Origin of the sequence: Streptomyces sp. x-80 (assembly GCF_046549095.1) — a bacterium.
GTDB lineage: Bacteria > Actinomycetota > Actinomycetes > Streptomycetales > Streptomycetaceae > Streptomyces > Streptomyces celluloflavus.
On sequence record NZ_JAJPWM010000004.1, the window covers coordinates 511,869 to 560,372 of the forward strand.

A 48,504-nucleotide genomic window follows, 5' to 3' on the forward strand; every position below is an offset into this window, starting at 1 on the left:
ATCTCTCGGTTTCTCCTTCTTCACCAACGCCCGCCGGATCGAGGTGTCCTGCGAGGCCTCCCGCTACCTGACGATCCGCGAGGGCGGGCGCCGCAGTTGGCGGAGGCAACCACGCCTCTCCACGACGAAGACCATCGACATCGGGATGCCGACCCCGATTCCTTGCCTGGACGGACACGGTCGTCTCCATGTCCGATGGCGCGCCTTCGGCAACGGGCATCTCGTCACCTGCGTACTGGCCAACGAGCACCAGGAGGAGGAGAGCCGGCACAAGGACCGGGACCTGATGCTCTTCCAGGTAGAACTCCGGGCGACGACGAAGGACGGCACCGTCCTTGAGTACCCGAGCACTCGTCTGAACAGTCGTGATGAGGAAGAGCAGGAACTTCGCGTCCAGTATCGGCACATCGTCACCAGAGCCGTGGGGCATGGCTGCGCTGTCGAATGGGACGACGATTCCAACCGGGTGACCACCGTGCGAGCACAGGTCATGCCCCGGCAGGTGGTCGAGCACATCAAACCCGACGGACCCCGGGATCTGCCGGTGCTCAACCTCGCCTACCTGTCACGGCCCGAGTTGGCAGTGGACGACCTCCGAGCCGGACTGCACTCGTTCATCATCGGATATCGCAAGTGGTTCGAGACCCAGCAATCGGAGGCGGAGTCCCTGCGGCCGTGGGCAGCCGCACCCGCCACGCGCCTCCTCTGTCGAATCGGCGCCGCACTCGACCGCATGACCGCCGGCGTGGAGGCACTTACCGCATCGACGCCGGTAGCGGGCAAGGCGCGCGAGGCGTTCCGCCTGGCCAACCGGGCCATGGCACTCCAGATGCTGCACAGCCGCCCAGAACTGGCGGGAAGCCGTCGCCGCAGGAACAGTGAGCTGATCGAGCTGGCCGAACCTGCCGACGACTACGCGTGGCACCCGTTCCAGCTCGCCTACTTTCTGCTCGTGGTCGAGAGTCTGATGAATCCCGGGCACGAGGACCGGCGGACGGTCGACCTCATCTGGTTCCCGACGGGTGGCGGCAAGACCGAGACCTATCTGCTCACCGCCTGTTTCGAGATCCTCTTGCGCCGGCTCCGGTTCGGCGCGAATGGGGGCGGCACGGCCGTATTGAGCCGATACACCCTCAGCCTGCTGACCACGCAGCAGTTCCAGCGCACGGCGACGGCGATCTGTGCCCTCGAATACATCAGGGCCGGAGAGGACGGCCCGCTGCCCGAGGATCTGGGTGAGGAGCCCATCTCCATCGGACTCTGGGTCGGCCAGGAGACGACACCGAACAAGATCGCCACCGCGGAGGTGGAACTCGATAGCCTGAAGCAGATGATCGAGCCGGATGATCGGTTTCTGCTGGAACGATGCCCGTGGTGCGGCACCGAGATCGTCCCGGAACGGGGTGGCCGGGAACGGGACTTCGGTATCCGGGCCGACGGGGTCAGCACCTCGTTCTTCTGTCCGCGCAGCACCTGTGTCTTCCACAAGCAGCTCCCGGTGGCGGTCGTGGACCAGCAGATCTACAAGGACCCCCCGACTTTCGTGCTCGGCACCGTCGACAAGTTCGCGCGGCTGGCGTGGGAGCCGGAGGCGGGGCGCCTCTTCGGCGCAGACGGCAGGCTCGCACCCTCGCTGGTGATCCAGGACGAGTTGCACCTGCTGGCCGGCCCTCTGGGGACAACGGTCGGCCTCTACGAGTCGGCTGTCCTCGAACTGTGCGCCTGGGGAGGCACACCACCCAAAGTCATCGCCTCGACAGCGACGATCCGACGTTCGCAGGACCAGATCCGCGGCCTCTACGGCCGCCCCGTACAGCTCTTCCCCCCGGCGGGGCTCAAAGCCGGTCACTCGTACTTCGCTTCACCCGACAAGGACAAACCCGGACGTCTGTACGTCGGTGTCATGGCACAGGGGCACACGGCCTCGACGGCGACTGTCCATGTGGGTGCCGCGGGGTTGCAGGCGCCGATGGAGCTCGGTGACGATGACGTCCTGCGCGATGCGTACTGGACCATGGTCGCGTACCACAACAGCCTGCGGGAGCTCGGCCGAACCGTCACCATCGCAAGGGACGACATTCCGGCTCGCCTGGAGCACTTGACGAAGGACCATTCCCGGCGCCGCAAGCTGGGCGATGGCTCGGTCGTCGAGCTCACCAGCAACATCCCCCGAGCCGACCAACCACGACTCCTCGAACGTCTGGGAAAGCAATTCAAGGAACGGGGCAGTGTCTCCTTCCTCGCCACGACCAACATGCTCTCCGTGGGCGTGGACGTTCCACGACTCGGCCTCATGATCATGAACGGACAGCCCAAGACGACATCGGAGTACATCCAGGCCACCAGCCGTGTCGGCCGACGCCACGTGCCCGGACTGATCGTCACACTGTTCCGCTCGACCAAACCACGCGACCGTTCCCATTACGAGTCGTTCGGCGTCTATCACCGTTCGCTCTACCGGCATGTCGAGCCCACCAGCGTCACACCGTGGTCCCTGCCCTCCCGCGACCGAGCTCTGCATGCGGTGCTCACCATTCTCATGCGACACGGGGCCGGACTCGACGCGGAGAACCAAGCAGGAGACATCCTCCATCACACGGACGCCGTCGCACAGATCCGGAAACTCGTGGTGGATCACGTGCGGCGCGCCGATCCCGACGAGGCCGACACCACGGCCACGCAACTGGATGCCCTGATCGAGGAATGGACGCAGGAGGCGGAAATCGCGCGTGGCGAGGGGAAACGCCTCTACTACAAGTCCCAGGGGAGAACGCACACCTCGCTCCTCACCGACTTCGGCAAGCAGGAAGGTCTGTGGGAGACGCCGCAATCGATGCGCAACGTCGACCGCGAGTGCCTCATCGTCGTCAGGGGAGCGTGAACAGTATGAAGGATATTCGCCGTAAGGTCCGCAGGACGCAGACCATTGTTCCTTTCGGGGTCGGCGGGATCATCGACCTCCGCGGCGAATCATTCGTGGCCGCCGATATTCGCAGCTGGGCCAGGACTGCCGAACGAGTGGACTCGCCTCGACTCGCAGCAAAGCTCCGAGTCGAGGATTTCCGCTCGGCCCCCGTCATTCCTTCCGGAAAGGCCGCCTACGCCTCCCGGAGCGGACCTTCGTACGTACGGTTCCCCAAATGGCTGTTCTGTCCCCAGTGCAGGGAGATGAAAATCTGGCGCACGGAGCTCGAGGCAAAGGACAGGAACCCCACGTGCGAGCGCTGCCCCGGTAGGCCGCAGCTGGCCCCGATGCGTTTCATCCAGGTGTGTCGGGCGGGCCACATGGCCGACATCGACTGGCGCCGGTGGGCGCATTCGCAGAGCGAGAACCGTGATCAACGCCAGTGCCAGGTCCGTCGACTCCGGTTCGTCGCCACCCCCGAATCGTCCGGCCTCGAAGCCCTGCGGGTCGTCTGCGACGCCTGTCGGGCCGACCGCAGTCTGGCCGGGATCAGTCAGAAGAACATCCTCAAGCAGTTGCAGAAGCAATGCCCCGGCACTCATCCCTGGCAATACGAGGACGATGAAGCTGATGCCTGCGAGGAAACACCGCAGGCGGTTCAGCGCGGCGCGTCCAATGTGTACTTCCCGGTCACGCACTCGGCGATCGACATCCCCGCGCCCGCGGGCCTGCCGGAAGGCGACGAGCTCATCCAGACGGTCGTCGACAACAAGCTCTGGCCGGACTTCACCAGCGCTCCTGATGGCCCCCTCGCCGGCGAGTTCAAAAAGATCATCGCCGTACAGTGCGATGTTTCGGTGGAGTTCGTGGAATCGGTGTGGCGCCGCACAGCCGACGAGGCCGCCTCGAAGCCGTCGACAAGCCCGGACGACGACCTCAGCATCGCCGAATGGGCAGCTCTTTCCGCCCCGGAATCCGTCGCCGGTTCGAAAACGTTCTCCGTGCGCCGAACCCTTCTCGGCATCGACCACACCGCCCCGCGCTCGATGCGGGAACTGGCCACGGCAATCTCCACCGTGGTCGTGGCGGATCGAGTACGCGAAGTCCGAGCACTGGAGGGATTCTCGCGTTACGAGCCCACTCCGGGCGACGAGGGCGAGGGCGGCCGTCTGATATCGGTCAACACGGCGCGCCGGGCCAAGTGGCTGCCCGCCGTGGAAACCTACGGCGAGGGAATCTTCATCGCCGTGGACGAAGATCGTCTGAGCTCCTGGGAAAGCCTTCCGTCGGTTCGTGACTGGACGCGCCGGATCGAACGCGATCTGAACGCCTCCTTCAAGGCCGACCGGTTGAGGACCAAGTCGGGCCCGGCGCTTCTCCCGCGATTCGTGATGCTGCACACCCTGGCCCACCACTTCATCCGGCAGCTCTCCTACGACAGCGGGTACAACGCGGCCTCACTCCGGGAACGCGTCTACGCCAGGAGCCATTCACCGGGCAGCGGGCATCCGCCACAGGCCGGTGTGTTCGTCTACACGGCCGCCGGGGACGCCGAAGGAACACTGGGCGGACTCGTCCGCCAGGGCCAGTCCCCCTACCTCGCCGAGACCTTGATCCGCCTGCTCGAATCGGCGCAATGGTGTTCACAGGACCCTCTGTGCGCCGATTCGACCGGTCGTTCCTTGGCCAACCTCAACCGCGCCGCCTGCCATGCCTGCACTCTGCTCCCCGAGACCTGTTGCGAGATCGACAACTCCATCCTCGACAGGACGCTGCTGATCGGCGACAACGAGGTTCCGGGCTTCTTCCAGGAGACCCTCCGCGCCGCGCTGGAGGAGTCGGTCGAGACCGTGGGTCTTTCATGAGGATCCCCTCCCTGCTGGAGCTCGGAATCGAGCAACAGAAAGTCATCGACCTGCCGTTCCACGGATGTCACGTCGTCACGGGCTCGCCCGGCGGGGGAAAGACCGTGACAGCCGTCTATCGTGCCTGGGCCCTGGCAACTGCCGGGCGCGACGTCGTCCTCGTCACGCGGTTCAACCTGCTGCATCAGTACCTCGCACAGCTGGCCCCGGATCTCACCGAGGCGGTCGGCATCACCACCTGTGAACAGTGGACCAGGGACTTCTGGCGCGCACACTTCCAAGCCATCCCCCCGCGGGCCGACCTGTATGAGCGGAGCTATGACTGGATCACGATGCAGCGCGACTGCATACTCCGGAACGTGGGAACGACCACTCATCTGGTGATCGACGAGGGGCAGAACCTCCCTCTCGGCTTCTACCAGTTGTGCCATGTCCTCGGCGTCGATGTCACAGTGTTCGCGGACGAGAACCAGCGCATCGGTGACGAACAGAGCACGTTGTCCGAGATACGGCGAACACTCGCCGCGGAGGCCGAACCACTCGTACTGCCGGAAAACCACAGGAACAGTCGAGAGATCGCGATGCTGGCGGCCGAGTTCCGCATCGAAACCCGCGAGGAGATCCCGTTGCCGGCGCGCATCGGCCGCACTCCTGTCGTCATGAGGATTCCCTCCCTTGACCATCTCGTCACCGGGGTCTCCCAGTACTTCAACGCTCATCGGGGCTGGACCATCGGAATCATCTGCAGGTCGACCTTCCTGGTACGGGACATCCAGAGCAGGCTCACCCACGTGGGACTGGCGGATCAGACCCAGGCCTATGTCCACAACGATCGCCACCGGCACACCATCGACTTCTCGGCACGCCCCATCAAGATCGTGAGCACGGCCAGCATGAAGGGACTGGAGTTCGACAGCGTCTTCGTGCCGGATCTGGACGCCTACGCGGAGGACCCGACCAGCATCGACGCCCGCCTGCGCTTCCTGGTGCTCTGTACCCGTGCCCGCGAGGATCTCCACCTGGCCCATCGCGGCCTCCAGGAACCCGCGATCCTGTCGACCGTTCCGGATTCCCTGTTGGCCCGACACGGAGGTTGATCGGGCGGCAAGGAGGAATCTCCCGGGCGGGCCGCCTATCCGATCGAGGGACGGGTACGGGTTTCGGACCTGGTCGACGCCGGGCTGCTGGCTGCGGAGGCACAGCTCACCTTCCGGCGTAAGCGATCGGGGGAAGCACATCTTGCCCGGGTGACCGCGGATTGCGAACGCCCGAGACATCGAACAGGGCGCTGCGTGAAGGAGCGCCCCGCCCGCCCGAGGCACTCGCCCTGCTCCTGCGCAATGACCGAGGATGGCGGCTCGCATCGAGGCCTCCCGGCAGGTCGGCGTTCCCGTACCCGTGTCCGTGTCCGTGTCCGTGTCCGTGTCCGTGTCCGTGTCCGTGCTGACCATCGTCGAAGCAGCGTAGGGGAAGGCCGGTCCGGCCCGGTTGAACTGGGTAATCTTCCGGCTACAGGTAGAACCGGTCAGCCAGGAGGACTCTCTGATTGCGGTAGCGCTGCTTCGGGACGCAGGCGGGCTACACGGACACGAGTACGTCATCGACACTCTCGTCGCCGCACTCGCGCTCCACGCGCCGGCCCCGTCGTTGTCCTGACCTTCGACCGTGACGACTGGTCGAAGCTCTGCGGAAGCCGCGTGATCATCAGAGAGATGTGAGAGCCGTGGACTACTGGTTTGCGAGTTCACCGGCACCCGTGGCAAGCGCCGTACCCCACGCTGAGCAGCACCGGTACGCCGCGCCGCCGGGCTTCTTCGAACGCCGCGGTGGAGCACGGTCACCAATCGACCGGGTTGCCGGCGTGCTGGCGCAGATACGGGGAAGTCTCATGAGCCAGGCGGTTCGGTATGGGGCCGTCCTCTCCCGGCGGACGGCGGGGAGCGGGGAGCCGGGAGTGAAGGGGAGTTATCCACAGCCCTGCCGGAATTCGCGCGGAAGCGGAACACTGTCGTACGGCGGCGATCACCGCCGGAGCGGGTACGGGTGCGGGAGCGCGACGGTGCGGGCCCGAGCGTGTCGGCCCGCACCGTGCGCACCACCGCCCGGTACCTCCGGCGCCGCCGGACGCACCGGACCTACTGAACTGCTGGACCTGCTGGACCTGCTGGACCTGCTGGACCTGCTGGACCTGCTCGATCTACCGGACTGCTGGACCGACCGGACCGACAAGACCCACTGGATCTACCGAATCTACCGAACGTGCTGAACCTGCCAACCATGCTGGATCTACGGAATGTGCTGGATGTGCTGGAACTGCTGAAGGGGGATACGCATGCCGGGCTCACTGGCTGAGCTGCGCGACAGTCACCGGACCGAAGCGGAAGGGCTGTTGACGCGGGCCGTCGAGGAAGAGGTGCGGCGTTCGGACGGCCGGCTCGACCGGGGCACGCTGCTCGGCAGAGCGCGGGCGGCGCTGCCGGACCTGGCGGGCACGGCGGCCGAGGAGTACACCGCGTATGTCCGGGCGCTGGACGAGACGGCCGCCGGGCAGCGCCCGCTGACCGAGCGGCTGTCCCGCAAGGAGCTGGGCACCCCGGCGGTGGCGACGGCCGTGGCGGCGGTGGCGGCCTTCGGCACGGACCTCGCGAACGGTGCGGGCGGGGGTCCGGCGCTGGCCGTGGGCGTCGCCGCGGCGGTGGCGGGCGGCGCGGCCACGGTCGTGAAGCTGACCGCCGGTCACTGGCCCGCGGCCCACCGGCAGGCGGGGATGCGGGGCCAGCCGGGCGGCCCGGAGCAGCTGCGTTTGCAGTGGCTGACGGCGCTGGAGGTGCGCGGCATCCGGCCGTTCCTGGACCAGCAGCGGATGCTGACGGCGGCGACCCGCCGCAGCGGCACGCCGGCCAAACCGGCCGCCTCGAAGAGCGGCCGGGGACCGCAGCTGCGCGGTACGGACCGTAGCGCGGCGGCCCGGCAGCGGTCCCTGCTGGATCATTCGTTCTCCCATCTGCCGCGCGCGGAAGGGCCGTTCGCGGGCCGACGGGCGCAGCTGACACAGATCGCCCAGTGGGTGCAGGCGGCCCGCGCGAGCACGGAGACGAAGCCCACGGTCGTGGTGCTGCACGGCGCGCCGGGCTCGGGGCGCACCACGCTCGCGGTGCGGGCGACGCACCAGCTGCGTGATCAGTTCCGCGGTGCGTGTGTGGTGGATCTGCACGGTGACACCCCCGGTGAGGTGCCGCTGCCCACCCGGGAGGCGCTGCTGCATCTGCTCAACCGGCTGGGCGCACCACGCGAGCAGTTGCTGTTCCGCGAGCGGCCCTCCCAGGAGCAGCACGTCAAACGGCTGTCGGAGCTGTATCAGCAGCATCTGACGGGCCTCGCGGTGACGGTCCTGCTGGACGACGCCTCGGATCCCGAGCAGGTGCGGGCGCTGGTCCCGGACCGTTCCGACAGTCTGGTGCTGGTCACCTCCCGGGAACCGCTGGAGCTGCCCGCGGACCTTCAGGCGTGGGTGCATCAGCTGCCGGTCGGCGCGCTGGACGCGGCGGGCACCGAGGAGTTGCTGCGGGCGACGGCCGCGGCGGACGAGCCGACGGGCGCGACGGGTCCGTACGACTCCCGGGCCGTCGACGAGATCTCCGAGCTGTGCGCCGGGCTGCCGCTGGCGCTGCGGGTGGCCGGTTCCTCGCTGGGGTCGCGCTCGCCCGCCGCGCTCGCCGCCGATCTGGCCGCGTACGGCCCGGTGGCGCCGGTGGAGCGGGCCCTGTGGCTGCGCTACTCCGACCAGTCGGAGACGGCCCGGCGGCTGTTGCGCCGGCTGGCGCTGGTGGGCCGGGCCAGCCTGGGGGCGGCGGCCGCGGCGGCGCTGCTGGGCGTCCCGGACCAGGAGGCGGAGCGGCAGCTGACGACGCTGACCGCGGCGGGGCTGGTCGAGAACGTCCGCGGCGAGCGGTACCGCCTGCATGCCCTGGTGCACCGTTTCGCGCATGCCCGGCTGATGGACGAGGAGGAGCCGGCGGAGCGCGGCGCGGCCCAGGAGCGGCTGATCCGCGGCTACGCGGAACTCGCCGACTCGGTGATCCGCCTGGTCGACGGGCGCACCTCCACCCGCGCCGACCGTTTCGGTTCGCACGGCTTCACCTCGCTGGACGCCGCCCTCCAGTGGCTGGACGACGAGACCAGTTTCATCACGGCCGCGCTGCGCCACGCCGATCAGGGTGTCGACCAGGAGGCGGTCTCGCATCTGCTGGGCGCGCTGGCCGACTACTGCCTGCTGCGCGGCGATCTCTACCGGCTGGGCGAGCTGAACGAGCTGACCCGGGCCGTCGGCCAGGGGATGCTGGTCCGCTCGGTGCAGTGGCGTACGGGTGTCGCCGCCCGCCAGCTCGGCGAGCTGGACACGGCGCGTACCACGCTGTCGTCGGTGGTCGATCTGTACTTCGAGGCGCAGCATCCGGTGGGCGCCGCCCGAGCGCTGCGCGATCTGGGCATCACGCTCCAGCAGCAGGGCCATCTGACGGAGGCCGCGGCGAAGCTGCGTGAGGCGCTGGACATGCAGACCGCGCCCGAGGTGCACGGCGACCGGGCCTGGACGCTGCACGCGCTGGCCGCCGTGGAGCGGGACCGGGCGGGCCTCGCCGAGGCGCTGGAGCTGCTGCGCGAGTCGCTGGAGCTGCACGAGGAGAGCGAGAGTGTGCACGGCCAGGCGTGGGCGCACTTCCAGCTCGGCCAGGTGTATCTGCGGATGGGCGAGGTGTCCCGGGCGCAGGACGCGCTCCAGTCGGCGCTGGAGCTCTACGGCCGTACGCACGACGAGCGCGGCGAAGCCTGGGCGATGACGCAGCTGGCGCGCGCCCGCCTGGTGGACGGTGATCCGGGGCCCGCCGTCGACCAGTTGCGGCAGGCGCTGCCGCTGCACCACCAGCACGAGGACGCCCGCGGTGAGGCGTGGACGATGTACTACCTCGGCCAGGCGCTGGAGGAGCGCGGCGAGCACGATGCGGCGCTGCGCCAGCTGGAGCGGTCGCGGACGATGTTCAGCCGGATGCAGGACGGCTACGGTCTGGCGTGCGCCCGGCACCATTCGGGGCGGGTGACCCGCGATCTGCGGGCGGCGCAGACCGGTTCGCTGCGGAACAGCGGCTTCGCCCGGCAGCTGCTCCAGGACGCCCGCAAGGACTTCCAGCGGATCAAGGTGGCGCACGGCGAGGCGTGGTCGTGCCTGGAGCTGGTGATCATCGACGCGGGCAACGGGCGGGCGGCGCAGGCGCTGGAGCTGGCCGACGAGGCGGCGCGGCTGTTCGCCGGCTACGGCGACCGGCGCGGCGAGGACTGGGCGCGTTTCCTGCGCTGCACGCTGCTGCCGTTCGCCTCACCCGGCGGTTCGGTGGTGGGTACGGCCGTCGCGCAGGAGGAGCTGGCCCAGCTGGTCCGGGACGGTCACCCCGCCCGCGATGCGAAGCTGGAGGACTGCGCGGAGACGTTCGCGCTGCTCCTGGACCGCGGTGTGGAACCGGAGACCGGCTGGCAGGCATGGCAGCTCGGCATGGTTCCGAACCGGCACTCGCGCGAGGTGATGGGGGTGCCGGTGGCGCCGACCGGGGCCGGGTGACGGGTCGCGGACAGGGCGGCTCGGCGTCATGCCGAGCCGCTGTCCGCGCGGGAGCGCGAGGTCGTCGGGGCGGCCTCGCGCGTTCCCGTCGGTCGCCCCGGCCTCAGCTGGTCTTCGGCTTCGGGGCCTTCGAGGTCCTGGGGGCGGTGGCGGCGGTGACCGCCTCACCGTCCTCGGGCGTCTCCTCGAAGTCCACCTTCCTCATCTGCTTGTTCATGGACTTCATCAGCAGCCACACGGCGCCGCCGATGATCGCGAAGACGATGAAGCCGAGGACGCCGGGTGTCACTTTGTCCTTGTCGAAGGTGTCGGCAAGGGTGACGAAGTGCGTCATGGCGAGGGTGCTGGTCGCGCTCATCATGGGCTCAATTGTTGCGGATGCCCGCGAAGAGGTCGTCCTCGGGGAGGGATGTGTCCACGAGCGACTTCGCCAGCTCGTACTCCTCGGTCGGCCAGACCTCCCGCTGGATGTCCATCGGCACCCGGAACCACCCGCCGTCGGGGTCGATCTGGGTGGCGTGCGCGATCAGGGCCTTGTCGCGGATCTCGAAGAAGTCGGCGCACGGGACATAGGTGGTCAGGGTGCGCTCGCGCGGCTCGAAATCCTTCCAGCGCGCCAGCCACTCGCCGTACGGCGAGTCCAGGCCGCGCGCCAGCAGCGCCTCGTGCAGCGCGAGGGTGCGCGCGCGGTTGAAGCCCTGGTTGTAGTAGAGCTTCTGGGGCTGCCAGGGCTCGCCGGCCTCCGGGTACCGCGTCGGGTCGCCGGCCGCCTCGAAGGCCACCATCGTGATCTTGTGGGTCATGATGTGGTCGGGGTGCGGATAACCGCCGTTCTCGTCGTAGGTCGTGATGACCTGCGGCTTGAACTCCCGGATCAGCTTCACCAACGGGGCGGCGGCTTCCTCGACGGACTGCAACGCGAAGCAGCCCTCGGGCAGCGGCGGCAGCGGATCGCCCTCGGGCAGTCCGGAGTCGACGAAGCCCAGCCACTCCTGCTTGACGCCCAGGATGTCCCGGGCCTCGTCCATCTCCCGCTTCCGTACCTCGTGGATGTTCTCCTCGATGTACGGGTCGCCCTGGAGTTTGGGGTTGAGGATGGAACCTCGCTCACCGCCAGTGCAGGTGGCTACCAGCACGTCCACCCCCTCGGACACGTACTTGGCCATGGTGGCCGCACCCTTGCTCGACTCGTCGTCGGGGTGGGCGTGGACCGCCATCAATCGCAGCTGCTCAGTCAAGACTCGATCCTCAGTGAATGGCTGGAGAAGATGCCTCCTATAGTGACCGAAGCGGGGGACGCTGTATTCCCTGGGGAGCGGACCCCCCAAGACCGGTGCGGTCCCGCTTCCCGTACCAGGAGGAATGATCATGACCGCGGTGCGCGAAGGGCTCCCGGACGGACGTTACGGCCGCTCCGCCGATGAGCGCGCGGACCGCAAGCTCAAGATCATCGGTTCGGTGCTCGGCGTCGCGCTGCTCGGCGTGGTCGGCTGGGCCGGCGCCTCGTACATCGCCAAGCAGGAACTCAGCGGCCGGGTGATCACGTGGGAGGCGGTCTCCGACAGCGCCGTCACGGTGCACCTTGAAGTGATCAAGGGCAAGGACGACCGCGGCGTCTGCACGCTCCGTTCACAGGCCAGGGACGGCTCCGAGGTGGGCCGCAAGGACGTCACCATCGACCAGCGCACGGAGCAGGTGGACACCGAGACCACCATCCGGACGACGAAGCGGGCGACCAACGCCGTCCTGGTCGGCTGTTCGTCCTCCGGCGGCAACTGACCGGCCGGCGCACCCGCACCACGGCTGCGCCCACCTCCGGCAGGCCCGTCGGGCGGGAACCGGCGGCTCGCGAGGCGGTCGCCGCTGAGCTGCGACGATGCGCCCCTGTGCGTTCCCTGTGAAATTCCTCTTCCCCGTTTTGTGCCGGAATTGTTAGGCTCGTGGTTTCGCCCACCTGTGAAGGCGCAGCCTTTCCGGGTAGGGCGTTTGATGTATTCCCAGCACCGACGAGGAGCACCTGTGACCCAGACCAGCGACAACGTCACCTGGCTGACCCAGGAGGCGTACGACCAGCTCAAGGCCGAGCTGGAGTACCTGTCTGGTCCCGCACGCGCCGAGATCACCGAAAAGATCGCGGCGGCCCGCGAGGAAGGTGACCTGAAGGAGAACGCCGGGTACCACGCGGCCAAGGAGGAGCAGGGCAAGCAGGAGCTTCGCGTGCGTCAGCTCACCCAGCTGTTGCAGAGCGCGAAGGTCGGCGAGGCCCCTGCCGCCACCGGTGTCGTGGCCCCCGGCATGGTCGTCACCATCGCGTTCGACGGAGACCCGGACGACACCCTGTCCTTCCTGCTGGCTTCGCGGGAGTACGCGAGCTCGGACATCGAGACCTACTCCCCGCAGTCGCCGCTGGGCACGGGCGTGAACGGCAAGAAGATCGGCGCCCACGCGGAGTACGAGCTCCCGAACGGCAAGAGGGCCACCGTGCAGGTCCTCGACGCCCAGCCGTACGTGGCCTGAGGCCGCGGCGTCACCCAGCCGTCGTGGCGGCCCGGAGCCCAGTGCTCCGGGCCGTCGCGCGTATGCGGGCCGCCGCTCCGCGTGCCGTGCTCAGGCCGTGGCCGAGCGGTATTTGCGTACCGCCAGGGTCCGGAAGACCGTGATGATCAGCAGGGACCAGAGTGCCGAGGCCAGCACCGGGTGTTCCATCGGCCAGGCACCGGTCACCGATGCCGGCACCCCCTCGATGGTGTTGCCGAACAGCTGCCTGGCGGCCTGCACCGTCGCGCTGAAGGGGTTCCACTCCGCGATGTGCTGGAGGAACGACGGCATGCCGGTGACCGGCACGAAGGCGTTCGAGACGAAGGTCATCGGGAAGAGCCAGAGCAGTCCGCCCGAAGTGGCCGCCTCGGGCGTGCGGACGGAGAGGCCGATCAGCGCGCCGATCCAGGAGAAGGCGTAGCCGAGCAGGAGCAGCAGGCCGAAGCCGCCGAGCACCTTGCCGATGTTCTCGTGGCCGCGCCAGCCGATGAGCAGGGCGACGACGGCCAGCACGACCAGGGTCAGGGCGGTCTGCACCAGGTCGGCGAGGGTGCGTCCGGTGAGCACCGCGCCACGGGACATGGGCAGCGACCGGAACCGGTCGATCAGCCCCCTGTGCATATCGTCCGCGATGCCCGCACCCGCTCCCGCCGTGGCGAAGGTGACGGTCTGCGCGAAGACGCCGGCCATCAGGAATTCGCGGTACGGCTGGACGCCACCGGCCGGGGCGCCGGGGAGGGCGATGGAACCGCCGAAGACGTAGGTGAACAGCACCACGAACATGATCGGCTGGACCAGCGCGAACAGAACCACCTCGGGAATCCGGCGCATGCGAATCAGGTTCCGCTGAGCAATGACGAGAGAGTCGTTGACGGTGCTCACTGCGTCTGCTCCTTCCCGGCAGCGAACCGCCGGATCCCCGAGGTGAAACCTAGCTGAGACGGGCGAACACGATTCGGGATGCGCTTCATCCGGATCAGGTTGCGCTGGGCGACGACCAGGGAGTCGCGTACGGACCGGCCCGTCCGGCCGGGTGGCTGTGGTGCGCGGACCTGGGCCGCGTCGGTCACCGTGGTCACTGCGCGCCCTCCTTCCCGGTCGCCGCGGCCACCTGGGCCGCTCCGGTGAGCTCGGCGGCCTCGGTCACCTCGGTCGGCGCACCGCCTCTCCGCCGGCCCCTCTTCCGTCCGCCGGCCGCGTCGTCGCCCTCGCCGCCGGCCTCGGCGGCGTGGCCGGTCAGCGAGATGAACACATCGTCCAGGGTGGGGCGGCGCAGGCCGATGTCGTCTATCTCCACGCCACCGGCGTCCAGTTCGCGGATGATCTCGGCGAGCAGTCTGGCGCCCCCGGTCACCGGGACGGTGAGCTTGCGCAGGAGCGGCTCGACGGTGCTCTCGCCCGTGCCGAAGCGGCGCAGGGTCTCGTCGGCGGCGGCGAGCTGCTCGGGGGTGTGCACCACGACCTCGACGCGCTCGCCGCCGGTGCGGGCCTTGAGCTGGTCGGAGGTGCCGCGGGCGATGACCCGGCCGTGGTCGACCACGCAGATGTCGTGGGCGAGGCGGTCGGCCTCCTCCAGGTACTGGGTGGTGAGCAGCAGGGTCGTACCGCCCGCTACGAGCTCCTGGATGACGTCCCACAGCTGCTGGCGGTTGCGCGGGTCCAGGCCCGTGGTCGGCTCGTCCATGAACATCACGGGCGGGCTGACGACCAGGGCGGCCGCGAGGTCGAGGCGGCGGCGCATCCCGCCGGAGTAGGTCTTGGCGGGGCGGTCGGCGGCGTCGGCGAGGTGGAAGCGCGCGAGCAGGTCATCGGCCCGCCGCTTCGCGTCGCGGCCGCTCATCTGGTAGAGCCGGCCGACCATCCGGAGGTTCTCGCGGCCGGTCAAGTACTCGTCGACGGCGGCGAATTGGCCGGAGAGTCCGATCGATCTGCGTACCGCGTCGGGGTCCTTGAGGACGTCGATACCGGCCACCACGGCCGTACCGCGGTCGGGCCGGAGGAGGGTCGTCAGGACGCGTACGGCGGTGGTTTTGCCGGCACCGTTGGGGCCGAGCATTCCGAGGACGGTTCCTTCGGGAACGTCGAGATCGACACCGTCCAGTGCCCGCACATCGCCGAAGGTCTTCACCAGACCTTCGGCGTAAATGGCACCTGGCATAGGGGTACTCCCATGGCTTGGGTGAGCTCAAGGTCGAATATTACGTTTGCCGGACAAAGTGCGCTTTATGGGCATTCATCCGCAACGGCCCGCCATGGCGCGGCGGCGGTCCGGAGGCAGTGACTGAAGGGGATGCTACGCCAAACGCGATACATCGCGATACAGGTCGCGTCATGATTTTCCGCGTACACGTCATCGCGGGCGGATGCGCGACGCGGGCGTACGCCACGGTGGCACCCGGCCCGCCTCATCCGATGACGGCGTACCCCGCCGCCCGGAGCGCCGCTGTCACCTCGGCGCAGTGCCGGGGCCCCTCGGTCTCCAGGTGCAACTCCACCTCGACCTCGGTCAGCCCGAGCCGTGGATCGGTACGGACATGGCTGATGTCGAGGACGTTCGCCGCTGTCCCCGACAGCACGCCCAGCAGCGTCGCCAGCGCCCCCGGCCGGTCCGTCAGGCGCAGCCGCAGCGAGAGATAGCGCCCCGCGACGGCCATACCGTGCCGCTGGATCCGCTGCATCAGCAGCGGATCCACATTGCCGCCGGAGAGCACCGCGACCACCGGCCCCTCGAAGGCCCCCGGGTCGGCGAGCAGCGCCGCCACCGGGCTCGCCCCGGCCGGTTCCACCACCATCTTGGCCCGCTCCAGGCACAGCAGCAGCGCGCTGGAGAGGGCGTCCTCGGAGACCGTACGGACCTCGTCCACCAGCGCGTCGACGATCCGGAACGGCACCTCGCCGGGCCGCCCGACCTTGATGCCGTCCGCCATCGTGGCCGGCTCCTCGATCGCCACCGGATGGCCGGCCGCCAGCGACGGCGGATAGCAGGCGGCCCCGGCCGCCTGCACCCCGACGATCCGTACGTCCGGCCGCAGCGACTTGACCGCCAGCGCGATGCCCGCCACGAGCCCGCCGCCGCCCGTCCCGACGACGATGGTGCGCACCTCCGGGCACTGTTCGAGGATCTCCAGGCCGACGGTGCCCTGGCCCGCCACGATGTCCGGGTGGTCGAAGGGGTGGATGAGGACCGCGCCGGTCTCCCGCGCGTACCCCTGGGCCGCCGTCAGCGCCTCGTCCACGACCTGGCCGCACAGCCGCACCTCGGCGCCGTAGTCGCGGGTCGCGGCGATCTTGGGCAACGGGGCGTCGACCGGCATGAAGACCGTCGCGCGCACACCGAGCAGGGTCGCCGCCAGCGCCACGCCCTGCGCGTGGTTGCCCGCGCTCGCGGCCACCACACCGGCCGCCCGCTGCCGCGCCGACAGCCCGGCGATCCGCACATAGGCACCCCGGATCTTGAAGGAGCCGGTGCGCTGGAGGTTCTCGCACTTGAGGTGTACGGGGGCGCCGACCAGCCGGGACAGATAGCGGCTGCCCTCCATCGCGGTGGACCGGGAGACGCCGGAGAGCATCTTGTGCGCCGCACGGATGTCGTCGACCGTGAGCCCGGCGGTCGGGGCGTCAGCGGGCCGGCCGCCGGCCGGGCCGCCCTCGGCCGGACGCGCGGCCGCGGGGGACGCGTGCGGGGTGCGCGGCTGATGCTCGGCCATGCCGCCAGTCTCGCAGTTCACCCGCGGACGGGCCGCCCGGCGGACGGACCGCGGAACGGATGGCGAGCGGGCGGCGGGACGGACCGCGGGGCGGGGGCGGCCGCGGGGCGGGTACCGGGCCGTACTCCCGGACGGGTACCGGGACGGACGGGGCGATCACCGGGCCGGACTCCGGGGCCCTACCGGCCGGTATCGGATTCGTCACCGCCGGTACGGTACCCGCCACAGCCGCGTACGCTGTCCTCCATCCCTTTTACCCCCATGAAGCGAGCTCCCGGCCATGCCCACCTCTTCGGACATGACGACCCACACCGACCCCGCGCTTCTCGACGCACTCCAGCATCAAGTGGCCGTCTTCGCCCGCCGCGCTGAACAGAGCCGGCTCGGCGGCGTCGGACAGGCGCGCAACTCCATGGACCGCGCCGCGTATCTGCTGCTCAACCGCCTTGACCAGGAAGGCCCGATGGGCGTCAAGGCCCTGGCCGCCGGAATGGGCATCGACTCCTCGACCGTCACCCGGCAGGTCGCGCCGCTGGTGGACGCCGGGCTGGTCAGCCGCGACACGCACCCCGAGGACGGGCGGGCGGTGGTGCTCCAGTTGTCCGAGCGCGGTCACTCCCGCCTGGACGAGGTGCGGGCCTCGCGCCGCGCGCTGATGGCCCTGGTGACACAGGAGTGGTCCGACGGAGAACGGGACGCGTTCTGCACACTCCTGACGCGCTTCAATTCCTCCCTCGCCACACTCACCACAACCCTGACACCGGCGAACCCGGCCTCCTGACGCGCGCCGCCCGTACGGGTAATCCGTACGGGGCGTGCGGGCAGTACGGGTATCGGCCGGACGGCCGACGGTCCGTACGGGCAGGCCGCCACCGGCCCCACCACCCCTCCGACGGAGGGGTGGTGAACCAGGTCCCGGCCCTGTATCCCGCCGGCCGAGTGCCCGGAATCCGTCAGCCCAGTGCCCGGGTGAGGTCGGCCAGCAGGTCGTCGACGGACTCGATGCCGACCGAGAGACGTACGAGATCGCCGGGGACCTCCAGCGCGGAACCGGCCGCCGAGGCGTGTGTCATCCGCCCCGGGTGCTCGATCAGCGACTCGACGCCGCCCAGCGACTCACCGAGGGTGAACAGCTCCGTCCGGTTGCAGATGTCCACGGCCGCCTGCTCGCCGCCCGCGACCTGGAAGGACACCATGCCGCCGAACGACCGCATCTGCTTGGCGGCGATCTCGTGGCCGGGGTGGCCGGGCAGCCCCGGGTAGAGCACGCGGGTCACCTTCGGGTGCGCGACCAGCAGCTCCGCGACGCGGGCCGCGTTGGCGCAGTGCCGGTCCATCCGTACGGCCAGCGTCTTGATGCCGCGCATCACCAGCCAGGCGTCGAACGGCCCGGCGATGGCGCCCATCGCGTTCTGGTGGAAGGCGAGTTCGTCGCCGAGGGTGTCGTCGTTGACGACGAGGGCACCGCCGACCACGTCCGAGTGGCCGCCCATGTACTTGGTCGTGGAGTAGACCACCACGTCCGCACCGAGGGCCAGCGGCTGCTGGAGGTAGGGGCTGGCGAAGGTGTTGTCGACGACGAGGCGGGCCCCGGCGTCATGGGCGATACCGGCCAGCACGGCGATATCGCTGATGCCGAGCAGCGGGTTGCTGGGCGTCTCGACCCAGATCGCCTTCGTACGGGGCCGCAGCGCGGCGCGCACGGCCTGCGGGTCGGAGGTGTCGGCCACCGACCACTCCACGCCCCACCGCTCGACGACCTTCGCGAAGAGGCGGAACGTTCCGCCGTAGGCGTCATCGGGAATGACGACATGGTCGCCGGGGGTCAGCAGCGTCCGCAGCAGGCAGTCCTCGGCGGCGAGACCGGAGGCGAAGGCGAGGCCGCGGGAGCCGCCGTCCAGGGCGGCGAGGTTCTCCTCCAGGGCGGTACGGGTCGGGTTGGCGCTGCGGCTGTACTCATATCCGCCGCGCAGCCCGCCGACGCCGTCCTGCTTGTACGTGGACACCTGGTAGATGGGCACCGCCACCGCGCCCGTGGTCTGGTCGGGCTCCTGACCTGCGTGGATGGCGAGAGTTTCGAAGTGTTGGGGGCGCTCGTCGCGCTGATCGCTCATGCCTGCCGAGGGTAGTCGGCCGCCGCGCCGAGATTCTCGGAACTTTCTGGTTGGCTGGATAGTGGATATATGCGAGGAGTCGTACGTGGGTTCCCTCCGCCCACCCTCGCCTGCTCGTCGCACCTCCGCCCCTCACTCGCCCCTCTCGCCCTCCCCACCCCTCCGACCGGGACACACCACATGGACGCTCTGCTGGTTCTCTTCGCCGCGCTCGCGATCGGCGGTGTCGTCTTCCTGCCCTGGAGGCGGCGCCGGCGGGCCACCCAGCAGGCCCGGCAGGGCCTGACGGCGGCCACCGACCCGATGGCGGGCTACGGCTTCGTACCGCTCGAAGAGCTCGACGTACGGCTGCCGGGACCCGACCAGGCGCTGGAGGACGCACTGGCGGAGCTGCGCCGCACCCACGACTGGCGGCCGGCGGCCGAGCTGCTGAAGGCCACCGGCGACGACTGGGAGCGCCGCTGGCAGCGGGTCCAGACGCTGGCCGGGGCCGCCGCGTTCGAGCTGGCCCAGGAAGAGGCGGCGGAGCGGCAGGGCGGTGCCCCGGCGGCGGGCTCCGGCGGGCACCGGGTCGGCGGCATCTGGCTGCGTACCTGGCGCTCGGAGGCGCCCAAGGATCCCGGCGGCGCCCAGACACACGCCCAGTTCCTCGTCCTCCAGGCGCTGCGCGACCCCGCCTCGCAGGACTTCCGGATGATCCTCGAAGAGGCCCGTACGGTCTGCCGGGAGGCGGCGCTGCTGGCGCCCGGCAGCCCGATTCCGTACATCACGGAGCTGGCCGTCGCCCGCGGGCTGCACGACCGGCCCGCCGACTACGAGGCACTGTGGTCCACGGTCGTCCAGCGCGCGCCGGCACATATGGGCGCGCATCTCGCCGCGCTCCCGTACTGGTCGGAGAAGTGGCACGGTTCGCGCAAGGAGGCCGACGCGTTCACCGAGCGCGCGGCCGCCGGTGCCCCGGCGAAGAGCCTGCTGCCGGCGCTGCCGCTCTTCGCGGTCTACGACCATCTCCCCGAGGCCAACATGGTCAGCAGCCTCTATCAGAGCGCGGTGGTCGAGCGGGCCATCGACGGTGCCCGCTTCGCGCTGCGCGAGGCGCCCGCGGACCATCCGATGGCGCCACACGTCCGGCATCTGCTGGTCTGGTTCCTGGTCCGCGCGGAGCGCTACGCCGAGGCCATGGAGCAGCTGCGCCTGGTCGACGGCCACGTGGGCGCCGTCCCGTGGTCCTACGGCCGCAACCCCGCCGCCGAGTACGCCGCCTACCGCGCCCGCGCCATCGCCGGCTGGGAGCAGCTGGGCGGCACGGCGGCGGACTTTCCGCCGCCGGGGCGGTAGGCGGGCGGGTCGGCAGCGGGGGCGTACGGGTCGGGGGCGGGCGGGTCACCGGGCCTGTGGGACGGGATGACCTCCCCTGGGGCCTCGGCTCTCCCGGGGCTTCGGCTCTCCCGGGGACGCGCCTCTCCTGGGGCCGCGCCTCTCCCCCGACGGAATGCCGGCCCGTCCCCCGGCGTTTCCGAGGTAGCCGTTCCGTACTGTCCGATGTCCGCCGTCCCCGCCCCGGGCCCGTCCCCTCCTGGAGTCTGATCCTGATGCTGTTCTCCCGCTTCAAGACCCATCTCCCCACCCCCGAGGAAGCGCTGAAGGGCCGCCCGGAGCGGGACTTCACCGTCCCGGACCGGCACACCGTCCTCGGCAACCCACTGCTCGGCCCGTACCCGGCGGGCCTGGAGACCGCCGACTTCGGCCTGGGCTGCTTCTGGGGCGCCGAGCGGAAGTTCTGGCAGACCGACGGCGTCTGGACCACCCTCGTCGGCTACCAGGGCGGCCACACCCCGCACCCCACGTACGAAGAGGTGTGCAGCGGCCACACCGGCCACACCGAGGCCGTCCGCGTCGTCTACGACCCCGCCGTGGTCCCGTACACCGCCCTGCTCAAGCTCTTCTGGGAGTCCCACGACCCGACCCAGGGCTTCCGCCAGGGCAACGACGTCGGCACCCAGTACCGCTCGGCGATCTATACCCACTCCCCCGCCCAGCAGCAGGCCGCCGAATCCTCCCGCGACGCCTACCGCGCCGTCCTCCACAACTCCGGCTACGGCGACATCACCACCGAAATCCTCCCCGCCGACGCCACCCGCCCCTTCTACCCGGCCGAGGGATATCACCAGCAGTACCTCGACAAGAATCCGGCCGGGTACTGCACGATCGGCGGGACGGGGGTCTCCTGCCCCGTCGGTGTGGCCAAGGCGGAGGACTGAGGTCCTTCCGCAGGCGGTTCGGCCACGCTCAGCACGCTGCTGGCCGGGCACCGGTCTGGCCGGCGGCGCTTGAGACGCTCAGATCACACGCTCAGGGCCACCGCGTGTCAGATGGCCGATCATCCGTCTCGATGTCGTCTCGCGGCAATAGACGTGGGTAGCGTCGCCTTGACGTCCAGTGCGTGCCGTCGGCTGTCCTGACGGTCCGCGCTTCAAGGTTCCCGAGACCTGGGGGAGTGAGCAGGGGCATGCCGCAGGACGCCGCGCGGAGCATACGGAAGGGGTTCACGTCGGAGAGTGCCATGCGTGTCATGGCAGCGGCATGCCGGCGTGCGGGCCTCGACAGTGATCGCGCACGATTGATCCGATTCGGAGAGAACGCTCTCTTCAGATTGGCAACCCGCCCCGTGGTGGTCCGGATCGCAAGATCCACTGAGTACTTACCCGCCGTGCGGGGCGAGGTTCAGGTGTCGCGCTGGCTGGCGCGTGAGGGCTTCCCCGCGACACGGAGCGTCGATGATCTGGAGCAGCCCTTGATCGTCGATGGCCACCCGGTGACGTTCTGGCACGTGATCGAGGGTGGGGGCCGTAAGGCGACCTACGGAGAACTGGGCGGAGTCCTCCGGGATCTGCATGCGCTCAGCGTGCCGTCCTCCGTGTGTCTGCCGTCCTTCCCGGTCCTCGACAGGGCTGACCGGCGGATCGATACGGCGGCGGGCATACCCGAGGACGACCGTGCATTCCTGCGGAAGCGCGCACATGAACTACAGGAGCGTGTCGCCGGTCTGGACTTCGCATCGAAGAAGGGGCCCGTGCACGGGGACGCCCACGTGCAGAACCTCATGGTGGACCAGAAGGGTCAGGTGATTCTCATCGACCTGGAGAGGTTCAGCTACGACTTTCCGGAGTGGGATCTCATGGTGACGGCGACGGAGCATCACAGTTTGGGATGGCAGACGTCGGAAGAGTACGGGGCCTTCGTGAGCTCCTACGGCCAGGATCTCCGCACCTGGGACGGGTTCCCCACGCTGCGGGCGGTCCAGGAATTCAACATGACGACGTGGCTGATGCAGAACGTTTCCGAGAGCCCTGAGACAGCGGCGGAGTATGCGCGCCGAATCTCCTCGCTCAGGGACGAAAACGCACCGCGCAACTGGACTATTGGATGAGTTCGGTTACTCGTCGCCGAGTTGGGCCACTGCATCCCGCACGCGTTCGTTGAACCGTTGGACAGCGGGCTTGTGTGCATGCGCGGCCAACGCGCCTTGGAAATCACTCACATACCGTTGAAAGCGTGCGGACTGTAGGGCATCCCCCTCTTCGACCGCGAGACCTGCGGTGGCGACGGCTGCCTCAAGATCCCCGTTGATCAGATGGCTCTGCGCAAGGACCATGCGGCAGAAGCCCAGCGTGCGGGCGTATTTCCGGTCGGTGAGTGCCACAGCGCGCTCGGCGAAGTGAACGGCCTCGGGGCCCTGCCCGAGATCGCGGAAGCAGTGGCAGAACTCGCCGACCAGTTCGGCCTCGTCCATGTAGGAAAGCCATTCAGGGTCGTCGCCGGTGTCGGCCCGCTCGAAGAACCTCTCCGCCTCGTTCATGGCGTGGCCGGCGCCTTTGTGATCACCTGCGGTGGAGAGCGCGCGAGCCTCATGGACAGAGAAGAGTGCCATGGCGCGTGGGGTCGCATGACTCCTTCCCCCTTCCACCGATGCGCGGGCCAGCATGATGGCTCGGGGTACTTGGCGCAGGTAGTTCGCCTGATGGCTCATGTTGGTCAGGATGCGCGCGCCCATCATCCGGTCGCCCGCAGCTTGCGTAAGGCGCAGCGTGGACAGCATGTAGCGGCTGGACAGGGCGTGATTGCCGCCGTCGTACGCGCTCCATGCCAGCAGTTGCGACATTTCCGATGCGGCCTTGAAGAGCGCGTCACCGACCTTGGGGCTGTAGCCGGAACTCAGCAGGGGGAGCACGTCTTCCCGGAAGTAGTGGCGGAATGCCTTGTGCGCGTGGCCGCCACCGAACTGGAAATCCAGCTGCATGAAGAACCCGGCGGCGGTCCGGATCGCGGCGACGTCCCGCATGCCGACCCGCTTGCCGGGGGTGTCCGCGGGAAGACCATCGGGGCGGGAGACCAGCCAGGAAAGCGCGGCGGAGTGTGCGTCGCTGTCGGACAGCGGGGCCTCGTCTGCCGGCCCGTCCTCCGGGCGCTGGTGCGTGAGGCTGTCGAGTGTGGCCAGTGCCTCCGTGAGCGAACCGGCGTAGCAGACGCCTGCCTCGGTGGAGGGTGCCGTCGGCGCGCCGGGCAAGCCGAGATCCTTCGGAGCGACCTTCCGCCCCAACTTGTCGCTCAGCGCCTCGGCCATGAATGCCGCGGTCTGACGCTGGATACCGCCGCCGCTCAGCCACCGCTGCACGGCGACGTGCGTGGTGCCGAGGTGTTCGCCGTGCCGCTGCGCCACGTCGCGGACTCGTTTCGCCAGCCCCTTGTTGGAGACTCCGGCCTCGGCCATGACAGCGGCCAACTGGTGGTTCGGGCCCTTGCTCACGCTCTGCTGCCACCCCCGGCGCTACGTTACGTGTTCATCCTGTCACAGGGATTTCCCGCGCGGGGGTCCATCGTGAACCCCCTGACCGATGTGGATGAACCCCCGTGAGCACATGAACTCCCCTGTGGACACTGCCTCATGGCCAAAGTCCGTCGTTGACTGACGAGACAAGAGACCCCGGCGGTGCGTGAAGGCACCCCGGGGCGTGGCCAACCTGGTGAAAGCAGGTCGACATGAGGAACCTTAACGGCAACCTCTTCGAACGGTTGCTGCGTCTGTTGCTCCCGGCTCGCGGTGGACACCGAGCTGTAGCCGGCTCTGCCACGGGCCGGGAGGAACATCCGACGATGTCCCTTCGGTGGGTGGCCGACCCCTACGTCTGGCGGTCGGCGCACGGCGAGGACGTGCAACTGGTCCGGCCGTATGTGCTCGCGCACGAGCGCGCTGCGAAGGGGCAAGGGACGAACGACTCGGAAGTGGCCCCCGCCGGCCTGACGCAGTACGGAACGGCGGTGACGCTGTGAGCACCCGCCCCCGTCTGCTCCCGTGGCCGGGCCCGGCCGGTCAGCCGTCCTACCTGGTGTCCGACGACACCAACAGCTACCTGTCGCTCCTGGCTGACGAGATGGAGGAGGTCCAGCTGAGCGCGGCTGAGGCAGTGCTTCGTCACACCACCGAAATGCTCGGTGATGAGGAAGCCAGTACCTACGAACTCCGGTGCGCGGGGCGCTGCCTGTGCGAATCGCTGCGTGACGCGCTACGGGTCGCCGAAAGCAGGGGCGCACGGCTGGCATGTGGTCTTGGCGGGCCCGACCCTGCGCAGGGTGACGGCGACGCAGTGAGCACCCGTCGCCTCCTGCCGTGGCCGGACCCGGCCGGTCAGCCGTCCTACCTGGTGTCCGATGACACCAACAGCCATGTGTCGCAGCTGGCCGACCAAATGGAAGAGGAACAGCTGAACACGGCTGAGACCGTGCTCCGTCTCGCCGCCGATCTGCTCCGTGAGGCGAAGGCGAGTTCCTGCGAACTCCGTTGTGCGGGGCACCGCCTGTGCGAATCGCTGCGTGACGCCCTGCGGGTCGCTGAAAGCAGGGGCGGACGGTTGTCCGGGGTTGCCGACGTGGACGACGACGGCGGGTCGCCGAGCGAAGCGGTCCACGATCACGGGAGGTCCGAATGACTGCGCCGCAGCGCCCAAGGGGCGAATGGCAGATCGAGGCTCTGCCCAGTGAGCGACTGCGCCGCGATCGGGACGGCCACGTGAGGCTGCTCCTCAGGGTGGATCACCAGGGAGAGCACGCCGCCACCGTGCCACTGATCCTGACCATGGTGGAAGCGGAAGGGCTCCACGCTCAGCTGTGCTACGCACTGGACGGGGAACCCGCTCCCCTCGGTGCCCCGGAGTGCCGACAGCTCGCCCAGTACCCGGGCGGACGACGGAGGTTCTGACCTCTGCCCAGCTCGCGGCCGGGCACGTCCGGTCGCCATGACTGCGGACATCACACCGGACCACCCCCTCAAACCCTGGCAGGCGCGGGGTGGTCCGGCTGGGAATCAGCTCTCAACGATCGCGAACCCCGGTGCCGTTGGTACCGGGGCCGTCGTCATGGGTTCGTACGACGGTTTCGGCGGATGTGCAGCAACTGGGCGGCCGGGAAAGGGACGTGAGAGATATGTGTGACACCGGGGGCGACGGATTCGGGGCCGATGGACTGGACCCTGACGCGGTGCTCTGGGTGCGCGGCGTGGACTACGTGACCGGCTGACGTGGCGCGGCACAGGCTGTCGAGGAACTGACCGACGCCCTGTCGACGGTCGGCGTGGACAGGGCGGGGCGAAGCTCCGGGCAGGCACGGCGACGGATGGATCCCGGGGTGGTTCGGCTGGAGCTGACGACGGCGACCGCACGCGATGTCGCGATGCTGGCGAGAGTGGCAGCGGGGCAGTCCAGGAGCCAGCCCGATTCGCGGCCAGCGTAAGGCCCCGAGGCAGCGCAGGCGGCCGGCCCACCGGCTTCGACACAGCGGTCTACAAGCGCCGCAACGAGGTGGCACGAACGGTCCACGCCCTCAAGGGCTTCCGCGCTGTGGCCTCCCGTTTCGGCAAACGGGCGTGCATCTTTCACGGCACGGTAACCGTTGCCGCGCTGCGTCTGTGGCTCCGCCCGTGACTCCCAGGGCAGCCCTTGGTGGGGCCCCGTTCCCGGTGCCCGCACCGTGGGTTGGGCGGGCACCGGAACAGCCGATCGGACGTCCGGGGCTACTTTTCGGTCTTGCGGGGGGGTGACGATGGGGAAGCGGGGGTTGGGGAAGACGAGGTAACCCAGGACGGTGTCCACGGCCGCCTGGTCGTCGACCTGGATCGAGCCCGCTGCGACCTGCTCGTTGAAGTTCTGCGTGAAGCGGTGCCCGGCCAGGGCCAGGTCGTTGAGGGCCTGGCGGGTGAGGGTGACGTTCGCGACGGGCTTGCCGGCCAGGGCATCCGGGCCCTCGACGTAGATCAGGACGCCGTTGCGCAGGGTGGTGGTGCATTCCTGGCGGGGGTCGTCGAGGACCCAGCGCAGGACGATGGGCGTGGTCTGCTCCTCCGCCGCCTTCGGGCCGTCGACGCTCTTCGCCATGGCCTGGAAGAACAGGTCCAGGGTCATGCTCCGCACGAGGTCAGGGGCCCCGTGATCGGCGGCCTTCTGGGGGCCGTCGATGACCTCCTGGGCGCCGGTGAGGTAGAAGTTGCGCCAAGTGCCGTTCTCAGCGCCGTAGCCGAGCTGGGTGAACGCCTGGGCCTGGAGCTGCTTGGCCTCGTCCAGGGTCTCCTTGGTGATGGTGAAGTCCGGGTCGCCGGAGGCGAAGATGGGGTGGTTGAGCAGTTCGGCGGCCCACCGGTACTGCGGCGGATTGGCCGACAGCGCCTCCTGTGCCTTGCCGATGACGGCCTCCGGGCCGCCGATGGCGTTCACATACTGCACGCCCGCCTCGATGGGCGGCAGCGTCCACAGGTGGGCGGGGTTGCCGTCGAACCAGCCGATATAGCGCTGGTAGACGGCCTTGAGGTTGTGGCTGAGGGAACCGTAGTAGCCCTGGTCGTACCAGTGCTCAGCCAGCCCCTTGGGCAGGTGCTGGAGCTTCTCGGCGATCTCGATGCCGGTGTAGCCCGCGTCGATCAGCCGCAGCGCCTGATCGTTGAGGAAGGCGTACATGTCCCGCTGGTTCGACAGGAACTCGATGATGGAGTCCTGGCCCCAGCGCGGCCAGTGGTGCGAGGCGAACTCGACCTCGGTGTACTCGCCGAAGGTCTGGATGGCCTCGGTGAGGTACTTCGACCACGCGTGCGGGTCACGGACCTGGGCACCGCGCAGGCTGAGCAGGTTGTGCATGGTGTGGGTGGCGTTCTCCGCCATGCACAGAGTCTTCAGCTCGGGGAAGTAGAAGTTCATCTCCGCCGGCGCCTCGGTGCCGGGCGTGAGCTGGAAGACGATGGGCACGCCGTCGATGGTGTGGCCGTAGAGGCCGGGCCGCCACGGGATCCCGTAGTCCGAGGACCACTGCGCCTCCGGCGTGGCCTGGATCTCGGGTCCGCCGACGTAGTGGCGCGGCGGGATCAGCGTCACCTCGCCGGTGGAGATCGTCAGGCCCAGGCCCGCGCCGACCTGCCCGTACGGGCTCTTGTCGAGGTTGGCCGCGTACATGTACTCCGCCCGGCGCGCCATCGCCGGACCCGCGAGAACGTTCTCGCTGATCGCGTGCTCCAGGAACCCGATCGGGGCGTAGACCGGCAAGTCCGCCGGAACGTCGTCGCCCTTCTCCGCGAACAGGCCGCGGGAGCCGCCGAAGTGGTCGACATGGCTGTGGGTGTAGATGATCGCCCTGATGGGCCGCTGGTCCTCGGTGGTGTCCCGGTAGAGCTTGAGGGCGTACTGGGCCGTCTCGTAGGAGGCGAGCGGGTCGATGACGATCGGGCCGGTACGGCCGGTCACGATGGTCATGTTCGACAGGTCGTAGCCGCGCACTTGGTAGATCGCGCGGTTGCCGTCGGCCACGACCTGGAACAGACCGGCGATGGCCGTCAGTAACCCCTGTCGCCACAGGCTCGGGTTGACGGGGCTGGGGTGGGTGTCCGGTTCACTGTCCCGCAGGAAGTCGTAGTCCGCGAAGCTCCAGGCCACTTCTTCCTGGTTGCCCTTGGCCGGAATGTACGGCAGGTCGCGCGGCGGCACGGCCAGGAGGCCCCGGTTGGCGTCGGTGAAGTCGCCCGACGGCGGTATGGAAATGACCTGCCCATTGCGGTCCTGGATGAACTCCGAGGGCTCAATGGGCTGGTTGATGCCGGCCATGCGCTGGCTCCTTGAGAGGGTGCGGGAATCCGCGGGGAGGAGGGGTGCCTGGTACACGAGTGACACTCTGCTGATGCGCGAGCAACGCTAAGCAGCCCTACCGATCTCCACAAGGAACGGATCTGGCCACTCGCTGGTGCCTCTGCGGCAGAACCGAAAACGTTGCGGTCTCGGCGACAGCCACGCCGACGGACGACGGCGCTCCACGCCGCCCGTGGGTACGACCATGACACGTGCCGCAAGCGGGTCCGGGCAGTCGGGATCACTCCGGTCATCGCCCGCGGCGGCACCGAACACGGCTCGGGGCCGGGCGTCCACCGGTGGGTCGTGGAGCAGAGTTTCGCGCTGCTGCACCGGTTCCGCCGGTTACGGGTCCGCCGGGAGATCCGCGACGGCATCCGTGAGGCATTCCGCGCGCCGGCCTGCGTGATCATCTGCCGGCGTCGCCCGGTCAGCCTTCCAGGCCCTTCGTGGCTTGTACGACGCGCAGGGCCGGAGAGCATTCCCGGCGGGCGGCAGCGTCTACCGGTACATCAGGTCAGCTCGGGGTGACGGTGCCGCACGGGGCTGACCGTCTCAAGTGCGGCACCGAGGCGCAGGAGGGTCGTTTCGTCGTACCAGCGAGAGACAAGCTGGACGCCGATCGGCAGTTTCTCGCCGGTGGCCCCGAAGGGAAGCGACAGCGCGGGCAGGCCGGTGAGGTTGAACGGAACGGTCGCACGCATGATGCCGCGTGCCGGGACGGTGACGTCTCCGACATCGAACTTCGACCGGGCGTGTGGTGGGGCGGGGATGGGGCACACCGGGCACAGCAGCACGTCGTAGCGCTCGAAGTATCCGGCGAACAGGGAGCTGAGCGCCTCGACCTGCTGCTGCGCTGCGACATAGTCAGCCGCCGTCACCTCCGGCGCGCTGATCGTCCGCTGGATGACGCTGTGCAACTCGGACTCGCGGCCGGCTGCGGCCCGCCGGAAGTACGGCACGATTTCAGCGGTGAACAGCACTGCGCTCAGCGCGGTCCCGTCGAGGTTCGCCAATCCTCCCAGTGGAGCCGGCTCGACGGTACAGCCCAGCGTCCGCAACGCGTCGGCCGCTGCCATGAGGGTGGCTGTCACCTCACTGTCCACCGGGCCGAAGGCTGGCTCGGCCGCCCAGCCCACCCGCAACCCGGCCACGTCGCCCGGCTGGTCGACAGGTCTCGGCGAGTGCCGTACGTAGCCGTCAACGCCGTCGGGTCCGGCGAGCACCTTCAACGCAGTCATGATGTCCCGCACGCTGCGGGCCATCGGGCCGACGTGCCAGTAACGGCGGGGAACCTCGGGCCAGTGTCCAGTGATCGGTATCCGCCCCCGGGTCGCCTTCAGTGCGACGATGCCGGTGTCGTGGGCCGGCCCTCGCACCGAAATGGCAACGTCACTGCCCAGCCCGAGCGGCGACATCCCGGCGGCGATCGCGGCCGACTCTCCGCCGCTCGAACCGCCCGGAGTCCGCTCGCTGTCCCAGGGATTGCGGGACCTACCGGCGATCAAGTTGTCGGTCTCGGTCCAGTAGGAGAACTCGGGCAGGTTGGTCTTGGCCAGCGGAATCCCGCCGGCCGCCCGGAGCCGGGCCACCGCGGTCGAGTCCCGCACCGCGACACGGTCCCGGAACAACGACGAGCCGCGCGTCGTCACCATCCCCGCCACATCCAGCGCGTCCTTGACCGTGAACGGAACACCGTGCAGCGCACCCACGGTGACGCCCGCCGCCACCGCACGATCGGCGGCGCGCGCCGCGGCGAGCGCCTGCTCGGCGGCCACCGTCACGACGGCGTTGACCTTCGGGTTGACCGCCTCGACGCGGTCCACGTGCGCTTGCACCACCTCCACCGCGGAGACCTGCCGTTCGCGGATCAGTTCCGCCAGTTCGGTCGCGTCCCGGTAATAGATCTCGTTCTCGCCCACCGACACCCACCCCTCCGTCGCTCAGCGAGATCACGCTACGCGCAGAGCCTGCGGCAACCGTGTTCGAGCGCCCCGACCGGCACGGTCCACGAGATCGAGCGCCTCGTTCGTCCCTGCTACAGCTACGGCTACTCGCTCCTGGACGGCCATCTGCTCGGGTGGCTGCGTTGCGCACGCCTCGTCGCATACGCCTCGTCGCATACGTCGCGGCGGTCTCTATGGGCTCGGCGGGACGCGCGAAAAGTGCAGACCGGTCGCTCGATGCTCGCTTCTGACATCACCATTCATGATGACGACGTTGCTGCCGGCGATATACGCATGGTTCAGCGAACGCTTCAGCTTCCCGAATACGAAGGACTCGTCCTCCATATTCTGTGCCGCGCAGGTGTGGTGGGTGGTGAGTCGGGTGTCGTGGAAGAAGACATGGGAGCCGTTGAAGAAGACTTTGGCGGTGAAGTCGTTGCAGCCGAGCTTGCCGGTGACAGCGCCGTCGCGATGGAAGACGAAGGAGGTGTCCTTGGCGGACTTGAATTTATCGGAACTGTAGTAGGCGGTCCGCGCATTCAGTTGGAATTTCGTATCGAACGTCTTGGAGAGATCCGCATGCCTACCCACACACCTTTCGTGGAAATTCGGTTCCGCCGCCTGTGGTTGACGTCTCAGGCGGGTGGAGTGACCTGGGGTGGGTGAGTGATGTGTGATGTGGACGGGTTCCGCGTGACGTGGCCGCATTGCGTGTGACGAGCAAGCCATGAGGGCGGCCTGTCCCCGGCTGCCGGGTCTACCGCGGCCGGAGTGCCAGCCCGTTGACGGTTGTGGTGGGTGGGGTGCCTGCGGTGAGGAGGAGGGTGGTGATGCGGTCGGCCGGGCCCGGGGTGAAGTGCACGTGGGCGCCGGGTAGCGGGAGGACGGTGTGGCCTGCGGGGAGCGGGATGCCGGTGAGGTTGCTCAGCCAGGCGGCGGAGGCGCGGGGGTCGGGCGTCTCGATGACGAAGCCGGCCAGGTCGTGCGGGCCGCGGTGGACCCGGCCGGCGCTGAACTTCTCCAGGATGACCTGGCGGTCGGGGGTGTAGGTGATGAAGAACGGCGCCCACGGCGGGGCACCGGAGACCATCGCCTCCTGGAAGGACACCGGGGAGCCCGCGCGGGCGAAGGTCAGCAGCTCGACCTGGTGGCCGGCGCGGCGGAGGCGTTCGGTGGTGGCGGCCACGTCGGCGACGTGGATCGCGAAGTTCAGCGCACCGCCGTCCGCGGCGAGGAGTGCGTCGATGCGGGGCATCCAGTCCGCCATCGCCTCGGCGAACGGGGAACCCGCGAACTCGGCACGGTCGGTGAGGGTGAGGATCTCGATATAGCGGGCGTCCAGCCGCCAGGCGCCGTTCCGGAATCCGAGGTGCGGCGGGTTGGCGTGGGCGGGCAGTCCGGCCACGGTGTAGGCCGCCACGGCGGCCTCCACGTCGGGGACGCAGTGCAGGAGGTGGTCGAAGGAGGGGGACTCCGTCGAGAGGACGGACTCCGGCGGCGAGGGGCACTCCATGGTGGAACTTTCCTGTGTAGCGGTAGCGGTAGCGGTAGCGGTGGTGGTAGCGGTGGTGGTAGCGGTAGCCGTGAGTGGTAGTGGTGGTGTTGATGCGCGTGGCGGGGCGCGCGGGCCGGCCGCGCGCGGCCCAGCCCGGCGTACGGCATCCAGTCGGCGTACGGGACACCTGCCGACGTGCGGGGCCTTTCGGCGTACGGGACCCGTCGGCGTACGGGACCGCGGGCCCACAGCCCCTCGCTGTACCGCCGTACCGCCGTACCGCCGTACCGCCGTCTACGGCCGTACGGCGCGGAAGCGGAAGGAGCGGCCGGCCCGGCCGACCGATACGTCCTGGACGTCGAAGCCGGCCTTGCGGAGCCGCTCCGCCATGCTCTCCGGCGGCACGGTGACGCAGATGTCGCCGATGTGCAGCGTCCGGAAGCGGCGGCTGGTGAGGGAGTCGCAGCCCGCGAACTGCCCACCGGGGCGCAGTACGCGGAACGCCTCGGCGAGGAGGCGGTCCTGCGCCTCTGGCGTCGGCACATGGTGCAGCATCGTGAAGCAGACGACCGTGTCGAAGCCCTGGTCGGGCAGCGGCATCGCGGTGGCGTCGGCGTGGACGACCTCGACCGAGTCTCCGTAGGTGCGGTGCAGCCGCTGCGCGGAGTCCCGGTCGATCTCGACCACGCTCAGCCGCGGCGCCCGGCGCACCAGCACCCGCGTGGTCGCGCCGAAGCCGGGACCGATCTCCAGAACGTCGGTCCCGAACTCGACCCCGTCGAGAGCCCATGGCAGCAGCTGCTGCTCCACCATGGCGGACCACTTGGCGGAGTTGCAGATCCATCGGTGCAAGAGGTTCATCGGCATAAGACGATGCTAGGAAGGACAACCTCATGTCCACCACGCGATAGAGGGACAACTCATGTCGTCAGACGGACAGCCCCGGGGACAGCAGGGCGGAGGGCGGCAGGGCGGGGGACGGGCCGGGGGCGGGCGGCCGGCGGCGAAGGCGTTCGCCGCGGTCGGGGTCGGCGAGTCGGCCGTGGTCGTCGGGAGCTTCGCGATGGGCGACGGGCAGTGGTACTCCTGGCATCGGCACGATCACCACCAACTGGCCTGGGCCGAACGGGGAGTTCTGGCCGTACGGACCGCGGGGAACACCTGGGTGCTGCCGCCGTCGATGGCCCTGTGGATCCCGGCCGGCACGGAGCACACCACGGGGGCCGTGACCCCGTCCCTCTCCCGGAGCCTGTACTACCTTCCGGAGCGCTGTCCGGTCGGCTGGTCGGTCCCCACGGTCGTCGGCGTCTCGCCGCTGCTGCGCGAGCTGATCTCGTACCTGGCGGACGGCAGCCTGGGCGCGGCGGCCCGCGAACGGGCGGAGGCCGTGGTGCTGGATCAGTTGCGCCCGGTGTCCGTCGCCACCGTGCTGGCCCCCATGCCGCGGGACCCCCGGGCGCGGCGGGTCGCGGCGGCGCTACGGGCCGATCCGGCGGACGGGCGGACGCTGGCGGAGTGGGGGGCGCGGGTGGGGGCGAGCGGCCGGACGCTGGCCCGCGCGTTCCTCGCGGACACCGGGATGCCGTACGGGCGGTGGCGCACCCGGCTCCGGCTCCAGGCCGCGATGCCGCTGCTGGCGGGCGGTGCGACGGTCGCGGCAGTGGCTGCCCGGGTGGGCTACGCCTCCCCGAGCGCCTTCGTCGCCGCCTTCCGGCGCGCGGTCGGAGTACCGCCCGGAACGTACTTCGCCCCGTTGGAGAAGCAGCAGGGGAAGGGGTAGCGGGGGGGAAGGAGTAGCGGGGGGAAAGAGTAGCGGGAGGGGAGCGAAGGGGGAGGCGGGGGGGGAGATCCCGTAGCCCTCGCCCCAGGCCCCGCTCCCCGTCCCGCATGGCCGGATGCCGGGTGTCCCGCCCGGCCCCGTGTCCCGCCCGGCCCGGTGTCTCACATGGACGGGTGTCTCACATGGACGGATGTCTCAGCCGGGCCCGGTCGGCGGCGGCCGTGCCCTGGTGCCAGCCGTCCGCGTCGTGGATGCCGCGCAGCCGGACCGGGGCGGTGTCCGGGAAGAGGGCGCCGGTGGTTTCCTCGACGGCCAGTTCGCGGGCGGCCAGCACCGGCAACAGATCGGGGGCCGTGGCGGCGGCCTCGGCGGTGGCGGCGGCCGTCGCGGTCTCGGTGGCGGCTGCGAGGCGGTCGCGGATGCGGTCGGCGTACGCGACGAGGAAGGTCTGGCGGAAGTCCCGGGTGCGGCGGGAGCGGCCGCGGGCGTGGTGGTCGTCGCCCGCGCGGTTCATCGCGGTGGTGGCCTGGAGCAGCAGCGAGGTGTAGAGCAACTCGGCCGCCTCCAGGTCGGGTGCGAAGCCGACGACGGTCGAGAAGCCGACGTCCGCCGCCCAGACGGCCTGGCAGCGGTTCGCGGCCGCGACGGCGTCGAGGAGCAGCGCCTTGGCCTGTTCGTACGGTCCCTCGATGCCGATGCGGACCGCCGTCGGGCCGCCGGCCGCGCCGCCCGGTGAGCCGTCCGCGCCGGCCAGGAGGGCTTCGTCGATGCTGTGGCGGGCCATCAGCTCCTGCGCCTTGGCGGACAGCGCCTCCGCCTCCTGGGCGAAGTCGGTCGCCTCGGCCTTGGCCAGCAGGCCGCGGATACGTCCCAGGGCGCGGGCCGCCCCCGCACCGCCGGACGGCCGGGCGGGCGCCGGGGCGGCGGCCGGGAGCGGGGTGATGCGCGGCAGCCTGGCGAGGGTGCGCAGCGCCGCCAGCACGGCGTACGCGGTCTCGAAGCGGGACGTGCGGCGGCGCCGGGCCAGCGCGTCGAGATAGCCGCCGTCCGACTCCCACCAGACCTCGGCGCCGAGCCCGCGCAGCTGGTCGGCCCAGCGGGTGTCGCGCGCGGACCGGGCCGCCGGCGGGCGGGCCGCCTCGGCGGCGATGGCATCGACGGTCAGCGCGACGACCGTCGGGTCGGCCGCCTCGCGCCGTACGATCCGCGCCAGGTCGGCGGGGTGCCAGCCGCCCGCCCAGCACTGCCGGACGGCCTCCGTGGCGGCCGCGACGACGGCCGCGGAGACTGCCTTCCAGCCCGCCGGGGCCGCGGCCAGCCGGGACGCGCCCGCCTCGATGGCGTCCTCGGCCGGTGTGCCGTCCGGTGCGTAGCGGACGGCGCCGAGCACGTTGGCGATCAGTTCGTCCAGTTCATGCGGTTCATGTGCGTCATGCGGTTCATGTGCGTCATGCGGTTCGTCGGCGGCCGATGGCGGGCGTCCGCCCCGTCCGCGCCGACTGTTTCTTCCGTGCTCGCTCACCCGTTCACTGTACGGAGGGCCGCCGCGGGGCCGCGCCCGGAGGCCCCGGCTACGCCCTGCGGCGCACTCCGGTCGTCCGGGCGCACGTCCGGTGATCCGGCCGTCCGCCCAGTGGCTCGCGCCGCCGCTGCCGGGCCGTCCGCGGCGACCGCGTCGGCGTGGCCGCGAACGCCACCGCCGGGCCGTGCCCGCTCAGAGCCGTACCCCACCTGTGCTCAGATCCCCACCTGTGCTCAGATCCGCACCTGATAGACGCCCAGGCCGCTCTCGGCGCGGTAGCCGAGCGCCGCGTTGACCGCCAGCATCGGCGCGTTCTCGTCCGCGACCGTGGTCATGATCTCCCGGACGCCCGGCCGCTGCGCGCGCAGATACGCCAGCATCCGCAGCTTGACCGCCCGGCCCAGGCCGCGGCCGCGGTGCGCGGGGATGACGACGGTGTCGGACTGCACGGCCCGTACGGAATCCGGTGTGGGCAGCACGAGTTCGGTGTACCCGGCGACCGCGCCGTCCGCCTCGGCGATCGCCGCCACGGTCAGCATCACCCCGCCACGGTCGAGGATGACGCGGGCCACGGCACGTACCCGCTCTGCGTCCCAGGGGTCGTGCTGCTCGTCCAGACCGCCGGTCGGGGCGTCCTGCATGGCGTCGTGGGCGCGGGCGTGCGCGGCGGCGTGTTCGTCGGGAACGAGCCCGCTCCAGGCGGCGAAGCGATAACCCTCGGGCAGGAGGCCCGATTCCCCCGGCTCCCCCGGCTCCCCGTGCTCCCCCGATTCCCCCGGCTCCCCCGAACCCTCCGAGCCCTTCGGCTCGCCCGGCTCCCCCGTCATGCCCACCGCACCCTTCACGTTCTGCACGTCCTGCACATAGGCCACCAACGGCAGCGCGCACTCCGCGCCGCACCCGGCGGCGAACCGTTCACCCGCGCCGCCCTGCTGGACGAGGGCGCTGAGCGATGTACGGCCCTCCGCGGCGAGCAGGGCGCGCACCTGGGACCAGAGGGCACTGCCGACCCCGCGGCCGCGCCGCCCGGGGTGGACGGTCAGGGTGTCGAGGAAGGCGGTCGCCGCGTTCTCCTCGGTGTCGAAGAGGCGGACCAGGGCTATCCCGGCGTAGCCGGGGGCGGTCCCGGCGACGGCCTGGGGATCCGGCAGCGCGAAGGCGACCGAGCGGCTGCGCAGCGCGGGGACGTACAGCCGGCCGGCCACGGCGTCCCGCTCGGGGGCGGGCATGCTCGGCCGGTCGTGGCGGTGCGCGGCGGCCAGGACGTCGCACCATGCGCCGACGTCGATCTCCGTCACGGACAGCGGGCCCACATGTCCGTACCGGCCCGCCCTGGCCGGTTCCTTTCCGGGCAGTCCAGGAAGTTTTCCCATTCGCGCACCGTACGCAGCACCGACGCCCGGCGCGCCGCAAATTCGGCACCACCGGGCGTCGGTCACCTCGGGTCACTACGGGTCGCGGTGGGTCACCGCGCGGCCGGGACGGGGCGGGTCACTTCACGGCGCTGCCGGCGACCCACTCGGACCAGTTCATGTTCCAGCCGTTGAGGCCGTTGTCCGGCTTGATGGTCTTGTCCGGGGAGTTGATCATCTGGACGACGTCGCCGAGCTGCGAGTTGGCGAAGAACCACGCGCCGTCCGTACCGGGGTCACCGGCGCCCTTGGCGTCCGCCAGGCCGATGCAGCCATGGCTGGTGTTGGAGTTGCCGAAGATGCCCTTGCCCCAGTAGTTGCCGTGGATGAAGGTGCCGGAGTTCGACAGGCGCATGGCGTGCGGCACATCGGGGATGTCGTACTCGCCGCCGAAGCCGACCGTCGAACCGTTCATCCTGGTCTGCTGGTACTTCTCGGAGATGACCATCTTGCCGTTGTAGGTCGGGTGCTCCGCGCTGCCGGCCGAGATCGGGATGGTCTTGATCGTCTTGCCGTCGCGGACCACGGTCATCTGGTGCGTCCTGGCGTCGACGGTGCTGATCTGCGAGTGGCCGACGGTGAAGGTGACGGTCTTGTGCTGCACGCCCTGGACACCGGGCGACGCCTGGACGCCGTCGAGGCCGAGCTCCATGGTGACCTTGGAGTTCGCCTTCCAGTACTCCTCGGGGCGGAAGTCCAGCCGCTGGTCGCCGAACCAGTGGCCGACGACCTTCTGGTTGCTGCTCGACGCGACCTTGATCGCGGACTCGACGGCCTTCTTGTCCTTCACCGGCTTGTCGAAGTTGACCGACACCGGCATGCCGACGCCGACGGTCGAACCGTCCTCCGGCGTGAAGGTGCCTATGAAGCTGTGCGCCGGGGAGACGGTGGTGAAGGTGGCGTTCTCCACCGCCTCGCGGCCCTGGCCGTCCGTCGCGCGGGCGCTGACCGTGTACTTCGTCGAGCGGTCCAGGGCCTTCTTGGGCTGCCAGGAGGTGCCGTCGGCGGAGAGCGTGCCCTCGACGGCCTTCTTGGACTCGACGGCCGTCATGGTGACCTCGGTGAGCTTGCCACCGCTGACGGTCACCTTGGCGTCGCTGTTGATGCCCGCGTCGGCGGTGCCGTCCTTGGGCGTGATCTTTATCTTGGCGTCGGACGTGGCCTTCGCCGCCGCCGCGTCGACCTGCTTGGTCTTTGCCTGCGCGGCCTCGCTGCTGCCGCCGCCGCACGCCGAGAGCGTGAGTACGCCCCCGAGCAGCGCGGCGGTGGCTATCAGCCCGTTGCGGCGCTTGCTGTCCCTCATCACGCTCTTCTCCATCACTACCGATCCCCGAGGTCGCCGGGTCCACGACCGAACGCAGACGTTCCGGACCGACGCCTTATCAACGTCTGTTCCATTTCGTCCGTTCCACACCTGTACAGAGTGTGGGGAAGGACACTTATCGGGCGCTCACCCGCATCACCGGACATGCACATGCAATCGCCCCCCGTACGGCGGGACAGCCGCGCGGGGGGCATGGGGGTGGAGAGGGAGGGGCGTGCGGGGCGTGGGGGTGTGCTGCGGGTGCCGGTGCGGTCAGCGCGTACGGTGCGGGCCGACCGCGCCCGCGCCCGCCGCGTCCCCGGCACCGCCCGCGTCCCCGGCGTCCGCCGCCTCGTCCGCGTCCGGCGCCTCGTCCGCGAGGCCCCACTCCGCGGCGTCCCACTCGGCGTCCGGGTCGTAGTCGGTCATCTCCTCGCTGCTCCAGGAAGCCTGCGCGAGTTCGGTGCCCGGCACGGCGGTGACAAAACGGACCGGGTCCAGCAGGTGGGCCAGCGCCTCCGCCGGGTCCTCCCGGACCGTCACCCGCGACTGCTCGCGTTCCTCGTCGGCCAGGGTCGGGTCGCTGTCGAGATGGTCGAGGGCGGCGCCGGTCAGCCGGCCGATGTCGGTGATCTCCACGACCAGATCGATGTGAAGCCGCACAAAACGTGATGTCTCACCATTGCTCATGGCACGGAGCGTAGGCATGTACGGTCCCGACTTCCGCGCGACCCGCGGCGGTCACTAACATCTGCGGTCAACGGCCAAATCGCCGAACCCACAAGGGAGATCGCTCTGTGACCGCACGACGACCATTGCTGACCGCCGCTGCCGCGGGATCGGTGCTGCTCGCCCTGTGGTTCGTACCGTCCGCGAACGCGAACGTGGACACCCCCGAAACGGCCGTTTCCGGGCCCCGCGCGAGCGCGGCGGCGGAGCAGGGCCGGGCGACCACCGCCCTGGAGCGCTCCGCCACCGGGTCCGCCGAGACGCGGTCCGCCCCCGCGGGACCGGCCGCCGAGGCGACGGGCGACGGCACCGCGGACACCCGGGAACAGCTCCTCGCCGACACCGGCAGCCCGGACACCACGCCCTATGTGGTCGGCGGCGCCGTCTGTCTCGCCGTCGGCGCCGGCCTGGTCGGCTACTCGGTCCGCCGTACCCGCGACGGCTGCGCCTGAGACAGCGGCACCCGAGCCCGCCGGCGTACGGATACGGGCCGGGCGCAGCGCACCCGGCCCGTGTCCGACGCTCCGTCAGGCCGGCTCCCCCCGACGGCGGGCTGGCCGTCAGGCCAGGTGCCCGGTGACGGACTCCGCCGCCTCGACGAGCTTCCCGTCCCGTACGAACGCGTACGCGGCCTCCAGGTCCGGCGCCAGGAAGCGGTCCTCGCCGGGGCCCTGGATGCCCGCGGCGCGCACCGCGGTCAGTACCGCGCGGGTGGCGGGCGCCGGTGTCAGAGCGTCGCGCAGCTCCACCGCGCGGGTCGCAGCGTAGAGCTCGACGGCCAGGACGCGGGTCAGGTTGTCGACCGCGGTACGCAGCTTGCGCGCCGCCGACCAGCCCATGGAGACATGGTCCTCCTGCATCGCGGAGGACGGGATGGAGTCCACCGACGCGGGCGCGGCCAGCCGCTTCAGCTCGCTGACCAGCGCGGCCTGGGTGTACTGGGCGATCATCAGGCCCGAGTCGACGCCCGGGTCGCCGGCCAGGAAGGCGGGCAGGCCGTGCGAGCGGTTCTTGTCCAGGAGGCGGTCCGTACGGCGCTCCGCGATGGAGCCGAGGTCGGCCGCGGCGACGGCGAGGAAGTCCAGGACGTAGGCGACCGGCGCGCCGTGGAAGTTGCCATTGGACTCGACCCGGCCGTCCGGCAGCACCACCGGGTTGTCGACGGCGGCGGCCAGTTCGCGGTCGGCGACCAGGCGGGCGTGGTCGAGGGTGTCCCGGCCGGCGCCCGCGACCTGGGGGGCGCAGCGGATGGAGTAGGCGTCCTGTACGCGCGGCGCGTCGTCCTGGTGGTGGCCGGTGAAGCCGGAACCGGCCAGCACCTTCAGCATGTTGGCGGCCGCGGTGGCCTGGCCGGGGTGCGGGCGGATGGCGTGCAGCTCGGGCGCGAGGACCTTGTCGGTGCCGAGCAGCGCCTCCAGGGAGAGGGCCGCGGTGATGTCCGCCGAGGTGAACAGCCGGGCGAGGTCGGCGCAGGCCATCACGAGCATGCCGAGCATGCCGTCGGTGCCGTTGAGGAGGGCCAGCCCCTCCTTCTCGCGCAGTTCGACGGGGGCGATGCCGTGCGCGGCGAGGAGTTCACCGGCGGGCCGTACGACGCCGTCGGGGCCCTCCGCGTCCCCCTCGCCGAGCAGGGTCAGGGCGCAGTGCGAGAGCGGGGCGAGATCGCCGGAGCAGCCCAGCGAACCGTATTCGTGCACGACCGGGGTGATACCGGCGTTCAGCAGCGCGGCCATCGTCTCGACGACGAGCGGGCGTACGCCGGTGCGCCCCGATGCCAGGGTCTTCAGGCGCAGGAACATCAGGGCGCGGACGACCTCGCGCTCGACCCGCGGCCCCATACCGGCGGCGTGCGAGCGCACGATGTTGCGCTGCAACTGCGCACGGAGTTCGGGGCTGATGTGGCGTACGGCCAGCGCCCCGAAGCCCGTCGAGACGCCGTAGACGGGGTCCGGCTTGGCGGCGAGGTCGTCGATGAAGGCGCGGGAGGCGGCGACGGCCGCGAGGGCCTCCGGGGACAGCTCGATCCGGGCCGCGCCGCGGGCCACCGCGATGACGTCCTGTGCGGTCGTGCCGGACGTCCCCAGCACCACAGTGTGCATATCCATATTCAGGACCCTAGAGACTGAATCGTCAGATGTCACCACCGGATTTCGGGATCACCCCTTACCCGGGCTGTGACCTGCGCGGGCGGGTCCGCCCACCCGGTCCGCCACCGCCTCACCTCCGGAACTTCCGGCGCTCCGTCGCGGGCTGCCGCTCCGGCGCGTCCGCGAGCCGTACGACCGGGTCCTCGGGGCCGCCCTCCCGGCCGGCGACGACCGGCTGCCCGGCCCGCGCCGCCTTGGCCCGGTACTGCGCGGCGTCCGCGAGCCGGAAGAGCCGGCGGGCGGTGTACACCGGGCCGATCGGGTCGCCGGTCGAGGCGACGCCCACCGCGACCCCCTCGCCGAGGTCCAACTCCGCGGCCCGGTCGCACAGTTCACCGGCCACCTTGACCACCTCGTCGGCCGACGGGCCGACCGCGAGCAGACAGAACTCGTCGCCGCCGAGCCGGGCGGCGAGGGTGCCGGGCAGTATCGCGCCGCACAGCGAGAGCACCGAGCCGAATCGTTCCAGCAGCCGGTCACCGACCGCATGGCCGCGCGAGTCGTTGACCCGCTTCAGCCCGTTGAGGTCGCACACCACCAGGCTGACCACCGCACCGTCCCGGCAATGCAGCTCCAGCGCCTCGTCCAGCCGCATGTCCACGGCGCGGCGGTTGGCGAGTCCGGTCAGCGCGTCGGTGAAGGCGAGCCGGCGGGCCTCCGCGAGCCGCTCGGTCTGCGCGATCCCGGCGGCCGTCACGGCGGCGAGCACGGTCGCGAAATCCGCGTCCGCCCGGCCGAAGACCGGCTCCCCGGCGCGGCGCGCGACATACAGCTCACCCCACGCCCGGCCGTGCAGCACGATCGGCGCGACCACACAGCAGCCACGGCCCCGGCGGCGCAGCGCGGCCACCCGCCGGTGGTTGCCGGGGCCGTCCGCGCGCTCCCCGTCGGCGGTCTCCACCCAGGCGTCGGGCCCGCCGCCGCCCGCCCACCGCTCGTGCAGAAAGCCGACGATCTCCGGGAACTCGTGCACCGGGTACGACTCGTCGTCCGGGAACTCCCGCTCCCCTTCGGCGAGTTCGCCGACATTGACCAGCACCCGCAGCTTCCCTAGCTCGCGCTCCCATTTCGAGATCGCCGCGAAGGAACCCCCCAGCGCCTGCCGCACCCCCTGCGCCGCGGCATGCGCCGACTCCCGCGGGGTGTGCGCGGCCGCCATCGCCTGCGCCAGCTCCACCACGGCCCGCAGTTTCGCGTCGCCCGCACCCGCACCCTCGTCCGTCACCGGACCCTCACATTCCGTCACCGTGAGCACATCCTGCTACTACAGCGTAGGAATGTTTAACCCCATTCGCCCCTTTCCGCGCGCCTTCGACACCAGGCGTCTTCGCCGGGGCGTCTTCCTCGGGATGTCTTCCCTGCGGCGGCCGGCCATGGGGCGGTTACTTGATCCTTTTGAGCTCGGTGCGGTCGATCCGTGGGGCGGTTGCTCCGGGGGGTGCCGGTGCCTTCGCGCGGTCGCTTCCCGGGGTGTCCGGAGTGGTCGCTCCCCGGCGCGGCCCCCGCTCCGCGCGGGTGCTCCTTCGCCGTCCCGGCGCGGTCACTCCTTCGCCGTGCGCGGCCCGGGGCGCCGGCCATCGGGCGCCCCGGCCGGAACCGCCGTCCGGGTCACTCCCCCGGCCAGTCCGGGTCCCGCTTCTCGTTGAAGGCCGCCACGCCCTCGGCCCGGTCCCCGGAGAAGGCCACACTGCGCCAGGCGCCGTCCTCCAGCTCCAGGCCGGCCCGGAGATCCAGGCCGTGGCCGAGCCGCATGGCGCGCTTGGCCGCGCGCAGCCCGACGGGTGAGTTACGGGCGATCCGGGCGGCCAGCGCCAGCGCCGCCGTGCGGTCCTCCCCGTCCGCCACCAGCTCGTCGACCAGGCCCAGCCGCGCGGCCTCGTCCGCCGGCACCCGGCGCGCGGTGAAGACCAGCTCGGCCGCCCTGGCCGCGCCCACCCGGCGCGGCAGCAGCTGCGTCCCGCCGCCGCCGGGGATGACGCCCACCGACACCTCCGGCAGCCCGACCACCGCCGTACCGTCCGCCACGATCAGATCGCAGGCCAGCGCCAGCTCGAAGCCGCCGCCGAGCGCGAAGCCGTGCACCGCCGCGATGGTGGGCATCGGCAGCTCCAGGACGCCCGTGTAGGCGGCGCGGGTGCGCGGGCGCTGCCGCCGCAGGTCCGCGTCCGAGAAGGAGTTGCGCTCCTTGAGGTCGGCGCCGACGCAGAACGCGCGTGGGTGGGTGGAGCTGACGACCACCGCCCGTACGGAGCCGTCGGCGGCCAGCGTGGCGCACGCCTGCGCCAGACCGTCGGCCATCGCCGTCGACACCGCGTTCATGGACTTCGGGCGGTCCATGACGAGTTCCGCCACGAAGCCGTGCCGGTCCACGCCGACCCATTCACCGAACCGTTCCATACAGCCCTCCCGGTTGACGACCGTCGCCCCTTGCGTTGCCCGGGATCATGCCAGGTGGCCCGCGCGGTGCGGCAGGTGGCCCACGCGGCGCGGTGCGGGGGCCGGACGGGCCGGTGGCACCGGGCCGCGTGGGCCCGGGGTGCCGGGCGCCGCGTGGGCCGAGGGGTCAGCCGCGGCGGCTCAGCAGCCACGGTTCGACGACGCCGAGACCGCGCACCGGGCGCTGCCACATCGGCTGCAACGCGAACCGGTAGGAGGGCGGCGGCGTTCCGTCGGCCCCCTCCTTCGCCGCCTTCTCCGCCGCCGCGGCGTCCGCCTCGGAGACCGGCGCGTCTCCGGTACGGCCCAGTTCCTCCGCGAACGCCTCGTCCACCAGCACCGTGTCCTTCGGCGCTATCGACGTGAGGCGGCTGGCGAGATTGACGGTGGTGCCGAAGACATCGCCCATCCGGGTCGTGACCGTCCCGAAGGCGATGCCGACGCGCAGCTCCGGCATCGTCTCGTCGTGCGTCATCGTCTCGATCAGGCGCAGTCCGATCTCGGCGGCGGTGCCGGCGTCGTCGGCGGAGAAGAGGACCTCGTCGCCGAGCGTCTTGATGAGCCGGCCGCCGTGCGCGGCCACCAGGTCGGCGGCCGTGGTCTCGAACGCCTCGACCAGCTCGCCCAGTTCCTCTTCCTCCAGACGGCGGGTCAGCCGGGTGAAGCCCACCAGGTCGGCGAAGCCGACGGCGAGCCGGCGGTCGATCATCTCCGCGTCGTCCTGGGCCTGGACGACCCGGCCGGTGGCCGCGGCGAGCTGCCGCCGCCAGACGTAGACCAGGAACTCCTCCAGCTCGGGGAGGAGCAGCTCGACGAGCGGGTACGTGATCTCGGTGCGCGTCAGACCGGTGTCCTGAGGCTCGGTCAGGCCCTCCAGGAAGGAGTCGATCTGCCAGTCGGCGAGGCGGGCGGTGGTCTGGCCGGTGGAGCGGGCGACCTGGACGGCCATCGCCTCGCTCAGCAGGCCCGCCTCGACCAGGCCGGCGAGGCGGCGCAGGGCCAGCACATCGGCCTCGGTGAGCGCCTTGACCTGGCCGATGTCGGCGAAGCCCATGGCGCGCCAGAAGCGGGCGGCCAGGTCCATGGAGACGCCGGCGCTGCGGGCGGCCTGGAAGGGGGTGTAGCGGCGGTCGGCGCCCAGGATGAGCTGTTCCAGGCGGATGGCGATGGTGTCGTCGTCGGGGTTGTCCGTGGTGGCGGAGGCGTCGTTGGCCGCGGCGTGGGTGCCCGTGCCGCCGCTCTTGGCGTGGTCGCCGCCGGTGTCGCCCGCGGCGGTGTCCGTGGTGTCCGTATCGCGTGGGGCGGCGCCCGAGTCGTCGGTGGTCACCGCCCGCTCCCTGTCCGATCCCTGCGCACTGCCCTTCCGATCACTGCTCGCCCGTCGTCCGCTCCCCGGCGGACGCCCCAACGATACGGCAGGTGTGCTCTGGCTCACTCTCCTGTGCCGCCGCCGTCCCTCGTCGGGTCGGTTGGTTACGCCTGGTAAGAGGGGTGGGGAGCGGCTCGCGTTGCGTGGGACGGCGCCTCTGGGCGCGCGGGCGGGGCCGGAGGGACGCACCGGCGCCGCCCCTCCGGCCGCTCCGTCCGCCGGTTCAGTCCACCGGGCGGAGATGGACGATATCGCCGGCCGCGACCGGCTGCTGGACGCCGTCGGGGGTCGCCAGGATGAGGCGGCCGTCGCCGTCCAGCGCCACGGCCTCGCCGACGATCCGGGTGTCGCCGGGGAGTTCGGCGCGCACGGTGCGGCCCAGGGTGGCGCAGCCTGCCGCGTACGCCTCCTGGAGACCGCTGGCCGCCGGGTCGCCGTCGGCCGTCTGCCACCGGGTGTACCAGTGCTCCAGGGAGCGCAGGACGGCGCGCAGGAGTGTGTCGCGGTCGGTGGTGTGGGCGCCGGCCAGGGCCAGCGAGCCCGCGGTGGGTACGGGCAGTTCGGCGGTGTCCAGGGTGACGTTGAGGCCGATGCCGAGGACGACGCCGTCGCCGGCGCGTTCGGCGAGGATGCCGCCGGCCTTGCGTTCGGCGCCGTCCACCGTGACGAGGAGGTCGTTGGGCCACTTGAGGGCGGTGTCGACGCCGGCGGTGCGGGTCAGGGCGGTGGCGGTGGCGACACCGGCCAGCAGGGGCAGCCAGCCCCAACGGGTCAGCGGGACCCGGGGGGCGAGATAGACGGAGCAGAACAGGCCCGAGCGGGGCGGCGCCGACCAGCGGCGGTCCAGGCGGCCGCGGGCCGCCGACTGGGCCTCGGCGACCAGTACCGTGCCCTCGGCCAGGCCCTCGGCGGCCCGTGCGGCGAGGTCGGTGTTGGTGGAGCCGGTCGAGGTGACGACGTCGAGTCCGGTCCACAGGCTGCCGGGGCGCAGCAGGGCGCGGCGGAGCGCCTGGGTGTTGAGGGGCGGGCGGGCCAGGTCGGACCAGCGGGAGTCCCGGCCGTCGGCGGATGCGCCGTCGCGGTCGTCTTTGTCCCGGTTTTCCGGTGGTGGGGGCGTCATGGGGCCAGCGTAGGTGTGGTCAACGACGCACTGCCGCGGAGCAGTCCCGCCGATACGCTACGAGGCGGTAGCCAACCCCACGCACCACTCTCCGTACGAGCCCCAGTCCAGGACGAGCAGGAGCCGCATCCCGATGTCCGAACCGGAAGCACACCTCCACACCACCGCGGACAAACTGGCAGATCTGCGGCGGCGGACCGACGAAGCCACGCATGCCGGTTCCGCCCGCGCCGTGGAAAAGCAGCACGCGAAGGGCAAGTTGACGGCGCGGGAGCGCATCGGACTGCTGCTCGACGAGGGCTCCTTCGTCGAGTTGGACGAGTTCGCGCGACACCGTTCCACGAGCTTCGGGATCGAGCGGAACCGCCCGTACGGCGATGGTGTCGTGACCGGTTACGGCACGGTCGACGGGCGTCCGGTGTGTGTCTATTCGCAGGACTTCACGGTCTTCGGCGGGTCGCTGGGCGAGGTCTACGGCGAGAAGATCGTCAAGGTGATGGACTTCGCGCTGAAGAACGGCTGTCCGGTCGTCGGGATCAACGACGGGGGCGGGGCGCGCATCCAGGAGGGGGTGGCCGCGCTCGGGCTGTTCGCGGAGATTTTCCGGCGGAATGTGCACGCGTCGGGGGTGGTACCGCAGATCTCGTTGATCGTGGGGCCCTGCGCGGGCGGCGCGGTGTACTCGCCGGCGATCACGGACTTCACGGTGATGGTCGACCAGACCTCGCACATGTTCATCACGGGCCCGGATGTGATCAAGACCGTCACGGGCGAGGACGTGGGCTTCGAGGAGCTGGGCGGGGCCCGGACGCACAACACCACGTCGGGCGTGGCGCACCACATGGCGGGGGACGAGAAGGACGCCATCGAGTTCGTCAAGGCGCTGCTGTCGTATCTGCCGTCCAACAACCTGTCCGAGGCGCCGGCCTTCCCGGAGGAGGCCGATCTGACGGTCTCGGACACCGACCGCGAGCTGGACACGCTGATCCCGGACTCGGCGAACCAGCCCTACGACATGCACTCCGTCGTCGAGCACGTCCTGGACGACAACGAGTTCCTGGAGACCCAGGCGCTCTTCGCGCCGAACATCCTGACCGGCTTCGGGCGCATCGAGGGCCATCCGGTGGGCATCGTCGCCAACCAGCCGATGCAGTGCGCGGGCTGTCTGGACATCAACGCGAGCGAGAAGGCCGCGCGGTTCGTGCGCACCTGCGACGCGTACAACATCCCGGTGCTGACGTTCGTGGACGTGCCCGGCTTCCTGCCCGGTACGGACCAGGAGTGGGACGGCATCATCCGGCGCGGCGCCAAGCTGATCTACGCGTACGCCGAGGCGACGGTGCCGCTGATCACGGTCATCACCCGCAAGGCGTTCGGCGGCGCGTACGACGTCATGGGCTCCAAGCACCTGGGCGCGGACCTCAACCTGGCCTGGCCGACCGCGCAGATCGCGGTGATGGGCGCGCAGGGCGCGGTGAACATCCTGCACCGCCGCACGCTCGCCGCGATCGAGGACCCGGCGGCACAGGACCGCAGGCGCCAGGAGCTGATCCAGGAATACGAGGACGCCCTGCTCAATCCGTATGTGGCGGCCGAGCGCGGCTACGTCGACGCGGTGATCATGCCGTCCGAGACCCGCCGGCACATCGTCCGCGGGCTGCGCACCCTGCGCAACAAGCGGGAGGCGCTGCCGCCGAAGAAGCACGGCAACATCCCGCTCTGAGCCCGCGTCCGGCTGCGGTCCGGCGACAACCGTTCAAGGAGGCGTTCCCGATGATCAAGGTCGTACGGGGCAATCCGACCCCTGAGGAGCTGGCCGCCGCTCTCGCGGTGGTCCGGGCCCGCACGTCGGCGGCGGCGGCCGCGGCCGTCGTGCCGGGACCGGACCCCGGCGACGAGTGGTCCGATCCGGCGGCCAGGATTCCGGCGCGCCGGGTGCCGCACCCGGGCCCGCGGGCCTGGCGTACGAGCTACTGGCCGCGCTGAGGACCGGGGCGGAGCGCGGGGGCGCGGACTGGTCGGTGCATAGTGCACCGACTAGTCCTTCGCGCCCTCCCGTCTGAGTACGCGTACTCAGGCGCCGCCGCGGGAGACCGGCGCAGGATCGATGGCATGTTGTGGTCCGATCCGCCCGATGAACCCCCCGAGGAGCTGCGTGACGCGCAGATCAAGCTCCGCCGGCTGGGGATCGTGGTGGCGGTGGCCGCGGTGCTGCTGATGGTCCTGCTCGTCTGGTAGTGGCCCGGTGTTCCGGCAGAAGCGGCCGGGCGTGTCGGCAGAAACGGCCGGGCGTGTCGGTGGGAGTGGCCGGGTGTTCCCGCCGGGCGGGAGGCAACCCTCACATTCCGCCACCGCAACCATGGGCCGCCGAAACTCATCTTTCTCTCTCGAAAGAATGCAAATCCGGCCATGTGTCCTCGCTGACCGCATGTCCGCGTCGGGAGTAGGAGAGCGATGAACCGGCCGCTGAGGCGTATTGCCGTTTTCTGCGGGGTGCTGGTGCTCGCCCTGCTGGTGCGCGTGACCTGGGTCCAGTTCGTCCAGAGCGATTCCCTCGCGAACGACACGAACAACCGCCGGGTCAAGATCGAGGCGTTCTCCTATCCGCGCGGCAACATCATCGTCGGCGGCAGTCCGATCACCGGCTCCGCGGAGACCAAGGGCGACTACAAGTACAAGCGGACGTTCAAGGACGGTCCGATGTACGCCCCCATCACCGGCTATGCCTCGCAGAACCAGGGCACCAACTTCCTTGAGGGCGTCTACGACAAGGTCCTCAACGGCAAGGACGACCGGCTGTTCTTCAACCGGGCCCAGGACATCCTCACCGGTGAGAAGCCGCGCGGCGGCGATGTGATCACCACCATCGACGAGAAGGCGCAGAAGGCCGCCTACAAGGGGCTGACCAGCCTCAAGGGCGCCAAGGGCGCGGTGGTCGCCATCGACCCGCGCAGCGGCAAGATCCTCGCGATGGCCAGCTCGCCCTCGTACGACCCGTCCATCTTCGCCGGCAACACGAACGCGGAGAGCGACAAGTTCGTGGCGCTGGACAAGGACAAGAGCAAGCCGATGAGCAACCGCGCGCTGCGCGAGACGTATGCCCCCGGCTCGACCTTCAAGATCCTGACGGCGGCGGCGGCCCTGGAGAGCGGTGCGGTGAGCGACATCAACGCCTCCTCCGGCGCGCCCGCCCCGTACACCCTCCCGCAGACCCGTACCGAGGTCGGCAACGACATCCCGTCCGCGCCCTGCGACAAGGCGTCGCTGAAGACCGGTATGCAGTGGTCCTGCAACAACGTCTTCCTGGACGCCGCGCACAAGATCGGCACGGACAAGATGCGCGAGAC

At 70.4% G+C, this 48,504-nt stretch carries 40 protein-coding genes and 4 pseudogenes (1 of these 44 cut by a window edge); 21 read left to right on the forward strand and 23 right to left on the reverse strand.

Features of this window, described 5'->3' with window-relative positions; all coding sequences use genetic code 11:
* The 4 genes and pseudogenes from ACLJWH_RS10350 to ACLJWH_RS10365 all read left to right on the forward strand — a co-directional run.
* Window positions 1–2,881: the 3' portion of a helicase-related protein gene (locus ACLJWH_RS10350; protein WP_411141299.1), read on the forward strand. Its footprint begins 278 nt before the window's first position; only the last 2,881 of its 3,159 coding nucleotides appear in the window; its start codon lies off the left edge, out of view; the stop codon is at window positions 2,879–2,881.
* 5 nt (window positions 2,882–2,886) lie between these two features.
* Window positions 2,887–4,770 carry a DrmB family protein gene (gene drmB, locus ACLJWH_RS10355; protein ID WP_411141300.1) on the forward strand — a complete coding sequence of 628 codons (1,884 nt, stop codon included), beginning with the start codon at window positions 2,887–2,889 and terminating at the stop codon, window positions 4,768–4,770.
* Window positions 4,767–5,867, forward strand: a complete 1,101-nt coding sequence (locus ACLJWH_RS10360) for a hypothetical protein (protein ID WP_411141301.1) — start codon at window positions 4,767–4,769, stop codon at window positions 5,865–5,867. Before drmB ends, ACLJWH_RS10360 begins: the two co-directional genes overlap by 4 nt.
* A gap of 191 nt (window positions 5,868–6,058) precedes the next feature.
* Window positions 6,059–6,488 (forward strand): annotated as a pseudogene (locus ACLJWH_RS10365) (DNA-binding protein).
* A gap of 32 nt (window positions 6,489–6,520) precedes the next feature.
* On the opposite strand, the pseudogene ACLJWH_RS10370 reads toward ACLJWH_RS10365, so the two are convergent.
* A pseudogene (locus ACLJWH_RS10370) lies at window positions 6,521–6,679 on the reverse strand (DUF255 domain-containing protein); the annotation flags it as partial.
* Window positions 6,680–6,829: 150 nt separating this feature from the next.
* Between ACLJWH_RS10370 and ACLJWH_RS10375 the strand changes: the two are divergent.
* Window positions 6,830–7,036, forward strand: coding sequence for a hypothetical protein (locus tag ACLJWH_RS10375; RefSeq protein WP_411141303.1), 207 nt, complete (start codon window positions 6,830–6,832; stop codon window positions 7,034–7,036).
* Between the two features lie 66 nt (window positions 7,037–7,102).
* The gene (locus tag ACLJWH_RS10380) at window positions 7,103–10,381 is read left to right on the forward strand and encodes a tetratricopeptide repeat protein (RefSeq protein ID WP_411141304.1); all 3,279 of its coding nucleotides are present in this window, start codon (window positions 7,103–7,105) and stop codon (window positions 10,379–10,381) included.
* Window positions 10,382–10,484: 103 nt separating this feature from the next.
* Here ACLJWH_RS10380 and ACLJWH_RS10385 read toward each other — a convergent pair whose 3' ends face one another.
* Entirely contained in the window at window positions 10,485–10,742 is a 258-nt protein-coding gene (locus ACLJWH_RS10385) for a hypothetical protein (protein WP_411141305.1), read from the reverse strand.
* 4 nt (window positions 10,743–10,746) lie between these two features.
* Complete coding sequence (gene mca, locus ACLJWH_RS10390; protein ID WP_411141306.1) at window positions 10,747–11,619, reverse strand: mycothiol conjugate amidase Mca; 873 nt, start codon at window positions 11,617–11,619, stop codon at window positions 10,747–10,749.
* Between the two features lie 130 nt (window positions 11,620–11,749).
* Here mca and ACLJWH_RS10395 point away from each other — a divergent pair, with 130 nt between their 5' ends.
* Together ACLJWH_RS10395 and greA are read left to right on the forward strand one after the other, a co-directional pair.
* Window positions 11,750–12,160 (forward strand): DUF4307 domain-containing protein, encoded by a 411-nt coding sequence (locus ACLJWH_RS10395; protein WP_411141307.1) that lies wholly within the window; start codon window positions 11,750–11,752, stop codon window positions 12,158–12,160.
* A gap of 240 nt (window positions 12,161–12,400) precedes the next feature.
* A complete protein-coding gene (greA, locus tag ACLJWH_RS10400) occupies window positions 12,401–12,898 on the forward strand; it encodes a transcription elongation factor GreA (RefSeq protein ID WP_411141308.1) in 498 nt (165 codons plus the stop codon).
* Between the two features lie 90 nt (window positions 12,899–12,988).
* Here the strand turns inward: greA and ACLJWH_RS10405 are convergent, their stop codons facing one another.
* The 4 genes from ACLJWH_RS10405 to ilvA form a co-directional block, all read right to left on the reverse strand.
* Window positions 12,989–13,801 (reverse strand): ABC transporter permease, encoded by an 813-nt coding sequence (locus ACLJWH_RS10405; protein WP_411141309.1) that lies wholly within the window; start codon window positions 13,799–13,801, stop codon window positions 12,989–12,991.
* The gene (locus ACLJWH_RS10410; RefSeq protein ID WP_411141310.1) at window positions 13,798–13,998 is read right to left on the reverse strand and encodes a hypothetical protein; all 201 of its coding nucleotides are present in this window, start codon (window positions 13,996–13,998) and stop codon (window positions 13,798–13,800) included. The genes ACLJWH_RS10405 and ACLJWH_RS10410 overlap by 4 nt, the downstream gene beginning before the upstream one ends.
* On the reverse strand, window positions 13,995–15,077 hold the full coding sequence (locus tag ACLJWH_RS10415; RefSeq protein ID WP_411141311.1) for an ATP-binding cassette domain-containing protein: 1,083 nt from the start codon (window positions 15,075–15,077) through the stop codon (window positions 13,995–13,997). The genes ACLJWH_RS10410 and ACLJWH_RS10415 overlap by 4 nt, the downstream gene beginning before the upstream one ends.
* Before the next feature lie 247 nt (window positions 15,078–15,324).
* On the reverse strand, window positions 15,325–16,626 hold the full coding sequence (gene ilvA / locus ACLJWH_RS10420; protein WP_411141312.1) for a threonine ammonia-lyase: 1,302 nt from the start codon (window positions 16,624–16,626) through the stop codon (window positions 15,325–15,327).
* Between the two features lie 280 nt (window positions 16,627–16,906).
* Between ilvA and ACLJWH_RS10425 the strand changes: the two genes are divergently transcribed.
* On the forward strand, window positions 16,907–17,407 hold the full coding sequence (locus ACLJWH_RS10425; protein ID WP_411141313.1) for a MarR family winged helix-turn-helix transcriptional regulator: 501 nt from the start codon (window positions 16,907–16,909) through the stop codon (window positions 17,405–17,407).
* Between the two features lie 172 nt (window positions 17,408–17,579).
* Here ACLJWH_RS10425 and ACLJWH_RS10430 read toward each other — a convergent pair whose 3' ends face one another.
* Window positions 17,580–18,740, reverse strand: coding sequence for a cystathionine gamma-synthase (locus tag ACLJWH_RS10430; RefSeq protein WP_411141314.1), 1,161 nt, complete (start codon window positions 18,738–18,740; stop codon window positions 17,580–17,582).
* 180 nt (window positions 18,741–18,920) lie between these two features.
* Between ACLJWH_RS10430 and ACLJWH_RS10435 the strand changes: the two genes are divergently transcribed.
* The 3 genes from ACLJWH_RS10435 (at window position 18,921) to ACLJWH_RS10445 (ending at window position 22,170) form a co-directional block, all read left to right on the forward strand.
* The gene (locus ACLJWH_RS10435) at window positions 18,921–20,078 is read left to right on the forward strand and encodes a hypothetical protein (RefSeq protein ID WP_411141315.1); all 1,158 of its coding nucleotides are present in this window, start codon (window positions 18,921–18,923) and stop codon (window positions 20,076–20,078) included.
* 254 nt (window positions 20,079–20,332) lie between these two features.
* Window positions 20,333–21,001, forward strand: a complete 669-nt coding sequence (msrA, locus tag ACLJWH_RS10440; RefSeq protein WP_411141316.1) for a peptide-methionine (S)-S-oxide reductase MsrA — start codon at window positions 20,333–20,335, stop codon at window positions 20,999–21,001.
* Window positions 21,002–21,249: 248 nt separating this feature from the next.
* Window positions 21,250–22,170: a phosphotransferase enzyme family protein gene (locus ACLJWH_RS10445; protein ID WP_411141317.1), complete on the forward strand. Its 921-nt coding sequence runs from the start codon at window positions 21,250–21,252 to the stop codon at window positions 22,168–22,170.
* A gap of 6 nt (window positions 22,171–22,176) precedes the next feature.
* Here the strand turns inward: ACLJWH_RS10445 and ACLJWH_RS10450 are convergent, their stop codons facing one another.
* A complete protein-coding gene (locus ACLJWH_RS10450; protein ID WP_411141318.1) occupies window positions 22,177–23,547 on the reverse strand; it encodes a sporulation protein in 1,371 nt (456 codons plus the stop codon).
* A gap of 347 nt (window positions 23,548–23,894) precedes the next feature.
* Here ACLJWH_RS10450 and ACLJWH_RS10455 point away from each other — a divergent pair, with 347 nt between their 5' ends.
* The 3 genes and pseudogenes from ACLJWH_RS10455 to ACLJWH_RS10465 form a co-directional block, all read left to right on the forward strand.
* The gene (locus tag ACLJWH_RS10455; protein WP_411141319.1) at window positions 23,895–24,071 is read left to right on the forward strand and encodes a hypothetical protein; all 177 of its coding nucleotides are present in this window, start codon (window positions 23,895–23,897) and stop codon (window positions 24,069–24,071) included.
* A 56-nt stretch (window positions 24,072–24,127) separates the two neighbouring features.
* Window positions 24,128–24,727, forward strand: coding sequence for a hypothetical protein (locus tag ACLJWH_RS10460; protein WP_411141320.1), 600 nt, complete (start codon window positions 24,128–24,130; stop codon window positions 24,725–24,727).
* 795 nt (window positions 24,728–25,522) lie between these two features.
* Window positions 25,523–25,717 (forward strand): annotated as a pseudogene (locus ACLJWH_RS10465) (IS5/IS1182 family transposase); the annotation flags it as partial.
* A 120-nt stretch (window positions 25,718–25,837) separates the two neighbouring features.
* Here ACLJWH_RS10465 and ACLJWH_RS10470 read toward each other — a convergent pair.
* From ACLJWH_RS10470 to ACLJWH_RS10490, 5 genes and pseudogenes are all read right to left on the reverse strand, one after another.
* A pseudogene (locus ACLJWH_RS10470) lies at window positions 25,838–27,877 on the reverse strand (alkyl/aryl-sulfatase); the annotation flags it as partial.
* A 533-nt stretch (window positions 27,878–28,410) separates the two neighbouring features.
* Entirely contained in the window at window positions 28,411–29,826 is a 1,416-nt protein-coding gene (locus ACLJWH_RS10475) for an amidase (protein ID WP_411141321.1), read from the reverse strand.
* Window positions 29,827–30,036: 210 nt separating this feature from the next.
* Window positions 30,037–30,435, reverse strand: coding sequence for an META domain-containing protein (locus ACLJWH_RS10480; RefSeq protein ID WP_411141322.1), 399 nt, complete (start codon window positions 30,433–30,435; stop codon window positions 30,037–30,039).
* Window positions 30,436–30,601: 166 nt separating this feature from the next.
* A complete protein-coding gene (locus ACLJWH_RS10485; RefSeq protein WP_411141323.1) occupies window positions 30,602–31,357 on the reverse strand; it encodes a VOC family protein in 756 nt (251 codons plus the stop codon).
* Between the two features lie 276 nt (window positions 31,358–31,633).
* Window positions 31,634–32,206, reverse strand: coding sequence for a class I SAM-dependent methyltransferase (locus ACLJWH_RS10490; protein ID WP_411141324.1), 573 nt, complete (start codon window positions 32,204–32,206; stop codon window positions 31,634–31,636).
* A gap of 55 nt (window positions 32,207–32,261) precedes the next feature.
* Between ACLJWH_RS10490 and ACLJWH_RS10495 the strand changes: the two genes are divergently transcribed.
* Window positions 32,262–33,119, forward strand: a complete 858-nt coding sequence (locus ACLJWH_RS10495; protein ID WP_411141325.1) for an AraC family transcriptional regulator — start codon at window positions 32,262–32,264, stop codon at window positions 33,117–33,119.
* Window positions 33,120–33,297: 178 nt separating this feature from the next.
* Here ACLJWH_RS10495 and ACLJWH_RS10500 read toward each other — a convergent pair whose 3' ends face one another.
* The 4 genes from ACLJWH_RS10500 to ACLJWH_RS10515 form a co-directional block, all read right to left on the reverse strand.
* A complete protein-coding gene (locus ACLJWH_RS10500) occupies window positions 33,298–34,509 on the reverse strand; it encodes a DUF2786 domain-containing protein (RefSeq protein ID WP_411141375.1) in 1,212 nt (403 codons plus the stop codon).
* Between the two features lie 365 nt (window positions 34,510–34,874).
* Window positions 34,875–36,014 carry a GNAT family N-acetyltransferase gene (locus tag ACLJWH_RS10505; RefSeq protein ID WP_411141326.1) on the reverse strand — a complete coding sequence of 380 codons (1,140 nt, stop codon included), beginning with the start codon at window positions 36,012–36,014 and terminating at the stop codon, window positions 34,875–34,877.
* A gap of 118 nt (window positions 36,015–36,132) precedes the next feature.
* Window positions 36,133–37,356 (reverse strand): L,D-transpeptidase, encoded by a 1,224-nt coding sequence (locus ACLJWH_RS10510; protein WP_411141327.1) that lies wholly within the window; start codon window positions 37,354–37,356, stop codon window positions 36,133–36,135.
* A 273-nt stretch (window positions 37,357–37,629) separates the two neighbouring features.
* Complete coding sequence (locus ACLJWH_RS10515; protein WP_411141328.1) at window positions 37,630–38,046, reverse strand: hypothetical protein; 417 nt, start codon at window positions 38,044–38,046, stop codon at window positions 37,630–37,632.
* Between the two features lie 107 nt (window positions 38,047–38,153).
* On the opposite strand from ACLJWH_RS10515, the gene ACLJWH_RS10520 reads away from it, so the two are divergent.
* Entirely contained in the window at window positions 38,154–38,537 is a 384-nt protein-coding gene (locus ACLJWH_RS10520; RefSeq protein ID WP_411141329.1) for an LAETG motif-containing sortase-dependent surface protein, read from the forward strand.
* Between the two features lie 108 nt (window positions 38,538–38,645).
* Here ACLJWH_RS10520 and hutH read toward each other — a convergent pair whose 3' ends face one another.
* From hutH to ACLJWH_RS10545, 5 genes are all read right to left on the reverse strand, one after another.
* On the reverse strand, window positions 38,646–40,190 hold the full coding sequence (gene hutH, locus ACLJWH_RS10525) for a histidine ammonia-lyase (RefSeq protein ID WP_411141330.1): 1,545 nt from the start codon (window positions 40,188–40,190) through the stop codon (window positions 38,646–38,648).
* 112 nt (window positions 40,191–40,302) lie between these two features.
* Window positions 40,303–41,391 carry a diguanylate cyclase domain-containing protein gene (locus tag ACLJWH_RS10530; RefSeq protein ID WP_411141376.1) on the reverse strand — a complete coding sequence of 363 codons (1,089 nt, stop codon included), beginning with the start codon at window positions 41,389–41,391 and terminating at the stop codon, window positions 40,303–40,305.
* A 449-nt stretch (window positions 41,392–41,840) separates the two neighbouring features.
* Window positions 41,841–42,629, reverse strand: a complete 789-nt coding sequence (locus ACLJWH_RS10535) for an enoyl-CoA hydratase/isomerase family protein (protein ID WP_411141331.1) — start codon at window positions 42,627–42,629, stop codon at window positions 41,841–41,843.
* Window positions 42,630–42,795: 166 nt separating this feature from the next.
* Window positions 42,796–43,995 (reverse strand): adenylate/guanylate cyclase domain-containing protein, encoded by a 1,200-nt coding sequence (locus tag ACLJWH_RS10540; protein ID WP_411141332.1) that lies wholly within the window; start codon window positions 43,993–43,995, stop codon window positions 42,796–42,798.
* 265 nt (window positions 43,996–44,260) lie between these two features.
* Window positions 44,261–45,157, reverse strand: coding sequence for a biotin--[acetyl-CoA-carboxylase] ligase (locus tag ACLJWH_RS10545; protein WP_411141333.1), 897 nt, complete (start codon window positions 45,155–45,157; stop codon window positions 44,261–44,263).
* A gap of 133 nt (window positions 45,158–45,290) precedes the next feature.
* Here ACLJWH_RS10545 and ACLJWH_RS10550 point away from each other — a divergent pair, with 133 nt between their 5' ends.
* The 4 genes from ACLJWH_RS10550 to ACLJWH_RS10565 form a co-directional block, all read left to right on the forward strand.
* On the forward strand, window positions 45,291–46,880 hold the full coding sequence (locus ACLJWH_RS10550) for an acyl-CoA carboxylase subunit beta (protein WP_411141334.1): 1,590 nt from the start codon (window positions 45,291–45,293) through the stop codon (window positions 46,878–46,880).
* A gap of 50 nt (window positions 46,881–46,930) precedes the next feature.
* Entirely contained in the window at window positions 46,931–47,143 is a 213-nt protein-coding gene (locus ACLJWH_RS10555; protein WP_411141335.1) for an acyl-CoA carboxylase epsilon subunit, read from the forward strand.
* Between the two features lie 126 nt (window positions 47,144–47,269).
* Window positions 47,270–47,395 (forward strand): morphogenic membrane protein MmpB, encoded by a 126-nt coding sequence (gene mmpB / locus ACLJWH_RS10560; RefSeq protein ID WP_411141336.1) that lies wholly within the window; start codon window positions 47,270–47,272, stop codon window positions 47,393–47,395.
* Between the two features lie 216 nt (window positions 47,396–47,611).
* The coding region (locus ACLJWH_RS10565) for a penicillin-binding transpeptidase domain-containing protein (RefSeq protein WP_411141337.1) at window positions 47,612–48,504 on the forward strand (893 nt) is incomplete at its 3' end.

Bases quoted from the DNA above. Each gene is read 5' to 3' on its own strand.
- ACLJWH_RS10430 (WP_411141314.1), bottom strand. From the start codon at position 18,740: ATGAGCGATCAGCGCGACGAGCGCCCCCAACACTTCGAAACTCTCGCC.
- drmB (WP_411141300.1), top strand. From the start codon at position 2,887: ATGAAGGATATTCGCCGTAAGGTCCGCAGGACGCAGACCATTGTTCCT.
- ACLJWH_RS10495 (WP_411141325.1), top strand. From the start codon at position 32,262: ATGTCGTCAGACGGACAGCCCCGGGGACAGCAGGGCGGAGGGCGGCAG.
- mmpB (WP_411141336.1), top strand. From the start codon at position 47,270: ATGTTGTGGTCCGATCCGCCCGATGAACCCCCCGAGGAGCTGCGTGAC.
- ACLJWH_RS10530 (WP_411141376.1), bottom strand. From the start codon at position 41,391: ATGGCGGCCGCGCACACCCCGCGGGAGTCGGCGCATGCCGCGGCGCAG.
- ACLJWH_RS10380 (WP_411141304.1), top strand. From the start codon at position 7,103: ATGCCGGGCTCACTGGCTGAGCTGCGCGACAGTCACCGGACCGAAGCG.
- ACLJWH_RS10385 (WP_411141305.1), bottom strand. From the start codon at position 10,742: ATGATGAGCGCGACCAGCACCCTCGCCATGACGCACTTCGTCACCCTT.
- ACLJWH_RS10415 (WP_411141311.1), bottom strand. From the start codon at position 15,077: ATGCCAGGTGCCATTTACGCCGAAGGTCTGGTGAAGACCTTCGGCGAT.
- hutH (WP_411141330.1), bottom strand. From the start codon at position 40,190: ATGGATATGCACACTGTGGTGCTGGGGACGTCCGGCACGACCGCACAG.
- ACLJWH_RS10510 (WP_411141327.1), bottom strand. From the start codon at position 37,356: ATGAGGGACAGCAAGCGCCGCAACGGGCTGATAGCCACCGCCGCGCTG.
- msrA (WP_411141316.1), top strand. From the start codon at position 20,333: ATGCTGTTCTCCCGCTTCAAGACCCATCTCCCCACCCCCGAGGAAGCG.
- ACLJWH_RS10360 (WP_411141301.1), top strand. From the start codon at position 4,767: ATGAGGATCCCCTCCCTGCTGGAGCTCGGAATCGAGCAACAGAAAGTC.
- ACLJWH_RS10505 (WP_411141326.1), bottom strand. From the start codon at position 36,014: ATGGGAAAACTTCCTGGACTGCCCGGAAAGGAACCGGCCAGGGCGGGC.
- ACLJWH_RS10395 (WP_411141307.1), top strand. From the start codon at position 11,750: ATGACCGCGGTGCGCGAAGGGCTCCCGGACGGACGTTACGGCCGCTCC.
- ACLJWH_RS10445 (WP_411141317.1), top strand. From the start codon at position 21,250: ATGCCGCAGGACGCCGCGCGGAGCATACGGAAGGGGTTCACGTCGGAG.
- ACLJWH_RS10490 (WP_411141324.1), bottom strand. From the start codon at position 32,206: ATGCCGATGAACCTCTTGCACCGATGGATCTGCAACTCCGCCAAGTGG.
- ACLJWH_RS10455 (WP_411141319.1), top strand. From the start codon at position 23,895: ATGTCCCTTCGGTGGGTGGCCGACCCCTACGTCTGGCGGTCGGCGCAC.
- ACLJWH_RS10515 (WP_411141328.1), bottom strand. From the start codon at position 38,046: ATGAGCAATGGTGAGACATCACGTTTTGTGCGGCTTCACATCGATCTG.
- ACLJWH_RS10425 (WP_411141313.1), top strand. From the start codon at position 16,907: ATGCCCACCTCTTCGGACATGACGACCCACACCGACCCCGCGCTTCTC.
- ACLJWH_RS10550 (WP_411141334.1), top strand. From the start codon at position 45,291: ATGTCCGAACCGGAAGCACACCTCCACACCACCGCGGACAAACTGGCA.
- ACLJWH_RS10555 (WP_411141335.1), top strand. From the start codon at position 46,931: ATGATCAAGGTCGTACGGGGCAATCCGACCCCTGAGGAGCTGGCCGCC.
- ACLJWH_RS10535 (WP_411141331.1), bottom strand. From the start codon at position 42,629: ATGGAACGGTTCGGTGAATGGGTCGGCGTGGACCGGCACGGCTTCGTG.
- ACLJWH_RS10545 (WP_411141333.1), bottom strand. From the start codon at position 45,157: ATGACGCCCCCACCACCGGAAAACCGGGACAAAGACGACCGCGACGGC.
- ACLJWH_RS10485 (WP_411141323.1), bottom strand. From the start codon at position 31,357: ATGGAGTGCCCCTCGCCGCCGGAGTCCGTCCTCTCGACGGAGTCCCCC.
- ACLJWH_RS10435 (WP_411141315.1), top strand. From the start codon at position 18,921: ATGGACGCTCTGCTGGTTCTCTTCGCCGCGCTCGCGATCGGCGGTGTC.
- ilvA (WP_411141312.1), bottom strand. From the start codon at position 16,626: ATGGCCGAGCATCAGCCGCGCACCCCGCACGCGTCCCCCGCGGCCGCG.